This window comes from Streptomyces rubellomurinus (genome assembly GCF_000961885.1).
In the GTDB taxonomy this organism is placed as follows: Bacteria; Actinomycetota; Actinomycetes; order Streptomycetales; family Streptomycetaceae; genus Kitasatospora; species Kitasatospora rubellomurina.
On the sequence record NZ_JZKH01000078.1, the window covers coordinates 1 to 41,682 of the forward strand.

Below are 41,682 nucleotides of genomic sequence, written 5' to 3' on the forward strand. Positions count from 1 at the left end.
CGCCGCGGCCGCCGACAGCGCGCCCTCCACCTCGCCCGCCGTCACCTCGCGCACGGCCAGCTCCGGCGCCACACCTTCGAGCACCCGCTGGTACGGCACACCCTCGTCCTCGGGGAACACCGTGCGCAGGCTCTCGTGCCGCCCGACCACGTCGGCCAGCGCGGCCGCCAGCGCCTCCCGATCGAGCGCGCCGGAAAGCCGCAGCGCCATCGGAAGGTTGTAGGTCGCGCTCGGCCCCTCCAACCGGTGCAGGAACCACAGCCGCCGCTGCGCGAACGACAGCGGCACCCTGTCCGGGCGCACCGCCGGCAGCAGCGCCGGACGGGCCTGCCCGGCGTCCGCCAACCGGGCGGCCAGCGCCGCGACGGTCGGCGCCTCGAACACGGCGCGCACGGCCAGTTCGACACCGAGCGCCGACCGGACCCGCCCGACCAGCCGGGTGGCCAACAGCGAGTGCCCACCGAGGTGGAAGAAGTCGTCGTCGATGCCGACGTCCGGCACCCCCAGCAGCTCCGCGAACACCGCGCAGAGCAGCTCCTCCTGCGGCGTCCGAGGCCGCCGGCCACCACCCAGGGCACTGAAGTCCGGGGCGGGCAACGCCTTGCGGTCCAGCTTCCCGTTCGGCGTCACCGGGAACGCGTCCAGCACCACGAACGCGGCCGGGACCATGTGGTCCGGCAGCGACTCGCCGACGCCGGCGCGCAGCGCGGCCGGGTCGAGCTGGGCACCGTCCCGGGGGACGACGTAGCCGACGAGCTGCCGGGCACCGGGCTGGTCCTCGCGGGCCAGCACGGCGGCCTGGCCGACGCCGGGCTGCCCGGCCAGCGTCGCCTCGACCTCGCCCAGCTCGATCCGGAAGCCGCGGATCTTCACCTGGTCGTCGACCCGGCCGTGGTAGTCGAGCTCACCACCGGCCGTCTGCCGCACCAGGTCGCCGGTGCGGTACATCCGCGAGCCCGCCGGGCCGTACGGGTCGGCGAGGAACCGCTCGGCCGTCATCCCGGGACGCTTGAGGTAGCCGCGCGCCAGGCCGGGCCCGGCGACGTACAGCTCGCCGACCACGCCCGGCGCCACCGGCCGCAGCTCCGGATCCAGCACGTACAGCCGGGCGTTGAGCACCGGGAAGCCGATCGGCGGGGTCGCGGTGCCGCTGAGCGCCCCGCTGAGCGTGACGGCGACGGTCGCCTCGGTCGGACCGTACGCGTTCACCAGGTGGCGGCCCGTCGACCACCGGCCGGCGACCTCGCCCGACAGCGCCTCGCCGCCGGAGACCAGCCAGCCGCCCGGCAGCAGGTCCTCGCCCGGCTCCATCGCCGCCAGGACGACTGGCGGCAGCAGCACGTGGGTCACCCCGAAGCCGGTCAGCACCTGCGCCAGCCCCTCGCCCGGGAGCAGCTTCTCGGCGGGCGCCACGACCAGCGCCGCGCCGGAGAACAGGCCCAGGCACAGCTCCCAGAAGGCGGCGTCGAAGCTCGGCGAGGCGAACTGCAGCACCCGCGCCCCGGGGCCTGCCTCCAGCCGGTCCCGCTGGGTGGCCAGCAGGCCCGCCACACCGGCGTGCGAGACCACGACGCCCTTGGGACGGCCGGTCGAGCCGGAGGTGTAGATCAGGTACGCCGGGTTCGACGGGCGCACGGTGACCGGGAGCCGGGCCGGGGACTGCGCCTCGACGGCCGCGATCACGGCCGGATCGTCCAGCACCACGACCGGGCGCCCCGCCGGGACGCGGTCCGCGACGTCGGAGCGGGTGAGCACCAGCCGCGGATCGGCGTCCTCCAGCATGTAGGAGATCCGGTCCGCCGGGTACGCCGGGTCGACCGGAAGGTACGCCCCGCCCGCCTTCCACACCGCGAGGACGGCGACCACGAGCTCCACCGAGCGCGGCAGGGCGAGCGCCACGAACGACTCCGGCCCGACCCCCATCCCGACCAGGTGGCGGGCCAACTTGCCGGCCCGCGCGTCGAGTTCGGCCGCCGACAGCTCGCCGCCCTCGAACACCAGGGCCGGTGCGTCCGGCGCCGCCGCCACCCGGGCCGCGAACAGCTCCGCCGCGGTCAACGCCTCGACGGCCGACGCAGCCGGTTCGGTGCCGGCTGCGGCGCCGGCGGCCGCCACGGGCAGACCGGTGTTTCCGGTTTCGGACATGGTTGATCCACCCTCACACGAATCGGTGTTGCGTCAGAAGGAGGGACGAGCACGGCCCGTCAGGAGGGGCGGCGCACCTCGGCCGCGGCGTCGATCGCGCGCAGCTCGTCCTCGAGGATCCGCCCCATCTCGGCGAGCGCGCCGGGCTTCATCAGGTCGTTGTGGTTGCGGTCCAGGTAGTACGGGGTGATCCGGCCGGCCACGTACGGGCTCCAGGTGGCCGGGGTCGGCGAGATGTCGACCTTGTCGAGCGAGGCCACGATGACCACGGCGTCCCCGCCGTACCGGGTCGGCTCGTACTCGTTGACCAGGCTGCGGCAGTTGGCGTAGACCCGGCCGATCGCCGCGATGTGGTGCCGCTCCAGGCTGGCCATCGAACTGCCCAGCTTGCGCAGGAGGTTGACCACCTGGTCGAACTCCAGCGGCTTGCGGCCCAGTCGGCGCCGGTCGAAGCCGACCCAGCGCAGCAGGTCGGCGAGGATGTCCTGCTCGCCCAGTTCGGCGATCTTCTGACCGGGGTAGGTGTCGAGGATCGCGAGCAGACCGACCTGCTCGCCCTCACGCTCCAGCCGGGAGGCGATCACGTGCGCCACGACGCCGCCGGCGGAGTAGCCGAGCAGGTGGTACGGCCCGGTCGGCTGGACCTTGCGGATCTGCTCGACGTAGTCCTCGGCCATCTCCTCGAAGCTGCCGGGCAGTTCGCCCTCGCCGTCGAGGCCGCGCGCCTGCAGCCCGTAGACCGGGCGGTCGGCGTCGAGGTTCTTGATCAGGCCGGCGTAGACCCAGGAGAGTCCGCCCGCCGGGTGCACGCAGAACACCGCGGGGCGGTCGCCGTACGGGCGCAGCGGCAGCACGACGTCCAGCGGGTCGTCGCTGCCGCCGTCGTCCAGCCGGGCCGCGTACAGCGCGGGGGTGGGTGCCTCGAAGAGGCTGCGGATGGTGTGTTCGACGCCGAAGGTCTCCCGGACGCGGTTGACCAGGCGGGTGGCCAGCAGCGAGTGGCCGCCGAGCTCGAAGAAGTTGTCGTCGACGCCGATCCGGGGCAGGCCGAGCACCTCGGCGAACAGCTCGATGACGATCTCCTCGCGCGGGCCGTTCGGGGCCCGGCCGCCGGAGACGGCGGCGGCGAAGTCCGGGGCGGGCAGCGCCTTGCGGTCGAGCTTGCCGTTGGGGGTGACCGGCAGCCGGTCGAGGGTGACGAAGGCGGCGGGCACCTGGTGTTCGGGCATCCGCGCGGCCAGGTGGGCGCGCAGCTGCGCGGGGTCGGGCTGCGCGCCGGCGGCGGGCACCACGTAGCCGACCAGCCGGCGGTCGCCGGGCCGGTCCTCGCGGGCGAGCACGGCGACGGCGGCCAGTTCGGGGTGCTGGGCGAGCGCGGCCTCGATCTCGCCGAGCTCGATCCGGAAGCCGCGGATCTTCACCTGGTCGTCGGTGCGGCCGAGGTAGCGCAGCGCGCCGTCCGGGCCCCAGGCGGCGAGGTCGCCGGTGCGGTACATCCGCGAGCCGGGCGGGCCGTACGGGTCGGCGACGAAGCGCTCCGCCGTCAGGCCCTGCCGGTTGAGGTAGCCGCGCGCCAACTGGACGCCGGCCAGGTACAGTTCGCCCGGCGCGCCGGGGGCGACCGGGCGCAGTCCGGCGTCCAGCACGTAGGTGCGGGTGTTCCAGACCGGACGGCCGATCGGCACCGCGCCGGGTTCGTCGCGGCAGGCCCAGGAGGTGACGTCGACGGAGGCCTCGGTGGGGCCGTACAGGTTGTGCAGCCCGGCGCCGGGGAGGGTGCGCAGCAGCCGGCCCTGGGTCTCCTCGAGCAGTGCCTCGCCGCTGGTGATCACCCGGCGCAGGCCGGTGCACTGCTCGGCGGCGGGCTCCTGGAGGAAGACCTGGAGCATGGACGGCACGAAGTGCGCGGTGGTGACGCCCCGGTCGCGGATCAGGGCGGCGAGGTAGGCCGGGTCCTTGTGCCCCTCGGGCCGGGCGAGCACCAGGGTGGCGCCCTGGATCAGCGGCCAGAAGAACTCCCAGACCGAGACGTCGAAGCCGGACGGGGTCTTCTGCAGCACCCGGTCGTCGTCGCCGAGGCCGTAGGCGTCCTGCATCCAGAGCAGCCGGTTGACGATGCCGCGGTGCGGCACCAGGACGCCCTTGGGGCGGCCGGTGGAGCCGGAGGTGTAGATGACGTACGCGGGGTGGTCCGGGCGCTGCCGCACGGCGGGCGGGCCGGCCGGGCGGTCGGCGAGCAGGCCGGCCAGCTCCGGGCCGTCCAACTGGAGCTGCGGGACGGGCAGTTCGGCGGGCAGCCGGTCGCGGGCGGGCTCGGTGGTGAGCAGCAGGGCCGGGTTCGCGTCCGCCAGCAGGAAGGAGATCCGCTCGGCCGGGTAGTCCGGGTCGATCGGCAGGTAGGCGGCCCCGGACTTGAGCACGGCGAGCAGGCCGACCACCAGCTCGACCGAGCGGGGCACGGCGAGCGCGACGATCCGCTCGGGGCCGGCGCCGCGCTCGACCAGCAGGTGGGCGAGCCGGTCGGCGCGCTCGTGCAGTTCGCGGTAACTGAGGCTCCGGCCCTCGAAGTCGAGCGCTTGCGCGTCCGGCGCGGCGGCGGCCCGGCCGGCCAGCAGCTGGGTGAGGGTGGTGGGCGGCAGCGGGTGCCCGGTGTCGTTGAGGGTGTGCAGGACGAGCTCGCGCTCGGCCTCGCCGAGCAGGTCGACGCGGCCGACCGGCTGGTCGGGGCCGGTGGCGGCGAGGTTGGCCAGGAAGCCGAGGAACCGGTCCTGGTGGGCGGCGAGTTCGGCCTCGGAGTACAGCTCGGGGTTGGCGTCGAAGTCGACCTGCAGGCCGCGGCCGTCCGAGCGGTCGTAGAAGATCACCGAGAGGTCGTCGGACGGCCCGATCGACAGGTTGTGCACGACGGCGCGGTGCGGCCCGAAGCTCAGGCCGTAGTCGAACATCATGATGTTGATCTCGGGCCCGGTGAGCCGCTGGTCCCCGGCGAGCAGGCCGCGGTCGCGGCGCAGGTCCTCGTAGCGGTAGCGCTGGTGCTTGAGGGCGCCGCGCAGTTCGACGGTGACCAGGCGCAGGGCCTCGGCGAGGGTGGCGGACGGGTCGATCGCGACCCGGACCGGGACGACGTTGGAGACCATGCCGGGCAGGCTGCGGGCGGCCTTGCCGAGCCGGGTGGCGACCGGCAGGCCGAGCACGACCTCGGCGGCGCCGGTGGCGCGCTGCAGGTAGAGGGCGGAGGCGGTGGCGACGACGGCCGGCCAGGTCGCGCCGGCCTCGCGGGCGGTGTCGCGCAGCGCGTCCAGGTGCTCGACGGGCAGGAAGGCGGTGCGGCGGACCAGCCCGTGCGCCAGGACCGGCTTGCGGGCGGCGAGGCCGACCGGTTCGGGGCAGTCGGCGAGTCTGCCGGCCCAGTAGTCGCGGTCCTCGGTGAACCGTTCGGAGGCCCGGTACTCCTGGTCGGCGGCGACCAGGGCGGCCAGCGGGCCGAACGGGTTGGCCGGGGCCGGCTCGCCGGCGGCGAGCGCGGTATAGACCTCCGCGGTGCGCTGGGCGAGCAGGGCGACGGTGAAGCCGTCCACCACCACGTGGTGGTAGCAGTAGAACCACAGGTGGCGCCCGGGGGCGACTTTCAGCAGTTCGAAGCGGTAGAGCCGGTCGCGACCGGGGTCGAGGGCGACGGCCATGGTCCGCCGCATCCGGGCGACGGCCACGGCCTCCGGGTCGGCCTCGGCGGTGAGGTCGACGACCTCCAACAGCCGGTCGGGGACGGGCTGGACGTGCTGCCACAGCTCGTCGCCGTCCTGCGCGATGCGCACCCGGAGGGTCTCGGCCTCGGTGACGACCTGCCGCAGCGCGGCCTCCAGTAGTGCAGGGTCCAACTCGCCCTGGATTTCCAGGTATTCCGCGGCATTGAAGATCGGATTGGCTGGTTCCAGCTGCTGGGCGAACCAAATACCCGATTGAGCGGCCGTCAGGGCAGCCCTGTCTCCCCCGTGCATGCTTGTCTTCCACCCCTAGCGTTCGATGGGAACGGCACCGGCGCGCGACTCGGCGGCGGGATTCCTGGAAAGCGAAATTCTCAGGAGGTGAATTGCTGGGGGCCTCAGGACGGGATCCGGCGACACCGATCGCAGGTTCGCGGGAATCTGTCAGGTGTCCGAGGCCGACGCCGCAAATCTTGCACCGGATGCGGTCTGGGTCACAATGCTCGGTGCATCAAGCTGCCACCGGGGGTGAGCGGAAGAAGGGGCTCCGCCGAAACTCGGCATCCCCATGCACACCGAAGCCCGGCCCGTGCCAGTGGCACGGACCGGGCTGGGTGCGCGGAAAAGGGGAGGTCAGGCGCCCATGGCGGTGACCAGACTGCGCGGGCGCATGTCGACCCAGTTCTCGTTGATGTAATCCAGGCACTCCTGGCGGGCCGCCTGGCCGTGGGCGACCGTCCAGCCGGCCGGCACCTCGGCGAACACGGGCCAGAGCGAGTGCTGGTTCTCCTCGTTGACCAGGACGTAGTACGAGGCGCTGTCGTCCTCGAACGGGTTGGTGGCCATTGCTGTGCTCCTCTTCCTGATGGGCTGACGGGGTTACCCGGCGACGCCGGCGGTCCTGGCCGCGGCACGCCCCCGGATGGAGGCGACGAAACCGGGCAGCCGGTCGACGCCCCAGAACTTTTCGAAGCCGTCGATGAAGTACGGCACGCCGAACACGCCGTCCCGGTGCAGCGCGGCCAGCGCGGCGAGTCCGCGCTCGCGCACCGCCGGGTCCGCGGCGGCGCCGCCCAGCAGCTCGGGGTCGAGCCCCAGCTCCGGGCCGAAGCCGGCGATCACCTCGGGGTCGGAGATGTCCAGGCCGTCCTGCCACCGGGCGCGGTAGACCCGGTCGATGAACTCCCGGCCCCGGCCGTGCTCCTCGGCCACCAGGTACGCGAGGTGGGAGACCTCCCAGCGCGGCTCCCGGTCCAGCGGCCAGACCATCTCCAGGCCGCGCTCGCGGGCGAGCCGGCGCACGTCCTGGAGGATGTACAGGTGCTTCTCGCGGGACATCGCCACGTACGGCAGCTGGACGCCGTTCTGCGCGAGATGCTCGTTGTGGTGGTCGTCCGGCTCCCAGAACGGCAGCCACTCGATCGACTCGGCCACGTCCGGGTAGCGCCCGATCAGGTCGCGGTAGGCCATCCAGGAGTACGGGCTGCGGAACGAGAAGTACCAGCGGGGCGGTTTCCGGGCCATGGTGCCGCCTTTCTCAGATGGTGATGCCGCCGTCGATCTGCAGGACGGCACCGGTGATGTACTGCGCCTTGTCCGAGACCAGGTACCCGACGAGATCGGCGACCTCGTCGGCCCGGCCCATCCGCTTCATCGGGATGGACTTCAGGGCCTCCTTGAGGGCCTTGCCCTCGATGGCCGCGGTCATGTCGGTCTCGATGAACCCGGGGGCTACGGTGTTGACCCGGATGCCGTACCGGCCGGTCTCCTTCGCCAACGAGCGGGAGAAGCCGATGATGCCGGCCTTGGACGCCGAGTAGTTGGACTGCGTGGCGTGGCCGTAGACCCCGGCCACCGACGAGATGTTGACGATGGCGCCGGCCTTGCGCTTCATCATGCTGAAGACGACGGCGCGACAGACATGGTAGACGCCGCCCAGGTTGGTGTCGATGACGTCCTGCCACTGGTCGTCGGTCATCAGCACCAGCGGGTTGTCGCGGGTGATGCCGGCGGCGGTGACCAGGGCGTCGATCTCGCCGAGCTTCTCCTCGACCTCGGCCACCAGCTCGCGCACCGAGTCGGCGGCGGTGACGTCGGTCTTGCGGGCGAGCACCTTGACGCCGAGCGCCTCGACCTCCTTGACCAGGTTCTGCGCGGCCTCCTCGTCGGAGCGGTAGCAGAACGCCACGTCGAAGCCGTCGCGGGCGAGCGTCAGTACGGTGGCGCGGCCGATCCCGCGCGAGCCCCCGGTGACCAGCGCCACCCGGGAGGTCTTCTCCTCCATCGGTCCTCCATCAGTGTCGTCGGTTCGGCCCGGACCGGGCCTGGGGGGGGTCACGCGGACGCGGACTCGCCGGGGCGCAGCACCTCGGCGGGGCGCATGGCCACCACCACGGACGCCACGGTCAGCACCGGCTGGCCGTCGACCAGGCTCTCGCCCTCGAAGATCACGGTGTCGCCGACGGCGCGGGAGACCCGCACCCGGTGCTCCAGCACGTCGCCGGGCAGCACCTGACCGTGGAACTGCACGCCGGACATGCTGCCGAACAGCATCACCTTGCCCGACAGCACGTCGGGGTTCGGGTCGTCCCAGGTGCCGAGCAGTCCGGCACTCTGGCACCAGGACTCGACCAGCAGCGACTGCGGGTAGCCGAAGCCCTCCGGCGGGGTGTCCGGGCCGAGTTCGGCGTACCACGGCTCGTTGCAGGTCACCGCCTTGATCGCGGTGATCCGCTGCCCCGGCTCCACGTCGAGCACCCGGTCCACCAGCAGCATCGGGAAGCGGTGCGGCAGTCGGCCGCGGATCTCCACCTGCCCGGTCATGCGGTCACCTCGCCCTGGTAGCGCAGCCGCAGCTTGGCCGCGTCGCCGCGGGCCGAGCGGACGGTCGCCTTGCAGATCCAACTGCCCTTCTTCTGGCTCCAGTCGAGGTCCACGTCGAGGACGTCGCCGGGGTAGACCGGGCTGGTGAAGCGGGTCGACTCGACCTCCGCGAGCGCCACCTCGCCGGCCTCGGCCGGGGCGGTGGCGAGCGCGCCGGCGTGCGTCAGGTCCACCAGGCAGACACCGGGGAAGATCGGGAAGCCCGGGTAGTGGCCGGGCAGCACCGTCTCCTCGGGCGCGACCGTGAAGCGGACCGAGCCGCGCGGCCCGTCCACCGCGGTGACCTCGACGGGCCCGGCCAGCGGGGTGGCCCGCCGGCCGGCCCGGGTCGGGGTGTCGACCGTCATCAGCGCGCCTGCACCTTCGCCTGCAGCAGCTCGTACGCCCGCGAGAGGCAGGTGAACTCCTTCAGCTCGGACTCGGGGATCTTCACGCCGTACTTCTTCTCCAGCACGACGACGACCTCGAGCGCCATCAGCGAGTCGACCTCGAGGTCGTCCACGAAGTCGGCGTCGTCGGTGAGCTCCTCCGCCTCGATGTCGAGGACCTTCGCGACCACCTCGCGCAGCTCCTCCAGGTTCAGCTCGGCGAGCTGTCCGCTCATCAGTCCGTCCTCATTTCGCGTTCGACAACGTGTGATTGGTGGTGCATCGGTTCGGCGCGGAGCAGCTCCGCACCGGGTCGGTCAGCGCAGGCCCAGCACGGCGCAGCCGACCGAGCCGGCCCGGTCGACCGAGGTGATCACGCCGATCTCCCCGGCGGCGCCGCCCGGCTGGTCGGCGGCGTGGACGAGCAGCGCGGCGGCCTGGAAGGCGGCCGCGGCCGCGCCGGTGTCGCCGATCAGCTCGGCCGGGGCCAGGTCCACCGCACCGGCGGCGCCCAGCACCTCCTGGACGGCGGCGATCTCGGCCTCGCCCTCGGCACCGGGGGCGCCGGAGCGGGCGACCGCGGAGACCTGCGCGACCTCGACACCGGCGTTCTTCAGGGCCCGGCGCACCGTGCGGGCCAGGACGCCCTGGACGTCGCCGTCCAGCGCCACGCCCAGCTCGACGGCCAGGATCTCGGCCAGCACCGGCTGCTCCTCGCCGTCCGCCGCCGGCGGCTCGACCAGCAGCACCGCGCAGCCCTCGCCGAGCGGGGACGCCGCGGCACCGCCGGTGGCGTGGTGCTCCAGCCAGGCGCGGGCGGAGGAGAACTCCTCGGCCGCGCCGGTCAGCACGGTGCGGGCGCGCCCGGCGGCGAGCAGCCGGCGGGAGTAGCTGAGCGCGTGCAGGCCGGCCACCCGGCCGCCGGCGATGGTCGCGTTCGGGCCCTTGAGCTGGTACCAGATGGCGCACTGGCCGGCGGCGCAGTTCATCACGGTGTTGGGGAACTTCGCCGGGTCGACGAAGAACGGCTCCTGGCCGGTGAGCGAGTCCCGGGTGAAGTCCATCATGCTCTGGGCGCTGCCGGTGGTGGTGCCGAGCGCGAGCGCGGCACGGTCGCCGGTGCCCACCGTGCGGTTGCGGTCGCCGTCGTCCAGCAGGGCGCCGACCGCGGTGACGGCCAGGGCGGTCACCCGGTCCATCGAGCGGGTGCCCTTCTTGCCGAGCGCGGAGCGCGCGTCGAAGTCGGGGACGATGCTGGCGGTGCCGTCCGAGGTCTGCGCCAGCTCCGGCGCCAGGGCGGTGTGGGTGGTCCGCCGCTCGCGCAGGCCCTGGGCGAAGGCGTCCCGGCCGACTCCGAACGGCGAGACCGCCGACCAGGCGGTGATGACCGGGCGTCGTGTGCCGGTCAGGGTGGTAGTCATACCTGCTCCGACTCCTTTCGATCTCCTCGCCGGTGGCCCCCGGCGCAGTGGTGGGAACGGTTCAGTGGGTGGCGGCTCTGCGGGTGGCGGCCCGGTGGCCGGCGGCCCGGTGGGTGGCGGCCCGGCTCACAGGAAGTAGACCGCCCGGTACTCGGGCCAGCGCAGCGCGAGTTCGCCGTCCGCCGCGACCCGGATGCCGTCCATCAGGACGTCGTCCAGCGGCGCCGCGAAGCCGAAGGCGGCCAGCGCCGACTCCTCGACCCAGACCCGCACGCCGGCCTCGATCAGGTTCCGCAGGTTGACCCGGGAGTCGGTGACGGTGTCCAGCTCGGTGTCGCCCAGGCGCAGCGACGGCGTCGGCCGGGCCCGCACCGCGTGGGTGGCGGCCTGGCCGCGCAGCAGCAGGTCAAGCCCGCCGGGGTGCCGGTGCAGTTCGGCGGCCAGGTAGAAGGCGTCGAAGAACTGCTTCTCGACGGCGCCCCGGTAGCCGCGTTCCATGATGCCCAGGGCGGGTTTCTCGACCCGGTCCTGATCACTCATCAGATGACTCCGACCATGAGGTTCCGGGTGGCCGCGGCCACGTTCGCGGCGTAGCCCGCCGGCGGCCGCATGACGACCTCCGGCAGGTGGTCGACGGCGCCGCGGTCGTCGCTGCAGAACCGGCAGCCGTACCAGTACAGCTGGTCCGGGAACGCCTTGAGCATCCGCTGGGCCAGCGCCGCCGTGGTCGGGTACGCGCTGTTCCACGACGCGAGGTTACGCGGCTTGTCGTCGGTCAGGCCGCGCTGGGTGAGCAGGGTCGCGTTGCCGCAGGTCCAGATCTGGACGCTGGCGCCGCGTTCCAGCAGGGCCTGCGCCAGGCGCAGCGCGGTGGTCGTGCGGTCGTCCTCGTTCGGCGAGCCCATCAGGGTGATGAGCACGTCGGTCGGCGGTATCCGGCGGGCCATCAGTGCCACACCACGTTCGCGTCGGGGTCCAGCACCCAGCTCGCCACTTCGTCCATCCCGGTGACCTTCACGCCGTCGCGCAGCGTGTTCTGCTCGAGCCCCCGCTGGGTCAGCGAGAACCCGTCCGCCGCCAGGAGGCCGCCGGCCTCCTGGAAGACGTCCAGTTCGGCGTCGCTGCCCGGGAAGGCGAGCGCGACCGCGTCCTGGACGAGGAACATCACGACCGGGCGCCCGGCCCGGGCCTGCGCGACCGCGTCGCGGCGGAATCCCGCCTCCTGCGGCGCGCAGTGTCCCTGGCTCTCGATCAGGAGGAACCACGGCTCACCCGCGGGCCGGGCGGCCCAGTCGTCGTTCGTCACGCGGACTGCACCCCGTTGATCGCGTCCAGGACGCGCTGGTCGAAGTTGACCAGGCTCCAGTCACGGCGGTTGCCGATCACCGCGTAGCCGTGCACGATGCTGCCGGTGGCGGCCTTGACCAGCTTGCCGTCGCGCAGGACGTAGAAGTCCATCCGCGAGGTGTAGGTGAACTCCTTGAAGACCTCCTCGACGGTGTACACCGTGTAGAGGTCCTCCTCCATCAGCGCCTCGTCGAGGATGCGGATGTTGGAGCGCGGCACGACCGGGATCCACTTGCGGTCGTCCAGCAGGGTCTTGATCGAGATGCCGCGGTCCATGACGAACCGGTCCTTGCCCTCCTCCATCAGGCGCAGGTAGCCGGACATCTGGATGCGCTCGGTGAAGTGGCAGTACGGGTACGGGATGTTCCACTTCCAGGCGTACGCGTTCTTGCCGGCGGTGAGCGACGCGAGGATCTCCTCCTCGGTCGGGGCGGTGGTGCCCTCGGCGCGCTCCAGGTCGTCGCCGAGCTTGGCGACGGCGAAGCGGGCGAGCTGCTCCGGAACGGCGCCGGCCGCCTCCAGGTAGGTGTCGATCCGCAGCGAGACGCGGACCTTGGAGGTGACGGCCTTCAGGACCTCGCCGTCGCGCTCGACGTTGATGACGACCTTGAAGCCGATCGTCCCGTCCTCGTCCTTGGTCCACGGGGAGACGATGGCCTCGGCCTGGTCGTCCATGTGGAAGGCGTGCAGGATGCGGGTGTCGATGTCGACGAGGTCCAGGCCCAGGCCGTGGGTCTCGTACAGGCCGCGGGCGGGCAGGCCGACCTGGCGGAAGTGGTCCAGGACGGCTTCCTCGACCATGTAGTTGACGTGCTTGAAGCCGATCCAGGTGCAGATGTTGGAGCCCTCGTAGCGGGGGCGCACGATGGTGGTGGTCGGGCTCTCCAGGAGCGCCTTGACGTTGGTATCGGTCACAGTGGTCACGAGTGGTGCTCCAAGACTGTCCGGGGGCCGGACCCGGGCTGCGGGTCGTCGGCCAGGGTGGAGTTGACGAACTCACGGATGTCGGCGGCGAACTGCTCCGGCCGCTCGATCATCGGGAAGTGTCCGGTCGGGTAGACCAGGTGGCGGGCGTCCGGCAGGTCCGCGGCCAGGGCCCGGCCCTCGCGCGGCGGCGCGCCGATGTCGTGCTCGCCGCTGACCAGCAGCGTCGGCACGGTGATCCTGCCGGTCTGCAGGAGCGGGGTGGCGAGGTAGAGCCCGAAGAAGCGCATCCAGCCGTAGGGGCCGATCCGGTCGCGCACCCGGTACGCCATCGCGCGCTGGATGTCCGGGTCGAGCCGGCCCTCCGAGGCGAGGTGGAGGCCTTCCTCCAGGATCAGGTGGAAGTCGGTCACGTAGTAGGTGAGCGCGTCCCAGTCGAAGTCCTCGGTGGAGGACCGGTAGAACGGCGAGACCAGCACCAGGGCGCGGATCCCGAACTCCTCGAACGGGTCGACCCCGCGCTGGAGTTCCTGGTCGATCAGTTCCATCAGGACGTTGACCGCCATCGAGTGGACGACCAGCACCTCGGCCCCGCCGGGGACGAGCCGCAGCGCCTCGGCGATCCAGCCGCCGAGCGCGGGCCCGTGCGTCCAGTCGCCCAGCTCGCCGTCGCGCCAGGGCAGTTGGGCCGCCCACAGCTCGTGGCCGTCGGCCATCAGGCCGGTGCACTTGTCCCAGACGCCCGCGTTGGCACCGAGCCCGTGGATCAGCAGGGTGCGCCGCCCGGATCCTCCGACCCGGTGCACCTGCACCGGGGCGGAGTCCTCGGGCTTCGACGAGCGAGCCGCCATCACGCGGCTCCGGGCGCCAGCAGCACCAGGCCGGCACTGGCGTCGGCGCTCTCGCCGCCGGCCAGCGCGTACACCGCGCCCGCGCCGCCGTCCTCGAACCAGCCGACCGCGGCCGCGCACTGCAGCACCCCGAGCGCGCCCGAGGGCTCGCCGGCGGACTCCGGCAGGCCGACCCGGGGCACGCCGGGCAGCAGCTCCGCGTCGAGCGCGGCGGCGGCACCGCCGGGGACCTCCCAGCGGGCGGGCTGCCCGGACGCCGCGAGGCGGTCCAGCACGTCGCGGACGGCCGCGGTGCGGACGTAGCCGCCGAGCACCGCCTTGACGGTGCCGGAGCGCTCCTGGACGGCCTCGGCGCGCTCGACCACGATCGCCGCGCCGCCGTCGACCGAGGGACGGCCGCCGGTCAGCTTGCGGACGACCTCGTTGTCGGGCTCGACGCCGAGCACCAGCACGCGGTCCACCCGGCCGGCCTGGATCATGGTGATCGCCCAGTGGACGGCGTCCAGGCCGGAGGTCGGGCCGTTGCAGACCATCAGGTTCGGGCCGCGCAGGCCGAACCGGATCGCCACCGAGGAGGCGATGACGTTGCTGGAGGCGTTCGGCAGGTCCATCGGGCTGGTCCCGTTGACCGTCTCCTCGCGGATCGTGTCCAGGGCCCGGGTGACGGTGTCCAGGTTGCCGTAGTTGGAGCTGGCGACCACGCCGATGCTGCTCGCCGGCACGGTCGTCCCCTCCTCCCCGACGAGCCCGGCGTCGGCCAGCGCGCGGGCGGCCAGCGCGTAACCCAGCTGGGTGGCGCGGTCCTTGTAGCGCAGGCCCTTCTTGCCAACGATGGCGGCCGGGTCGACGGCGGCCGCGCCGCTCTCGGGGCCGGCGGCCAGCGCCCGCGCGGAGTCCGCGCCGGGCACCAGGACGGCGGCGCCGCTCACCACGATGGTCGCGCTCACTTGTCCGCCTCCACGATCGCGACGGCGTTGATGCCGCCGAAGCCGAAGGCGTTGAGCTGCGCCACCCGCATCGACTGGTCGGTCGCCGCCTCGCCGGTCACCCAGCGGAACTTCGCGGCCTCGTCCACCGGGTCCTCCAGTCCCACGGTCGGCGGAACCCGACCCTCGTTCATGGCCCGCAGGCCGACGATCAGATTCAGCAGACCGGAGGCACCCGAGGTGTGGCCGGTCATCGACTTGACCGCGGTCAGCAGCGGACGGCCGGCGTCCGCGCCGAACACCTCGGCCAGGGCGGTCGCCTCGGCCTCGTCGTTCAGCAGGGTGCCGGTGCCGTGCGTCATCACCAGGTCCACGTCGGCGGGCTTGATGCCGGCCAGGCCGTACGCGGTGCGCATCGCCTCGGCGATGCCCTCCGGGTGCGGGGCGGTGACGTGGTAGGCGTCGCAGTTGACCGCCACGCCGCGCAGCCGGCCGTGCGCCTTGCGCCCGCCGTCCTCGCGGCGCAGCACCACGGCGCCGGCGCCGTCGCCCATCAGCACGCCGGTGCGGTTGCGGTCGAACGGCCGCACCCGGTCCGGCGCGACCGGGTGGACGCGCTCCAGCAGGCCGAACATGCTCTCGGTGAGCACGTCCACGCCGGCCACGATGACGGTGTCCGTCTCGCCCTGCTCCAGCAGGTCGGAGCCGAGCGCCAGCGCGTACAGCGAGGCCGAGCAGGCGTTGGAGAAGGTGTGGGTCACGTCGGCGCCGAACCGCTCGCGCAGCGCGGTGCCGAAGTGCAGCCCGGCGTCGGTGAACGGGGTGCCCTCGCGCCACCACAGCTCGGCCGAGCGCAGCTCGCGCAGGCCGGTGCCGATGAGCACGGGGATGCCGCTCAGGTCCTCGCCGATGCCGGCGTCGGCGACCGCCTGGGCGATCGCCTCGGTCAGCAGGCGGGTCGCCCGGGCCGGCACGTCCTGGCCGGGTGCGGGGCGGTCGTCCACCTCGTAGGCGTACTTGGCGCGGAACCGGGTGCTGTCGAAGCCCCGCAGCTCGTGGTGGCCGGTGCGGCCGGCGCAGAGGCTGTCGAAGACCTCGTCGACGTCCGTGCCGATGCTGGCCACCGCGCCCATCCCGACGATCGGGCGGCTGATCATGCGGTCTCCTCCTGTCCGTCGTACTTCCCGAGGAGCACCACCGCGTTGTTGCCGCCGAACGCCAGGCCGTTGTTCTGGACGATCCGCAGATCGGCCTCGACCGCGTCGTTGGGCACGCAGTCCACGTCGCACTCCGGGTCGGTGGTGACGTGGTTGATGGTCGGCGGGATGAAGCGGTTGGCGATCGCCAGCGCGCAGCCGATCGCGGCCAGCGCACTGGCCGCGCCCATCGAGTGGCCGAGCATCGACTTCATCGAGACGGTGCGCGGCGGCTCGCCGAACACCTCCCGGATGGCGGCGACCTCGGTCGAGTCGTTCGCCTTGGTGCCGGTGCCGTGCGCCGAGATCAGGTCGACCTGGTCGCGCGAGACCCCGGCGTTCTCCAGGGCGAGCTCCATGCAGCGGGCGAGGCTGGCCTGGTTCGGCGCGACCGGGTGGTACGCGTCGCAGTTGAGGCCGTAGCCCAGCACCTCGGCGTAGATGCGCGCCCCGCGGGCGAGCGCGGACTCCAGGCGCTCCAGGACGAGCACGCCCGCGCCCTCACCGGTGAGGATGCCCTTGCGGTCGATGTCGAAGGGCTGACAGCGGTCCGGCGCGATGGTGCCCAGCCGGTAGAAACCGGTGAAGGTCTTGCGGCACATCGCGTCGGCGCCGCCGCAGAACGCGAACTCCGCCTCGCCCGAGCGGACGGCGTCGAAGCCGGTGCCGATCGCGTAGTTGCCTGCCCCGCAGGCGGTGGGGACGGTCACCGCCTCTACGTTCTCCAGGCCCAGTTCCTGGGCGATGGCGGCCGAGAGGCGGCCGGCCGGCACCCGCCGGGTGGCGACCGGGTCGAGCTTCTCCGGTCCCGTCTCCAGCTCCGCCTGGACGAGGTGGTCCAGGTCGTACGACTCGCCGTCGGTGGTGCCGATGGAGATCAGCCCGCGCTGGTCGCGCAGCTCGCCGACGTCCAGGCCGGCGTCCTTCAGCGCCATCCGGGCCGCCGCCACCGAGAACTGCGTGGCCCGGCCGAGCTGTTGCGCGTCGAGGCGGCTGATCCAGTCGTTCGGATCGAAGCCCACCACCTCGCAACCGTTGGCGTGGGCGTAGCCCTCGGTCTCGAACACCGAGATGGGCCTGGCCCCGCTCCGTCCCTCACGGAGCCCCTGCAGGAACTCCTCCGCCCCCAGCCCGATGCTGGAGACCACACCGAGCCCGGTGAGGACCACCCGGTGCTGCCCTGCCCCTGCCGGGTCAGTGCCGTGTTGTGCCGACATTCCGACCTCCCGATCCGCCTGCCTGCTGGCCTGTCACCCGTGGTGTGGCCACGGGGCTGCGACTACCAGCCGGCCGGCTCCGCCACGACGGCGTAGACGCCCTCGAGGTTGACCATGCGGGGCAGCTCGGTCTGGTTGATGACCACGCCGAACTCCTTCTCCAGCGCGGCGAGGATCTCGATGGCGCGCAGCGAGTCGGCGCCGTGGTCCTCCTTGAAGAGGCTGGTCTCGGTGACCTCGTCCTCCTCGATCTCCAGAATGTCGCAGACGATTTCCTTGATGGTCTCGATACGCTCGGCGCGAGCAGTCATGATGGATCTACCTCTCGAAAGAAATCGGATGAACCAGTGAATTGGAATTCACCGGTTGCGCCGGACGGCGCCGGCGAATTGACGCCCGGGCATATTCCCCGCGGCGCTTCATGACAGTTTCTAACAATTCCGTTCGGGTGCCCGCAAGAACCGCTGCAGCAAGCTGCCAGAGCAGCCGGTAACCCTTCGGATGCGTCCGGTTGTTACCTGATCAGACCTTCGGACAGCTGAACCGCCGCATCGACCAGCTCGTTGGCGAAGCGGCGGGCCGGCGTCCTGGTCAGGGTCGCCACCGGTCCGTCCAGGGTGACGGCGGCGACGACCCGGTTCCCGTACCCGCGCACCGGCACGGCCAGCGAGGCCACCCCCGCCTCGCCCGCGCCCAGGCTCTGCGCCCAGCCCTGCCGGCGCACCCCGGCCAGGGTCGCGGCGCCGAACCCGGCCCCGCGCAGCCCCTGGTGCAGGACGTCCGGATCCTCCCAGGCCAGCAGCACCTGCGCGGCGGCGCCGACCTTCATCGGCAGCGCCGCGCCGACCACCGACCGGGCCGGCCCGCGGCGCTCGGCGGCCTCCGCCGAGAACACGCAGACCCGCAGGTCGCCCTGCCGGCGGTAGAGCCGGGCGCTGGCGCCGGTGCGGTCGCGCAGCGCCTCCAGGACGGGACCGGCCCCGATCACCAGCCGGTCCCGGCCGGCCTCCACCGCCAACTCGCCCAGCCGGGGCCCGAGGACGAACCGGCCCTGCCGGTCCCGGGTGAGCAGCCGCAGGTTCTCCAGCGCCACCGCGAGCCGGTGCACGGTCGGCCGGGCGAGCCCGGTGACCTCGGTCAGGGTGCGCAGCGAGGCCGGCCCGCGGGCCAGCACGCCGAGCAGTTGGTCGGCCTTGTCGAGCACGCCGACCCCGCTGCTGTCCGCAGCCGCGCGGCCGACCGTCCTCGTTCCCCCCGTGGACCGCATCGGTCAGGCCAGTCTGGCAGCCAGGTCGCGCACCAGCGCGTCCCGCTGCCCGTTCAGGTAGAAGTGGTCGCCGGGGAGCACCGACAGCTCGAACCCCTCGGTGGTGACGTCCGCCCAGGCCCGCATGTCCTCCGGTCGGATCCCGGGGTCGCGGTCCCCCGTGTAGGCCGCCACCGGGCAGTGCACCGGGTGGGCGGGCCGCGGTTGGTAGGTGCCGACGATCCGGAAGTCGGCCCGGATCGCGGGCATCACCAGGTCGTACAGGTCCGGGTCGGCCAGCAGGTCGGCGTCGGTGCCGCCGAGCCGGCGGACCTCCTCGACGATCGCCGGGTCACCGCCCAGGTACGCCTCCTTGGGCTGGACCCGGTGCGGCGCCATCCGGGACGAGACGTACAGGCCGGAAAGCCGGACGCCATGCAGGTTCTCCAACCGCAGCGCGACCTCGTAGGCCAGCGAGGCGCCCATGCTGTGCCCGAACAGCGCGACCGGCACGTCGACCAGCGGCAGCAGCGCGGCGGTCACCGCGTCGGCCAGCGCCGGCATGCTCTCGATGCACGGCTCGGCGATCCGCTCCTGGCGGCCGGGGTAGCGCGCCGCCAACAGCTCGACGCCCGGGCCGAGTTGCTGCGCCCAGGGGTGGAAGACGGAGGCCGTCCCGCCCGCGTGCGGCAGGCACACCAGCCGCCCGGTCGGCCGCCCGGCGGGGGCGGGGTAGCGCCGGAACCAGGCGCTGTCGACGGTGGTGACGGTCATGCGGGCTGCTCCTGCGCGGCCTCGACCAGCTTCCGGAGGGCGTCCGGGCCGTCGACGGCCGCCAGTGCCGTGCCGGGCGAGATCCGGCGGATCAGCCCGTTGAGCGTCTTGCCCGGGCCGAGCTCGATCAGCCGGGTGCAGCCGAGTTCCTCGGTGAGGGTGTGGACGCTCTCCTCCCAGCGCACCGGGGAGGTCAGCTGGCCGACGGCCAGGGCGGGCCAGTCGCAGTCCCCGCGGTAGGCGCGGGCGTCGGTGTTGGCGACCACCGGCGGGTGCTCCGGCGCGAACCGGGCCTCGGCCAGCGCGGCGGCCAGCTGCTCGGCGGCGGGCGCCATGTACGGGCTGTGGAAGGCACCGCCGACCGCCAGGTTGATCAGCTTGGCGCCGATCTCCGGGGCCCGCTTCCCGGCCTGCTCGATGCCGTCGCGCGAGCCGGAGAGCACCACCTGGCCGGGGGCGTTCATGTTCGCCACCCAGACCTCGACGCCGTCCGCGCGCATCGACTCGACCAGCTCCGAGACCTTCTCCAGCGGGGCCGCCACCAGGACGCCCATGGTGCCGTCCACCGCCTCGGCGGCGGCGCGCATCGCCCGCCCGCGGGCGGCCACCAGCCGGGCGCCGTCCGCGAGGCCGAGCGCGCCGGCGGCCACCAGGGCGGTGTACTCGCCGAGGCTGTGCCCGGCGTAGCCGGCCACCTCCGCCACCAGGCCGGCCCGGCGGGCCTCGTCGTGGGCCATCACCGAGACGGCGAACACCGCCAGCTGGGCGAGGTCGGTGCGCCGCAGCAGGTCGGCGTCGGTGCGCAGCAGCAGCTCCTCGACGTCCTCGCCGGCGTGCCGCGAGATCTCCTCCACCAGGCCCCAGGCCTCGGTGTCGCGCCACGGGGCGCCCATCTCCTGCTTCTGCGTCCCCTGCCCGGGAAACACCAGACCGATCGTCACGGACCCACCCTCCACCCATCATGTGTCGATGCCGGACGGCGCCGGCGAGAACTCCGGGCGGAGGACCGGACCCCGTTCGGGGGAAGACGGGGATCCGGGCCTCCGTCATCGGTCGTCGGAGCGCCTGCCTCCCTGCGCCGGGGCCGGGGGAAGGGCCCGCGCGGGTGCCGGCGGTCCGGCCGGGACCGAGAGGTGAGGCTCCCGGACGCCGAACGACTCCGACGGGGAATTCAGCGCCCGTACCCCCGGAATTCACCGGGGGCGCCTCGCCGGGCGCAATTCCCGGAACATGTCTAACCGCCGCCGGGGGCGGCCCGCAACAACTGCTACAGGAACCTGCCAGCCGCAAGGGACGAAAGTCCCGGCCGGTCGGAGGCGGTTCCGAGACCGGCCGACCGGTATGCCTTCCGCTCGGAATGTCCGCCCTGACGCCCTGGCCGGATTCATTCACTTCGGTGGCGAACAGACGACGATCCCCGGTGGCGGGCCGTCACAGCCCGCCACCGGGGATCGCGATGGGGTGTGGCCCAAATCACGGGCCGATCGTGCGGAGAATACGGAGAGTCAGCCGCGGCGCGGCGCCGGGGAGCGGCCGCCCGGGACGGCGCCGGAGTCCTCGGCCGTCCGCTGCGGGTACACCCAGCCGGTGTCCGCGCCCCGCCCGGCCGACCCGGCGGCGACCGGGTTCGGCTGCGCCGCGGCCGGGCTCGGCAGGGCGGCGGCCGGGCTCGGCGAGGCGGTCGGGAGCAGGCCCAGCTCGAAGGCCCGCGCCCCGGCCTGGAAGCGGGAGTTGGCGCGCAGCAGCTCCATGATCTCGGCCACGTACCGGCGGTACGTGCGCACCGACACCGACAGCTCGCGGGCCGCGACCTCGTCGGTGACCCCCGCGTTCAGCCAGCCCAGGATCCGCACCGCGAACTCGGTCCGGGCCCGGTCGCCGAAGTCGACGTGCTCGCTGGCCGGCACCGCGTGCCGCCACACCCCGCCGAACAGCGTGTACAGCGTCCGCAGCACCGAGGGGACGCGGACCAGTGAGGCCTCGCGCACCGCCGCCGACGACTCCACGCACACCAGCGCGGAGGTCTCGTCGACCAGCACCGCCTCCAGCATCGGCATCCGGGCCAGCCGGACCTCCACCTGCCGACCGCGCGCCGCCTGCACCCGCAGGAACTCCCGGTCGAACATCGAGGGCGGACAGAGCAGCCGGACCCGCACGTCACCGCCCCTGGCCGCCAGCAGCCCGTGCAGCGCCAGGTGGATCGCCTTGGCGTGCAGCGCGTCCGACGCGAACACCACGTCGACCGAGGACCTGGCCCCCGCGATCATCTCCTCTATCGTCCCCAGCACGGTGCCGTCGTCCGCCGGCACCATGGCGACGGGCGCCTGCCGCGACCTGCGGTCACGGTGCTTCGCCACACTCGCCTCGATCAGGGTGCGGACCTCCAGGAGAGCCTGGACCACCTCGTCCCCACCCGCTGGCGCTCCGGCCGTCGCCTGGAGCCCGTCCCCTGCCAGTATCGAATCCGTCAACGGTCCAGCCTCCACGCCCGTTCGAGGCCGCCCGATCGGCCCCCGCATGGCATTCCGGACACAACAACAATCACTGTTCTCATGACTCCCCCGTCATGGTCACGTCCGGGCATATTTCAGACGTGCCCGGCCCGGCGAACGTACCACCAGGACCGAGCCGGTCACGCCGGAAAACCCGGCCCCGATCCGGTCGAGTGGGTCCAACTGATCAAATGGACCACGGGCTCCCCGCCGGGCTCTTTTCGCGGTCGGCGAGCCCGCGACCTGGGGCCGTAGCCGCACGAAAGGGCCCGAGGCGCGATGATCCAGAACCGAGCCGAACGCTAACCCGGTCGCCGATGCTCCGTCAACGCAGATCAGATAGGTGATCGATCAACCAAACTGGCTGTAACAAAGGGAATGTGACGCTGCGTCATAGTCGCCGTTTTCGATCAAGCCGGGCGACTCCGCCGGGGAATGCGTTTCAGCCACCGTGGCCGATTGCCGACGCCACCGACGACCGGCCGGGCGCACGCAGCGGCAGCCCCATCTGCGTCAGCACCGCCGCCCCCAGCCGCGATTCGGGCCGGCCCAGGTCGTAGGGCAGGTCGAAGTGGTGGCGCTCCGGCTCCACCAGGCTGACCACCGGCGCGCCCATCCGGCGCGCCACCTCCGCGAAGTCCTCGTGCTGGCGACCGTACTCCCCGGTCTCGTTCCCGCCGCGCGCGATGACCAGCGGCGGCAGGTCGGGCCGCAGGTGGTGCAGCGGGCTGTTGCGGTACGCGCCGGCCGCGTCCAGGCCGAGGGCGTCGTTGACGTACGTCAGCCGGATCGGCTCCAGGTCGTACACGCCGCTGAGCAGGGCCGCGCCGGCGATCCGCCCGGCCGCGGCGCCCTCCGGGTCCAGCAGCGCCATGACGGCCAGGTGCGCCCCGGCCGAGCTGCCGCTGAGGTGGATGCGGTCCGGATCCACCCCGAGGGAGGCGGCGTTGGCGGCCAGCCAGCGCACCGCCCGGCGCACCATGGCGACGATGTCGTCCAGCGAGTGGGCCGGGGCGAGCCCGTAGCCCACGGCGGCGAAGGCGGCGCCGCGGTCGACGAAGTCCGGGGCGGCGAACGCCGAGTCCGACTTGCCGAGCTCCTGCCAGTACCCGCCGTGGACGAAGACCTGCAGCGGCGCGTCCGGCCCGGGCGCCGGGAAGAAGTCCAGCAGTTCGGGCTCCTCGGGCCCGTACCGGAGGTCCCGGTGGACGGTCAGCCGGGCCCGGGACGCGGCGCTGTGCCGGGCGTAGCCGGCGAGTTCGCCGGACAGGTCCTCGATGCAGGAGCTCGGCGAGTACGCCACGGCCAGCTCGGCGTGGTCGAACTCGCGGTAGACGCGGGCGGGGTGGGTCGTGGCCATCGACTGGATCCTCGGAGTCCTCGGCTGGTCGCGGAGAGTGCCCGCCACCGCGCAGGAGTGCGCGCGGCAGCGGTGGGAGGGGTGCGCCGCGGGGCGGTCGACGCCACCGCGCCCGGCGGTGACGGACCGTCCGGCACGGGGCCGGCAGTTCGAACGGGCCCCAGTACAGCAGCGCCGCGGCCTCCGCGTCGTCGCGCGGCGGGGAACGGGACATGAAGCTGACACGAAACCTGGGCCCGCATCCCGTACGGACCGTTTCGATACGGACTGCCGGAATGCGGCAGCTGGCTGCCACGGGATCGGCGCCGCCGTCACCTTCCTGTCAATCGAACAGACTTGTCCGCCCGTTGCCGCGGCCCTCCGTAGGGTCGAAGGCCGGGGGTGCAGAGCCCCCGCGCACAGAACCACGAGCAACGCGGGCCCCAGCACGCGGACCGCCGGGAGGGCCCGATGACCAGCCTCACCACAGGCGACGCGAAGTCCCTTCCACCGCAAGGCCGTTCGGCGCAGCAGCCGGACCGCCTGGTGGACGCGATCACGATCGCCGACCCGGAGCTGGAGGCCCGGCTGCGCCGCCGCCTCGCCGAGGTCGAGCAGCGCCTGTTGGAGTGCACCCACGGCGACGGCACCGCCCCGGCCGCGGACGCGACCAGCCACCTGGTCGCCGCCGGCGGCAAGCGGATGCGCCCGCTGCTCGCCCTGCTGGGCGCCGAGTTCGGCGATCCGGGCGCGGCCGGCATCGTCGACGCCGCCGTCATCACCGAACTGGTCCACGTCGCCTCGCTGCACCACGACGACGTGATGGACGCGGCCCCGACCCGGCACGGCGCCCCGAGCGTGAACGCCCGCTGGGGCAACACCATCGCCGTCCTCACCGGGGACCGCCTGCTCGCCCGGATCGCCAAGCTCGCCGCCGGTCTCGGCGACGGCGCCCTGCGGCTCTACGCGGACACCGCCAACCGGTTGGTCCGCGGCCAGCTCCGCGAGCTGTCCGGCCCGGCCGGCCCCGACGACCAGCCGGCCCACTACTTCGCGGTGATCGCCGACAAGTCCGGCTCACTGATCTCCGCCTCGGTGCGCCTCGGCGCCCGCCAGGCCGGCGCGCCGCACTCGGCCGAACTGGCCCTCGCCGAGTTCGGCGAGTACCTGGGCACCGCCTTCCAGATCTCCGACGACCTGATCGACATCACCTCGGAGCGCAGCCAGTCCGGCAAGCAGCCCGGCACCGACCTGGCGCTCGGCATCCCGACGCTGCCCGTCATCTTCGCCCTCAACGACACCGGCGCCGAGGGCCGCGAACTGCGCGAGCTGCTGGAGGACGGCGCCCTGGGCGACGAGGCGCTGCGCGGCCGGGCCCTCGACCTGCTCCGCTCCTCCCCCGCGCTGAACCAGGCCCGGGCCGTGCTCAACGACCACCTCGACCGGGCCCGCGCCGCGCTGGCCGAGCTGCCGCCCGGGCCGGCCGTCCCGGCCCTCGCCGCCCTGTGCGACCTGATCACCGACCGCACGGGGTGAGCACCGCCCAGCAGTGACGGCCCGGTCACGCTGCGCCGAAGTCCGGCCGGCCCGCGTGTGAGGCCGCGCACAGGGCCCCGGGCGTCTACTGCTCCCGATAGTGGACGGGCCGCGGCCGGGCGCCGCGCGGCCGCCCCGACCGGGCTCCGGCGCGCCGCCGGGCGGCCGCGCCGGGCCTGAAGAAGCCAGGCCACCGCCCGTACCGGCCTCCGATCCGCCCGGTGCGCCGCGCTCCCGGACCACACATGCACAAGTCGGACATTTCACCACAAAGCACCTCACAGGCCGCCGTGCGGGAGCCCGCCGGCCACGATCCCCCGTAGTAGCGAGCGTCTTTGCGACGCGTTCCGGGGCCTGCCAAGAATGGTCCGTCGCCAGGCAGCGCGGCCGGTCCGACCGCCGCGCAGCCCGCCCGCCCCGCCGCCATCCGCCGGGGCGCCACGGCCGTCCCGGACGGCCGCGCGGGCCCCGCTCACCCGGAGCCCGTGCGATGCCCCGCGCCCGGTGCCACCGGCACGGCGCCGACGGCCCGCCGGCCCGCCCGGCCCCACGACGGAAAAGGATCGACCGCTCCATGCAGCTCAGCCATGCCCGCCGCAACTCCCTGATCACCGGCGTCGCCACCCTCGTGGTCGCCAGCGCCGCCACGGCCGCCCTCGCCATCCCGCAGGTCGGGAACACCACCGTCGACGCCGCCCCCGTGGCCGCCGTCTCGGTGGACGGCAAGCCGGCCGCCGACCAGGCCCCGGCCGACACCGCTGCCGCTGCCGCCGCCCAGCAGGCCGCCCAGGACGCGCAGGCCGCCGAGGCCAAGGCCCAGGCCGACGCCGCCGCGCAGGCCGCGCAGGCCGAGGCCGAGGCGAAGGCCCAGGCCGACGCCAAGGCCAAGGCGGACGCCGACGCCGCCGCCTCCCGCTCCCAGGAGCGCCGGAACCTGAACACTGGCTTCTCCGGCACCCCGCAGCAGATCGCCGCCCAGATCGTCCCGGCCGGCCAGCTGCAGTGCTTCAGCAACATCGTCTTCCACGAGAGCAGCTGGAACCCGCTCGCCGTCAACGCCTCCTCCGGCGCCTACGGCCTGGTCCAGGCCCTGCCCGGCTCCAAGATGGCCTCCGCCGGCGCCGACTGGCGCACCAACCCGGCCACCCAGATCAAGTGGGGCCTCGACTACATGAACTCCCGCTACGGCAGCCCCTGCGCCGCGTGGTCGTTCTGGCAGTCCCACCACTGGTACTAGGCCGACCCCGGCCGCTCCCCCGCGGGCCCGCGACGCACCTGCGCGTCGCGGGCCCGCGGCACGGGCGCACAACGGGTCGTGGGCACACGGCATGGATACGGTCCGGCAAAGGCGACGTGAAGATATGGCGCACGGTCGTACGATTTGCCACGACTTGCCAGTAATTACCCCGCGTCAAGGCTTTGCCACGGTTCGCGCTCCCTCTTACGCTCCGGCGTCATGCCCTCACCCTTGATCAGCGTCGTCGTCCCCGCCTACGACCCGCACGAACAGCTCGCCGCCTGCCTGGACTCGCTGCTCGCGCAGTCCCTGGCCGAGGTCGAGGTGATCGTGGTCGCCGACCGCTCGCCCGAGGCCGCCGGCGACCTCGCCGACACGTACGCGGCGCGCCACCCCCGGGTGTCGGTGCTGCGGCTGAACGCGGCGGTCGGGGTCGGGGTGAGCCGCAACGCCGGGGCCGCCCGGGCGCGCGGCGACTACCTGCTGTTCCTGGACGCCGACCACCTGGTCCCCCGGGACGCGCTGCAGGCCCTCGCCGACCGGCTCCGGGCGACCGGCCCGGTGGACGTCCTGCTGTTCGGCCACTCCCGGCAGCACAACGACCGGATCTGGCCGGGCGGCGCCGAAGCGCTGCTCGCCGAGGTCGGCCCCGACCCGTTCGAGCCCTTCGACCGGCCCGAGCTGTTCGGCGCGCCGCCGCTGATCTGGGACCGCCTGATCCGGCGCGGCCACTGGGACGAGCTGGCGCTGGCCTTCCCGGACGGCCGCTACGAGGAGGTCCCGGTCGTGCACGCCGCGCTGGCCGGCGCGCGCAAGGCCGCCGTCCTGCCGCGCGAGTGCGTCCAGCTGCGCCGCCGGGAGACCGTCCACCCCGCGAGCGGCCCGGGCAGCAGCGTCTTCGACCTGTTCGACCAGTACGAGCGCAGCTTCGCCCTGCTGGCCGACCAGCCGCACCTGTACGCGGTGCGGGACGCCCTGTTCGTCCGGATGATCCGGCACTACCTGTTCGTCTTCGACCTGGCCGGCTGCGTCACCCGGGCCGAGCGGCCGCAGTTCTTCCACCGCGCCGCCGAGCACCACCGCCGCTTCCTGCCGCCCGGCCACCGCAAGCCGGGCGGACGCGAGGGCATCAAGTTCGCCCTGCTGGCCGGCGGCGCCTACCCCGCGTTCGAGATGGCGAAGCTCTCCCACATCGCCCGCGGCACGCTCACCGGGCGGAAGTAGGGCCTCACCGGTGCGCGGTGCCGGCCGTGGAGTCGATGATCACATCGGCTGAGGGTGCCACAGGACACCCCCTCGGCGGTACTCCCGTCGTGCCCGGTGCCGCGCGGGCGCCCCGGCTGCCATGCTCGGGAGGCTGTCGCCGACCCGCTGGAGGTCCCTGGTGAGCCGTCCGAACGCCGTCCCCGGGGCCGAGTTGGCCCGCGAGCTGGCCGCGGTGCTGCGCGGCGAGGTGCGCTTCGGCGCCGCCGAGCGGGCCGTCTACGGCCACGACGCCTCGAACTACCGGCACCCGCCGCTCGGCGTGGTCAAGCCCGCCGACCTGGACGACGTGCGCACCGCGGTGGCGCTGTGCCGCCGGTACGGGGTGCCGGTGGTGCTGCGCGGCTCCGGCACCAGCATCGGCGGGCAGGCGATCGGCCCGGGCGCGGTGGTGCTGGACTTCCGCCGCCACCTGGGCGCCGTGCTGGCCGTCGACCCGGACGCCCGCACCGCGCGCGTCCAGCCCGGCACCGTCCTGGACGACCTGCAGCGCGCCGCCCGCCCGTACGGGCTGCGCTTCGGGCCGGACCCGTCCACCCACAGCCGCTGCACCCTCGGCGGCATGATCGGCAACGACGCCTGCGGCTCGCGCTCGCTCGTCTGGGGGCGCACCTCCGACAACGTCGAACGGCTGGAGCTGCTGCTCGCCGACGGCACCGAGCTGACCGTGGGCGGCCCGCTCACCGCCGCCGAACGCGCCGCGCTCCGCGAGCTGCCCGGCCGGGTCGGTCAACTCCACACCCGGCTACAGGAGTTCACCGAGCACAACCTCGCCACCATCCGCCAGGGCATGCCCCGGCTGCCCCGCCGCACCTCCGGCTACCCGCTGGACGCACTGCTGCCCGAGCGCGGCCACGACCTGGCCCGGGCGCTCACCGGCACCGAGGGCACCTGCGCGGTGCTGCTCGGCGCCACCGTCCGGCTGGTCGAGGAGCCGCCCGCCCGCGCCCTGGTGGTGGCCGGCTACCCCGACGAGGGCGCCGCCGCCGACGCCGTCCCCGCCCTGCTGCCGCACCGGCCGCTGACCGCCGAGGGCCTGGCCGCCGACCTGATCGCCGCGCTGCTCGCGGCCGGACCCCGCCCGCGCGCCCTGGACCGGCTACCCGCCGGCGCGTGCTGGCTCTTCCTGGAGACCGCCGGCGACACCCCGCTGGCCGCCTACCAGGCCGCCCGCGCGCTCGCCGACGCGGTGCGCCGCGAACGCTCCGCCACCGTCGCCCTGATCACCGACCCGGAGGAGCAGCGCCAGCTGTGGGCCGTCCGGGAGGCCGGCGCGGGCATCGTCACCCGGCTGCCCGGGGGCGGCGAGGCCTGGCCCGGCTGGGAGGACTCCGCCGTCCCGCCCGAGCGGCTCGGCGACTACCTGCGGGACCTGCGCGGCCTGCTGCGCCGGCACAGCCTGCGCGGCGTCCCGTACGGGCACTTCGGCGACGGCTGCGTGCACCTGCGGATCGACTTCCCACTCGACCGGCCGACCGGGGTGCTGGTCCTCCGGGACTTCCTGGAGCAGGCCGCCGACCTGGTCGCCTCGTACGGCGGTTCGCTCTCCGGCGAGCACGGCGACGGGCAGGCCCGCGCCGAGCTGCTGCCGCGGATGTACGGCCCGGAGATCATCGCCCTGTTCGGCGAGTTCAAGCGGATCTGGGACGAGGGGAACCTGCTCAACCCGGGCGCGCTGGTCGACCCGCGCCCGCTCGACGCCGACCTGCGCTTCGTCACCGCCCCGCGCCGCCCGCTGCCGCTCGCCCTGCCGTACGAGCGGGACGGGGGCAGCCTGGCCAGGGCGGTGCACCGCTGCGTGGGCGTGGCCAAGTGCGTGGCCCCGGACAGCGGGGTGATGTGCCCCAGCTACCTGGCCACCGGCGAGGAACGGCACTCCACCCGCGGCCGGGCCCGGCTGCTCGCCGAGCTGCTGCGCGGCGAGGTGATCACGGACGGCTGGCGCTCGCCGGAGGTGCGGGAGGCGCTGGACCTCTGCCTGAGCTGCAAGGGCTGCGCGAGCGACTGCCCGGTGCACGTCGACATGGCGACCTACAAGGCCGAGTTCCTCTACCAGCACCACCGGCGCCGGCCGCGTCCGCTCGCCCACTACTCGATGGGCTGGCTGCCGCTGTGGCTGCGGGCCGTCGCGCTCGCGCCCGGCGCCGCCAACGCGGTGGCCCGCTCCCGGGCCGGCGCGCTGGTCAAGCTGCTCGGCGGGATCGACCGGCGCCGGGTGCTGCCGGTGTTCCCGGCCGAGACCTTCACCCGCTGGTACCGGCGCCGCCGCGCCGCGCACCCGGCGCCGGCGGGCGCCCGGCCGGTGCTGCTGTGGCCGGACACCTTCTCCGACCTGCTCCAGCCCGGGGTGGCCCGCTCGGCCGTCGAGGTGCTGGAGCACCTGGGCTTCGACGTCCGGCTGCCGGCCGGCCCGGTCTGCTGCGGCCTCACCTGGTACTCCACCGGCCAACTCGGCACCGCCCGCCGGGTGTTGCGGCGCAGCCTGGCCGCGCTGGCGGCCGCCGGGCTGCCCGCCGACACCCCCGTGGTCGGCCTGGACCCGAGCTGCACCGCCACCCTGCGCGAGGACCTGCCCCGGCTGCTCGGCGCGGACGGCCGCCCGCTCGCCGAACGCACCCGCACCTTCGCCGAGTTCCTCGACGAGTACGCCCCGGACGCCCCGCTCCCCCGCGTCCCGCTGGACGCCGTCACCCAGACCCACTGCCACCAGCGCGCCGTACTCGGCAGCGCCGCCGACCGCCGGGTCGAGGCCCGCCTCGGCCTGCACAACCGGGTGCTGCCCGCCGGGTGTTGCGGCCTGGCCGGGAACTTCGGCTTCGAGCGGGGGCACTTCGAGGTGTCCCGGACGATCGCCGAACGCGTCCTGCTCCCCGCGGTCCGCGCCGCCGAGCCCGGCACCGTCGTCCTGGCGGACGGCTTCAGCTGCCGCACCCAGATCGCCCAACTCGCGGACGGCCGGGAGGCCCTGCACCTGGCCGAGCTGATCGCCCGGGCGCTGCGCACGACGTGACCCCCGGACCGGGTCCGTGTGATCGAGCGCACGCCCCCCACCAGGCTTGCGAATGACGCGCGGGCCCCCGGACTCCCCCCACAGGAGGAGGCCTCCGACCCCCAGGGAGGACTTGTCGCGGCCGTCCGGCGGCGATCATGGAAGCATGACCAATGTCCCGAACGCTCCTGCCCCGGCCCCTCGTTGGGCGGTCCGCTGCGCGCACGCCGCGGCCCTCACCACCATTCCCTCGGGGCTGTGGCGGATCGCGATGGCCTTCGGCCTCCCGGTGGGCTACAGCGACGAGGTGCTCCGCCAGGACTTCCACATCCCCGGCGTGGGCGTCGTCTACGTGGCCGGGCTCAGCGTGGTCTGCGAGGCCCTGGCCCTGCTGACGATCGGTCTGGTCCGGCCCTGGGGCGAGGTGGTGCCGCGCTGGATCCCCTTCATCGGCGGCCGCCGGGTCCACCCGCTCGCCGCCGTCATCCCGGCCGGCCTCGGCGCGATCGCCCTCACCGTCCTCTGGAGCGGCTTCCTGACCTGGTGGAGCGTCGAGCACCGCCCGGCCTTCGAGGGGCCGTGGGGCGACATCGTCGGCGTCTGCTACCAGCCCCTGGTCCTCTGGGGCCCCCTGCTCGGCGCCGTGACCGTCAACTACTACCTCCGCCACCGGCGGCCGGTGAACACTTCGCCCCTCGGCCGGAGTTGGGCCTTCTGACATCACCGGCGGAAGCGGTCCGAACCGAATGACGGGTGCGAGTCGCGCGACTCGGGCGCGAACGGGGTGCCGGAGGCGAATGCCCGGGCGCCGACCACCAGGGCCTCCCCCAGGAAGCCCACGCCGATGGACAGTTGGACCGGCCGGGCGTCCGGGGCCAGGCCGTGGTGCTCGGCCAGGACGGCGAAGCCGGCCATCGCGGCGAGCGAGACCGCCGCCACCAGCAGGGTCCAGCCGGTGTAGCGCTGCCACAGCACGCCGTCCCGCTCGTGGACGCGGATGGTGGCGCCGCGGCACGCGCCGAAGGCCGTGCCGAGGACGGCGCCCGCGCCGATCCAGACGTAGTCGCCGACCCCGAGGCCGTGGTGCTGCGCCAGCGCCCACACGCCGAGCCCGGTGAGCACCACCGGCGGCGCGAAGAGGTCCCGGGCGTTCAGCGGTTCGCCGCGCAGCCGCCGGATCACCACCACGACCACCACGGCGGCGATCAGTCCCGCGTGCACCCAGCCGTTCATGTCCCACTCCCCGAGTTTTTATAGCTTGACCGTGCTAAATCAGCAATTTAGCTCGCCCGTGCTATAACAGCAACATGCCGAAGATCGTCGACCCCGTCGAACGCCGCCAGGCCGTCGCCGACGCCGTCCTGCGCGTCGCCGCCCGGGAGGGCCTGGAGCACGCCTCCCTGCGCAATGTCGCCGAGGAGGCCGGGCTGGCCATCGGCTCGGTGCGGCACTACTTCGCCGGCAGCTCCGAGCTGATGCTCTTCGCCATGGGCGAGCTGGCCCGGCGGATCGACGACCGCATCCGCACCCACGCCCGCGCGCTGCTCGACCCGGCCGCCGGAACCGACCGGCACGCCCGGACCCGCGAACTCCTCGCCGAGGTCCTGCCCCTGGACGCCGAGCGCCGCGAGGAGTCCGCGCTCTGGCTCTCCTTCGTCACCGCCGCCCGCACCCGGCCCGAACTGCGGGCCCGCTCCGCCGAGATGCAGGCCGGGCTGGACGAACTCGTCCGGCACGTCCTGACCGAGGCCCGGCACGCCGGCGGCGTCGCCCCCGGCCTCGACCTCGCCGTCGAGACCCGCCGGCTCTCCGCCCTCCTGGACGGCCTCACCCTGCAGGCCGTCCAGCACCCCGACCTGGTCGGCCCCGACGACCTGCGCGCCGCCCTCGCCGCGCACCTGGACGGCCTCGCCCCGCCGGCCCGCTGAACGGACCGGCGGGGAGGCCTCCCGTACGCCCCGCTCAGGCCTGCAGGGCCTCCTTCTTCGGCGGCTGCTCCGCCGTCACCGCCGCCACGAACTCCGCGAGCCGCGACTGCGGCAGCCCGCGCGCGATGTCCGCCTCGCTGATCATGCCGACCAGCTTGTGCTCCGGGTGGTTGATCACCGGCAGCCGACGGACCTGGTACTGCTCCATCACGCGCAGCACCTGCTCGCAGTCCTCGTCCGCCTCCACCGTCATCGGCCGCCCCAGCGCCAGTTCGCCCGCGGTCACCTGCGCCGGGTCGCGCCCCTCGGCGACGCAGCGCAGCACGATGTCGCGGTCGGTCACGATGCCCAGCAGCTTGTCGTTCTCCCCGCAGATGGGCAGGGCGCCCACGTGCCGTTCCCGCATGATCCGGGCGGCGGCGGCGAGCGTCTCGTGCTCGCGGATGCACTCCGCGCCCGGGTGCATGATGTCGCTGGCTCTGGTCATGGTCCGCCTCCTGACCTGGCTTCGCCCCCTCGTCCATCCTGGTCCGGGCCGACGGCCGACGCCACCGGGCACCGGGCTCCGGTCACCGGCCGGGACGTCAGGGCGCGGCCTCCGGCTCCGCACGGCCCTCCGCACGGCCCTCGGTACGGCCCTCCGCCCCGCCCTCCGTACGGTCCTCCGGGCGCTCGTCCGCGCTCCGGTCCGGGCCGGCCCGGCCGTCCGGCTGCGCCGGCCCGCCCTCCAGGTCCGCGCCCGCCAGCGGCGAGTGGGACAACAGATCGTCCAGCGGCGGGAGTTCGCGCTGCGCCGGCTCGTGGTCGACCCGGGCCGCGGCGGGCATCCCGCCGTCGCCCACCGCCTGCTCCGCGGACTTCGCGGCGGCGGCGACCGCGGCGGCCGCCAGCAGGTCGCGCTGCTGGGACTCGGTCGCGCTGTCCAGGAACCGCAGCAGCTCCACCGGGAACGGCAGCACCAGCGTCGAGTTCTTCTCCGCCGCCACCTCCACCACGGTCTGCAGCAGCCGCAGTTGCAGCGCCGCCGGGGTCTCGCTCATCACCGCGGCCGCCTCCGACAGCCGGGCCGAGGCCTGGTACTCGCCGTCCGCCGTGATGATCCGCGCCCGCCGCTCCCGCTCGGCCTCCGCCTGCCGGGCGATCGAGCGCTTCATCGACTCCGGCAGGGCGACGTCCTTGATCTCCACCCGGTCGATCTGGATGCCCCAGCCCAGCGCCGGGCTGTCGATCATCAACTCCAGCCCCTGGTTGATCGGTTCGCGGTTGGCCAGCAGGTCGTCCAGCTCGCTCTTGCCGATGATCGACCGCAGCGAGGTCTGCGCGACCTGGGAGATCGCGAAGTTGTAGTCCTGCACGTTGACCGTCGCCTTCACCGGGTCCTGCACCTGGAAGTAGACCACCGCGTCCACCCGCACGGTCACGTTGTCCCGGGTGATGCCCTCCTGCGCCGGGATCGGCATCGTCACGATCTGCACGTTCACCCTGCGCAGCCGGTCCGCGATCGGCATCAGCGCGACCAGCCCCGGCTCGCGGATCTCCTCGCGCACCCTGCCGAAGCGGAACACCACGCCCTTCTGGAACTGCTGGACGACCCGGATGCTCAGCCCCGCCCAGATCGCCCCCAGCCCGACCAGCCCTCCGAGAGCCCCCAGCACCGCATCGACGATCATCGCGGCCTCCTCGCGGCTCCGCGCACACCCGCCCGCCCGGCCACCGCCGACCCACCGGGCCGGCGCCGCCGGAACGACTGATTCCACGCTACGCCTGCCCGGAAGGAGCCGGAACGAACGCCCGGAGCCCCTACCATCGTCGCCATGCCGCCGCAGTCCCCCGCCGACGATCCGGCCGACGACCCCGGCCACCCGCGCCACCCGGCCGAGGCCGCCGCCCGCGCCGCCGGCCTGGCCGAGCTCGACCGCGTCGTCACCCACTGCCGGGCCTGCCCCCGGCTCGTCGAGTGGCGCGAGCAGACCGCCCGCACCAAACGCCGCGCCTACCAGGACTGGGACTACTGGGCCCGCCCCATCCCCGGCTTCGGCCCGCCCGACGCCCCGCTCGTCCTGGTCGGCCTCGCGCCCGCCGCGCACGGCGCCAACCGCACCGGCCGGATCTTCACCGGCGACCCCTCCGGCGACCTGCTCTACGCCGCCCTGTACGAGCTCGGGCTCGCCAACCGCCCCGAATCCGTCCGCCACGGCGACGGCCTGGAGCTGTCCGGCGTCCGCATCACCGACCCGGTCCGCTGCGCCCCGCCCGACAACAAGCCCAGCACCGCCGAACGCGACACCTGCCGCCCGTGGATCAGCCGCGAACTGCAACTGCTGCGCCCCACCGTCCGGACGGTCGTCGCCCTCGGCGGCTTCGCCTGGCAGGCCGTGCTCCCGGTGATCGCCGACGCCGGCTGGCAGGTCCCCCGCCCCCGCCCCGCCTTCGGCCACGCCGCCCGCGCCACCTTCCCCGCCCGCGACGGCGGCCCCGCCCTGCACCTGTACGGCTGCTACCACGTGAGCCCGCGCAACACGAACACCGGACGCCTCACCACCGCGATGCTCCACGACCTGCTCAGGGACGCGGCCCGCTCCGCGGGGCTCACCCCGAAGCCGGGGCGGCCCGGCCCCGTGCTTTGATCGGCTCCGCCCGATCGCCCTCCGGAAGGCCGAAGCCTTGACCCCGTCCCCGACGCCGCCGACGTCCCAGCCGTCCCAGCCGTCCCCGGCCCGGCACTGCTGCGAGCAGATGACCGCCGTGCTCGACCGGCCCTGCGGCCGGCACGACGACCCCCTCGACTGCCCCGACGCGCTGATCCACTTCTCCCCGAAGTTCCAGGAGTACGGGATCGTCATCCACGACGGCGGCGCCTCGGTGTCCGTCATCGACTACTGCCCCTGGTGCGGCCACCGGCTGCCCGAGTCCCAGCGGGACCGCTGGTTCGAGGAGCTCGAACGCCGCGGCATCGACCCCTGGGAGGACGACGTCCCGCCCGAGTTCGAGGACGACCGCTGGCTGGCCGAACCGGGCGCCCGCGGCTGACCGGACCGGGCGCCCGCGGCTGACCGGACCGGGCGCCCGCGGCTACCCGAACCGCGCCAGCTTCCGCTTCCGCGCCCGCTTCCACACCTGCGGCAGCCGGTCGCGAGCCGCCCGCGCCGCGGCGAGCTCGCGGGCGTACAGCGCGCCGTAGCCGAAGGGTTCGCCGCCGGCCGCGCCCTGCCCGACCAGGGCCGCCGCCGCGACCACCGCGTCCTGGTGCTCGCCCAGCACCTCCTGCACCGCCTTCATCCGCTCCGCGTACCGCTCGGCCCGCCCGCCGACCACCGGGGCCGCGGCCTCCCCCGCGTACCGCGCGCGCTTGGCAGCCTTGCGGGCCTCGTGCAGCGCGGCGTCCCGCTCCCCGGCGGGCGCCGCCAGCGCCGCCCGCACCCGCTCGCGCACCCGCCGCTGCTCGCGGGCGGCGACCCGGGCCAGTTCGGGGACCGCCGCCCGGCCGGCCCGGCGGCGCAGCGGCGGATCGGCGAGCAGCGCGCCGAGGTCGGCGCCGAGCGCCCGGCGGCGCGGACTGTCCAGGGCGGCCACCACCTCGGGCCACACCGCGCGGTGCTCCGCCCGCCCCCACCGCTCCAGCGCGGCCGCGACCCGCTCCGGCTCGCACGCGGCGGGCAGCTCCCGCGCCCGGCCGACCAGCCGCTCGGCCAGCACCTCGCGGTCCCGCGCCCCGCCGAGGGCGGCGGCCAGCCAGCGCAGCTCGCCGACCAGGTGATCGGCGGCCCCGGGGGCGAAGTAGCGGCGGAAGGTGCGCAGCGCGCTGCGCAGCCGCCGACAGGCGACCCGCATCCGGTGCACCGCGTCCGGCTCGTCCGCCCGCACGGCCTCGTCCAGCCCGGCCAGCACCACCGCCTGCGCCTCGACCCGGGCCAGCACCACCTGCCCCACCGTGACCCTGCGCTTCGCCATGCACGCTCACCCGCTCGTCGGGGCCGCCGGGAACGAGTTCCAGGCTAGCCCGCGCCCGGCCACCGGGCCTTTCCCGAACGCAATCCCGTACGCGGCCTCGTGCGCGCCGTGAGGCCCATGGCATACTCCGGAGCGTGACGACCTCCAGCCATGCGATCAGGGCCCTGCGGGCCGCGGTGTTCACCGCGCTCGCCGTGCCGCTGTCCGCACTGGGTCAGGTCGTCATCACGGGTCGTCCGCTGCCGCTGTCCCTGGTGGCGGCCGCGACCGCCGTCGTCTTCCTGGTCTCGGCCGCGCTGGCCGGCGGGGAGCGGCGGCTGCTGCACATCACCGGCGTGATGGTGCCGGTCGAGCTGCTGCTGAACACCACGTTCAACCTGGGCCAGACCGGCTGTGGGCCGGCGCTGTCCGAACAGGTCCCGACCCGCGGGGTGAACCTGCTGGTCTGTGGCGGCGGTTCGATGGACGGTTCGCTGCTGGGCGGCCAGCTGGGCCACGCCGGGCAGTTGGCGCCGGCCGTGACCCAACTCCTGCTCCTGCTGGCGCACCTGGTGATCGCCCTGGCGGCCGCGGCCTGGCTGCGGCTGGGCGACGCCGCGCTGACCGGCCTGGCCCGGGCGCTGCGTGCGCTGGGCGAGTCGCTGGCGGGCCCGCTGCGCGCCCTGGTCCTGCTGCTGCTCCCGGCTCCGGTGCGCCCGGTGCTGCGGGTGCCGCTGCCGGTGTCGGACCACGAGCGGCCGCGCGTCGCGGACGTGGTGCTGAGCCCGGCGCCCCGGCGTGGTCCGCCGGCCTTCGCGCCTGCCTGCTGAGTTCTTCCGTACGGCCTTCCACGGCCGGCCCCCGCAGGCAGTGCGCCCGACTCCCGCGTCCACCGAACCCGGCCGCACCCGGTGCGGTCTCCCGCGCGCATCCACGCGCGCCGCGTACAGGAGTTGACTCCCATGGCTCAGACCGGCAACAAGCAGCAGGACAAGCGCGTCAGCGCCCGCGAACGGATCCAGGCCGCGCAGCTGCGCGAGCAGCAGGCCGCCAAGCGTCGTCAGCGGATCGTCATGGCCGTGTCGGCCGTGGCCGTGCTGGCCCTGGCGGGCGGGGTGACGCTGGCGATCACCTCGGCCTCGGACAAGGACGACAAGGCCAAGGCGTCGAGCGGGGTGGTCGTCCCGGCCAACGCCACCGGCAAGGACGGCCTGGTGATCACCTACGGCAAGGCGGACGCCCCGCACACCATGGAGGTGTACGAGGACTTCCGCTGCCCGGTGTGCAAGCACTTCGAGGCGGCGAACGGCCCGGCCGTCGCGAAGCTCACGGAGGACGGCCAGGTCAAGGTGGAGTACCACCTGGCGGCGTTCCTGGACAAGAACCTGACCGGCAAGGGCTCGCGCACCGCGCTGGCCGCGGCCGGCGCCGCGCTGAACGAGGGCACGGACAAGTTCAAGCAGTTCCACGACGTGCTGTACGCCAACCAGCCGGACGAGCGCGAGGACGGCTTCGGCGACGTCAACCACCTCCTGGACCTGGCCGGCCAGGTGCCCGGCCTGAAGACGGACGCCTTCGTGAAGGCCGTCCAGGAGGGCACCTACGCGCCCTGGGCCGCCAAGGTCTCGGCGGCGTTCAACGACAGCGGGGTGACGGGCACCCCGACCGTCAAGGTGGACGGCAAGACGGTCGACCTGTTCGGCGACAAGACCATGGTCACCCCGGAGGAGTTCACCACCCGGGTGAAGCAGGCCGCCGGCCTGCAGTAGGCACGGCACCGCCCCGGGGCCCGTCCGCCCGACGAGGCGCGGGCCCCCGGGGGCTCCGAGGCTTGTCCGACCAGCACGGCACCACCGGTCCGGCCGACTTCCCGGCCGGGCCGGCTCCTCCCAGTTTCCGGAGTGCAGCCATGTCCGCCGCCACCACCGTGCCCCTGTCCCGTCCCGCTCCCGACTCCGCCGGCGGCCCCCCGATCGGCGCCGGCCGGGCCCTGGCCCTGCTGCTGTTCCTCGGCGGGCTAATCGGCCTGGCCGCCTCGGCCGTCCTGACCTTCGACAAGCTCCGCATCCTGGAGAACCCGTCCTACGTCCCGAGCTGCAACATCAACCCGGTGATCAGCTGCGGCTCGGTGATGCGCACCGAGCAGGCGTCGGTGTTCGGCTTCCCGAACCCGCTGCTCGGGCTGGCCGCGTTCGGCGTGGTGACGGCGGTCGGCGCGGGGCTGCTCGCCGGGGCGGCGTACCGGCGCTGGTTCTGGCTGGGCCTGCACGGCGGCATCCTGCTGGGGCTGGGCTTCACCCACTGGCTGATCGTCCAGGCGCTGTACGAGATCGGCGCGCTCTGCCCGTACTGCATGGTGGTGTGGCTGACGGTGGTGCTGCTGTTCTGGTACACGACGCTGCACAACCTGACCAGCGGGGTGATCCCGGTGGGCGGGCGGATGCGGACGGTCGTCCGGGAGGCGGCGCGCTACCACTGGGCGTTGCCGGTGCTGTGGGCCGCGGTGATCGCGCTGATGATCCTCAACCGGTTCTGGTCCTACTGGAGCACCCTGCTCTGAGCCGGCCCGAGCGTCCGGCTCGGCCCGGCTATCCGGCTCAGCCCAGGTATCCGGTGGAGTGCAGGAGTACGGGCACGCCGGTGCGCCGCGCCTCCAGGGCGGCGGTGAGCCGGCGCGCCGCGCAGGGGTGCAGCAGGGCGGCGGCCCGGGCGGGGGTGTACCAGCCGTGGTCGGCGATCTCCTCGGCCTGCAGCCGGAGTTCGGCGCCGGCCGGGGCCGTGCCGCCGTCGAACATGAAGTGCACGGCGGGGTGGGCGTGTTCGCCCTGGTCGGGGATCGGGTCGCGCCATTCGACGACGAGCAGCCGCAGCTCGCCGGCGGCCAGCCCGGTCTCCTCCGCCAACTCCCGCGCGGCGCACTGGGCCGGGCCCTCCCCCGGGTCCATCCCACCGCCGGGGAACTCCCACTGCGGGCGGTAACTCGCCTTCAGCAGCAGCACCTCGCCAGCCGCGTCGGTGAGCAGCACGCTGCTGCCGACGTAGGCCCGGACCATCCCCGCCAGCCATTCCCCCTCCGGGAGTGCCCAGGTCTCCACCGCCGCCGCCTCCACTGCCTCACCCACCGTGGCCACTGTGCCGCGATCCGGCTCCGGCCAAAGGTGGTTCGTGCCGAATCCACCCGATCGGGTGGCCTTCGGCGCTCAGCCGAAGACGGCCCGGCGGAAGGCGTTGCGCAGGTCGGTGAGCGGCTGGACGCCCCGGTCGTCGTAGTGCACCTTGTTGGTGAGCAGCAGCGCCCAGCGGCCGAGCCGGCGGGAGATCCAGATGCCGGTGCCGGTGAAGCCGTAGTGGACGAAGGTCCCCTCGGCGGTCGTGGTGCCCGGGGCGAACAGCCAGGACAGGCCGCGGGCGGGGGCGAGCCCGCCGGTCTGCTCGCGCAGCGATGCGGCGATCCACGGTTCGCCCCACGGGAGTTCGGGCGGCGGGTCGAGCAGGGCGGTGAGGAAGCGGGCCAGGTCGCGGGCGGTGGAGAAGGCCCCGGCGTTGCCGGAGACGCCGCCGAGCAGCCGGGCGGAGGGGTCGTGCACGACGCCGCGCAGGAAGGCGCCGGTGTCGCCGTCCCACTCGGTGGGCGCGGTGCGCGCCGACTCGCCCTCGGGCAGCGGCCCGTAGCGGGTGTCGGCCATGCCGAGCGGCGCCCAGGCCCAGCGCGCGGCGAGCTCGTCCAACCCGGCCCCGCCGAGGTCCTCGACGACGTGGCCGAGCAGTACGGCGGCCCGGTCGGTGTACTCGACGGCCGTCCCGGGCGGGCGGTGCAGCGGCGCGCCGACCACCCCGGCCAGGACGGCCGCGCGCTCCCGCCCGTAGAGCTGCGCGAAGCGGGTGTACGGGAGCATCCCGGCGGTGTGCGCGAGGAGTTGCCGGGCGGTCACCCCGCCGGTCGGCCGCCCGGCGGCGGGCCGCCACCAGGAGCCGAGGGGTTCGTCCAGCGGCAGCCGCCCGGCCCGCCACAGCGCCCCGGCGCAGGGCCAGAGCGCGACGATCTTGGTGAGGCTCGCCAGGTCGTAGCGGGTGTCCGGCCCGGGCGCGAGTTCCGCGTACGGGCCCTGCCCGAGCACGCCGTGGCTGCCCCCGCCGAGCGTGCCGCCGGCGTCGCCGACCGCCCAGACGGCGCCCGCCCCGACCGCCCGCAGGCCGTCGCGGACCAGCCGCTCCCACTCCCCGCCGGGCGCGGCCAGGGCGGGGAGCCGCTCGGCTCCGGGCGCTCGCGGATCCATCCGTCACCCCCTCAGGCTGACCGGACCCTACCCGGCGGGGCGGCCGCTCAGACCGCCGCCACCAGCTCCTTGCCGAGGCAGATGCACAGCTCGCTGCCGCGGTAGATCCCGAACTGCTCGATCGTGGCGTAGCCCTCGGACTCGTACAGCGCCACGGCCTCGGGCTGCTCGGTGCCGGTCTCCAGGACGAAGCGGGTGCGGCCGGCCTCGACGGCGGTCTCCTCCAGGCGGCGCAGCACCGCCCGGGCGAGGCCGCGGCCGCGGGCGGCCGGGACGACGAACATCCGCTTGAGCTCGGCGTCGCCGTCGCGCAGCCCGTACGGGCCGGCGCTCTTGGCCCGCCAGCCGCCGCACGCGACCGGCCGGCCGTCGAGGTAGGCGACCAGGAACAGCCCGGCCGCGCCCTCGAAGTCCTCGGGGTGCAGGACGGTCTCGTCCGGGTCGCCGTAGCGGCGGACATACTCCTGCTGCACCTCCTCGGTCAGCGCCTGGGCGTCGGGGTGGGCGTAGCCGGTGATGCGGAACTCGACGGTGCCGGTGGCCTCGGGGGCGGTGGTCTCCATGACGAAAGAGCCTACGGCCCCTGCTCAGCGCGCCTCGAAGCGGGCGGCCAGGGCGTCCTTGCCGAACATCCGGGCCGTGTCCAGCGCGCTCGGGGTGCCGGCCGCCGGGTCGGCGCCGCCGGCCAGCAGCGCCTCGACGACCTCCTCGGCGCCCTTGAAGACGGCGCCGGCCAGCGGGGTCTGGCCGCGGTCGTTGGCGCGGTCCGGGTCGGCGCCGCCCGCGAGCAGGGCTTCGACGGCGGGGGCGTGGCCGTGGTAGGCGGCGAGCATGAGCAGGGTGTCGCCGCGGTCGTTGGTGAGGTCGGCCGGGGCCCCGGCGGCGAGGGCGGCGGCCAGGGTGGCGGTGTCCCCGGTGCGGGCGGCGTCGAAGAGCCTCCCGGCGAGCGCGATCACCTCGGCGTCGGGGGCGTCGGCGGGCTGCGGGCTGGCGGCGTCGGTCATCGGGGCGGCCTCTCGCGGTGCTGGTCGGACGGTTACGACATGCGGCCGCACCGGTTGCGCGGCCATTGGAGCGAACTTCCCCGACCCCCCGGAAACTTCCCGCCCACCGACCGGGAATGCCTCGGCGCGCCGGAACCGCACCGAAACCGTGCGGGGCCAGGCGTCCGCCCCGGGCCGGTTCGCATACCCCTGACCGACTCCCGGGGCGGTACCGCACGGCAGAACCACCCGTTCGCGCCGTTCCATCATCTATGACTATTTGTCACGATTAGTGCACTTTGCGTGACACTGCCCCGTCCCCCCTCCCTCCCCGAGGAGCAGAACGTGATCCTCTCGATTTCCGGCATCGTCCTGTTCGGCACCATCGCCTTCCTGTTCTTCCGCAGGGACGGACTGAAGGTCTCCCACGCCATCGTCTGCGCCCTGTTCGGCTTCTACATCGCCGGATCCTCGATCGCCCCGAGCATCACCGCGGGCGGCGCCAGCCTGGCGAGCCTGCTCGGCGGCATCCGCTTCTAGCCGCCACTCCTCCCGTACGGGCCCGGGCGCGGATTCCCACCGCCCCGGGCTCCGTCGTACGTCAGAAGAGCCCCCACCCCCACCCGTCCCCCCCGCCCGGGGAGTCCAGGAATGCCGCCGCACCGCCCTCCCAGCAAGGGCCGCGCAAGCGCCCGAACCCCCCGGG

Annotated in this window: 42 protein-coding genes and 1 pseudogene; 12 read left to right on the forward strand and 31 right to left on the reverse strand. The window is 74.2% G+C overall.

What is annotated here, in order from left to right; genetic code table 11:
- The 23 genes and pseudogenes from VM95_RS28945 to VM95_RS29055 form a co-directional block, all read right to left on the reverse strand.
- Positions 1 to 2,046, reverse strand: a pseudogene (locus tag VM95_RS28945) (amino acid adenylation domain-containing protein); the annotation flags it as partial.
- Positions 2,047 to 2,204: 158 nt separating this feature from the next.
- On the reverse strand, positions 2,205 to 6,143 hold the full coding sequence (locus VM95_RS28950; protein ID WP_045702198.1) for a non-ribosomal peptide synthetase: 3,939 nt from the start codon (positions 6,141 to 6,143) through the stop codon (positions 2,205 to 2,207).
- A gap of 339 nt (positions 6,144 to 6,482) precedes the next feature.
- Complete coding sequence (locus VM95_RS28955; protein ID WP_045702199.1) at positions 6,483 to 6,695, reverse strand: MbtH family protein; 213 nt, start codon at positions 6,693 to 6,695, stop codon at positions 6,483 to 6,485.
- A 33-nt stretch (positions 6,696 to 6,728) separates the two neighbouring features.
- The gene (locus VM95_RS28960) at positions 6,729 to 7,373 is read right to left on the reverse strand and encodes a 2-hydroxychromene-2-carboxylate isomerase (RefSeq protein WP_045702200.1); all 645 of its coding nucleotides are present in this window, start codon (positions 7,371 to 7,373) and stop codon (positions 6,729 to 6,731) included.
- 13 nt (positions 7,374 to 7,386) lie between these two features.
- On the reverse strand, positions 7,387 to 8,133 hold the full coding sequence (gene fabG, locus VM95_RS28965; protein ID WP_045702202.1) for a 3-oxoacyl-[acyl-carrier-protein] reductase: 747 nt from the start codon (positions 8,131 to 8,133) through the stop codon (positions 7,387 to 7,389).
- Between the two features lie 50 nt (positions 8,134 to 8,183).
- On the reverse strand, positions 8,184 to 8,672 hold the full coding sequence (locus tag VM95_RS28970) for a 3-hydroxyacyl-ACP dehydratase FabZ family protein (protein WP_045702203.1): 489 nt from the start codon (positions 8,670 to 8,672) through the stop codon (positions 8,184 to 8,186).
- On the reverse strand, positions 8,669 to 9,079 hold the full coding sequence (locus tag VM95_RS28975; protein ID WP_045702205.1) for a 3-hydroxyacyl-ACP dehydratase FabZ family protein: 411 nt from the start codon (positions 9,077 to 9,079) through the stop codon (positions 8,669 to 8,671). Before VM95_RS28975 ends, VM95_RS28970 begins: the two co-directional genes overlap by 4 nt.
- Positions 9,079 to 9,336 (reverse strand): acyl carrier protein, encoded by a 258-nt coding sequence (locus tag VM95_RS28980; protein WP_045702207.1) that lies wholly within the window; start codon positions 9,334 to 9,336, stop codon positions 9,079 to 9,081. Before VM95_RS28980 ends, VM95_RS28975 begins: the two co-directional genes overlap by 1 nt.
- A gap of 81 nt (positions 9,337 to 9,417) precedes the next feature.
- Positions 9,418 to 10,521: a beta-ketoacyl synthase N-terminal-like domain-containing protein gene (locus tag VM95_RS28985; protein WP_045702209.1), complete on the reverse strand. Its 1,104-nt coding sequence runs from the start codon at positions 10,519 to 10,521 to the stop codon at positions 9,418 to 9,420.
- Between the two features lie 126 nt (positions 10,522 to 10,647).
- On the reverse strand, positions 10,648 to 11,061 hold the full coding sequence (locus VM95_RS28990; protein ID WP_045702211.1) for a hypothetical protein: 414 nt from the start codon (positions 11,059 to 11,061) through the stop codon (positions 10,648 to 10,650).
- Positions 11,061 to 11,468, reverse strand: a complete 408-nt coding sequence (locus VM95_RS28995) for a hypothetical protein (protein ID WP_045702213.1) — start codon at positions 11,466 to 11,468, stop codon at positions 11,061 to 11,063. Before VM95_RS28995 ends, VM95_RS28990 begins: the two co-directional genes overlap by 1 nt.
- Positions 11,468 to 11,827: a hypothetical protein gene (locus VM95_RS29000; protein ID WP_045702215.1), complete on the reverse strand. Its 360-nt coding sequence runs from the start codon at positions 11,825 to 11,827 to the stop codon at positions 11,468 to 11,470. Before VM95_RS29000 ends, VM95_RS28995 begins: the two co-directional genes overlap by 1 nt.
- Positions 11,824 to 12,792: an acyl-CoA thioesterase family protein gene (locus tag VM95_RS29005; protein ID WP_045702217.1), complete on the reverse strand. Its 969-nt coding sequence runs from the start codon at positions 12,790 to 12,792 to the stop codon at positions 11,824 to 11,826. The genes VM95_RS29000 and VM95_RS29005 overlap by 4 nt, the downstream gene beginning before the upstream one ends.
- Positions 12,789 to 13,643, reverse strand: coding sequence for an alpha/beta fold hydrolase (locus VM95_RS29010; RefSeq protein WP_107073127.1), 855 nt, complete (start codon positions 13,641 to 13,643; stop codon positions 12,789 to 12,791). Before VM95_RS29010 ends, VM95_RS29005 begins: the two co-directional genes overlap by 4 nt.
- Positions 13,643 to 14,590 carry a beta-ketoacyl synthase N-terminal-like domain-containing protein gene (locus VM95_RS29015; protein WP_045702219.1) on the reverse strand — a complete coding sequence of 316 codons (948 nt, stop codon included), beginning with the start codon at positions 14,588 to 14,590 and terminating at the stop codon, positions 13,643 to 13,645. The genes VM95_RS29010 and VM95_RS29015 overlap by 1 nt, the downstream gene beginning before the upstream one ends.
- The gene (locus VM95_RS29020; RefSeq protein ID WP_045702221.1) at positions 14,587 to 15,726 is read right to left on the reverse strand and encodes a beta-ketoacyl-[acyl-carrier-protein] synthase family protein; all 1,140 of its coding nucleotides are present in this window, start codon (positions 15,724 to 15,726) and stop codon (positions 14,587 to 14,589) included. Before VM95_RS29020 ends, VM95_RS29015 begins: the two co-directional genes overlap by 4 nt.
- A complete protein-coding gene (locus tag VM95_RS29025; RefSeq protein ID WP_045702223.1) occupies positions 15,723 to 16,982 on the reverse strand; it encodes a beta-ketoacyl-[acyl-carrier-protein] synthase family protein in 1,260 nt (419 codons plus the stop codon). Before VM95_RS29025 ends, VM95_RS29020 begins: the two co-directional genes overlap by 4 nt.
- 62 nt (positions 16,983 to 17,044) lie before the next feature.
- The gene (locus VM95_RS29030) at positions 17,045 to 17,293 is read right to left on the reverse strand and encodes an acyl carrier protein (protein ID WP_045702225.1); all 249 of its coding nucleotides are present in this window, start codon (positions 17,291 to 17,293) and stop codon (positions 17,045 to 17,047) included.
- Between the two features lie 203 nt (positions 17,294 to 17,496).
- On the reverse strand, positions 17,497 to 18,249 hold the full coding sequence (locus VM95_RS29035) for an IclR family transcriptional regulator (protein WP_045702227.1): 753 nt from the start codon (positions 18,247 to 18,249) through the stop codon (positions 17,497 to 17,499).
- 3 nt (positions 18,250 to 18,252) lie between these two features.
- The gene (locus VM95_RS29040) at positions 18,253 to 19,002 is read right to left on the reverse strand and encodes a thioesterase II family protein (RefSeq protein ID WP_045702230.1); all 750 of its coding nucleotides are present in this window, start codon (positions 19,000 to 19,002) and stop codon (positions 18,253 to 18,255) included.
- A complete protein-coding gene (locus VM95_RS29045) occupies positions 18,999 to 19,943 on the reverse strand; it encodes an ACP S-malonyltransferase (RefSeq protein ID WP_279616853.1) in 945 nt (314 codons plus the stop codon). The genes VM95_RS29040 and VM95_RS29045 overlap by 4 nt, the downstream gene beginning before the upstream one ends.
- Positions 19,944 to 20,507: 564 nt before the next feature.
- A complete protein-coding gene (locus tag VM95_RS29050) occupies positions 20,508 to 21,404 on the reverse strand; it encodes a hypothetical protein (protein ID WP_063773580.1) in 897 nt (298 codons plus the stop codon).
- Positions 21,405 to 21,936: 532 nt separating this feature from the next.
- Positions 21,937 to 22,854: an alpha/beta hydrolase gene (locus VM95_RS29055; protein WP_045702233.1), complete on the reverse strand. Its 918-nt coding sequence runs from the start codon at positions 22,852 to 22,854 to the stop codon at positions 21,937 to 21,939.
- A gap of 450 nt (positions 22,855 to 23,304) precedes the next feature.
- Here VM95_RS29055 and VM95_RS29060 point away from each other — a divergent pair, with 450 nt between their 5' ends.
- The 5 genes from VM95_RS29060 (at position 23,305) to VM95_RS29080 (ending at position 30,576) form a co-directional block, all read left to right on the forward strand.
- Positions 23,305 to 24,369, forward strand: a complete 1,065-nt coding sequence (locus VM95_RS29060; protein ID WP_078860709.1) for a polyprenyl synthetase family protein — start codon at positions 23,305 to 23,307, stop codon at positions 24,367 to 24,369.
- A gap of 574 nt (positions 24,370 to 24,943) precedes the next feature.
- A complete protein-coding gene (locus tag VM95_RS29065; protein ID WP_045702236.1) occupies positions 24,944 to 25,606 on the forward strand; it encodes an aggregation-promoting factor C-terminal-like domain-containing protein in 663 nt (220 codons plus the stop codon).
- A gap of 219 nt (positions 25,607 to 25,825) precedes the next feature.
- Positions 25,826 to 26,830 carry a glycosyltransferase family 2 protein gene (locus VM95_RS29070; RefSeq protein ID WP_078860710.1) on the forward strand — a complete coding sequence of 335 codons (1,005 nt, stop codon included), beginning with the start codon at positions 25,826 to 25,828 and terminating at the stop codon, positions 26,828 to 26,830.
- A 160-nt stretch (positions 26,831 to 26,990) separates the two neighbouring features.
- Positions 26,991 to 29,879 (forward strand): FAD-binding and (Fe-S)-binding domain-containing protein, encoded by a 2,889-nt coding sequence (locus VM95_RS29075; RefSeq protein ID WP_244178989.1) that lies wholly within the window; start codon positions 26,991 to 26,993, stop codon positions 29,877 to 29,879.
- Between the two features lie 145 nt (positions 29,880 to 30,024).
- Entirely contained in the window at positions 30,025 to 30,576 is a 552-nt protein-coding gene (locus tag VM95_RS29080; protein ID WP_045702240.1) for a hypothetical protein, read from the forward strand.
- Between the two features lie 2 nt (positions 30,577 to 30,578).
- Here the strand turns inward: VM95_RS29080 and VM95_RS29085 are convergent, their stop codons facing one another.
- Positions 30,579 to 31,091 (reverse strand): hypothetical protein, encoded by a 513-nt coding sequence (locus VM95_RS29085; RefSeq protein WP_045702243.1) that lies wholly within the window; start codon positions 31,089 to 31,091, stop codon positions 30,579 to 30,581.
- Between the two features lie 74 nt (positions 31,092 to 31,165).
- On the opposite strand from VM95_RS29085, the gene VM95_RS29090 reads away from it, so the two are divergent.
- Positions 31,166 to 31,786, forward strand: coding sequence for a TetR/AcrR family transcriptional regulator (locus tag VM95_RS29090; RefSeq protein ID WP_045702245.1), 621 nt, complete (start codon positions 31,166 to 31,168; stop codon positions 31,784 to 31,786).
- Between the two features lie 34 nt (positions 31,787 to 31,820).
- Here VM95_RS29090 and VM95_RS29095 read toward each other — a convergent pair whose 3' ends face one another.
- Both VM95_RS29095 and VM95_RS29100 read right to left on the reverse strand, forming a co-directional pair.
- Positions 31,821 to 32,273: a CBS domain-containing protein gene (locus VM95_RS29095; protein WP_045702248.1), complete on the reverse strand. Its 453-nt coding sequence runs from the start codon at positions 32,271 to 32,273 to the stop codon at positions 31,821 to 31,823.
- Between the two features lie 97 nt (positions 32,274 to 32,370).
- The gene (locus VM95_RS29100) at positions 32,371 to 33,456 is read right to left on the reverse strand and encodes a slipin family protein (protein ID WP_078860712.1); all 1,086 of its coding nucleotides are present in this window, start codon (positions 33,454 to 33,456) and stop codon (positions 32,371 to 32,373) included.
- Between the two features lie 144 nt (positions 33,457 to 33,600).
- On the opposite strand from VM95_RS29100, the gene VM95_RS29105 reads away from it, so the two are divergent.
- A complete protein-coding gene (locus VM95_RS29105; protein WP_045702250.1) occupies positions 33,601 to 34,413 on the forward strand; it encodes a uracil-DNA glycosylase in 813 nt (270 codons plus the stop codon).
- 37 nt (positions 34,414 to 34,450) lie between these two features.
- Positions 34,451 to 34,816: a DUF6980 family protein gene (locus tag VM95_RS29110; protein WP_425265368.1), complete on the forward strand. Its 366-nt coding sequence runs from the start codon at positions 34,451 to 34,453 to the stop codon at positions 34,814 to 34,816.
- A 42-nt stretch (positions 34,817 to 34,858) separates the two neighbouring features.
- Here the strand turns inward: VM95_RS29110 and VM95_RS29115 are convergent, their stop codons facing one another.
- Complete coding sequence (locus VM95_RS29115; RefSeq protein ID WP_052707641.1) at positions 34,859 to 35,737, reverse strand: CHAD domain-containing protein; 879 nt, start codon at positions 35,735 to 35,737, stop codon at positions 34,859 to 34,861.
- 134 nt (positions 35,738 to 35,871) lie between these two features.
- Between VM95_RS29115 and VM95_RS29120 the strand changes: the two genes are divergently transcribed.
- From VM95_RS29120 to VM95_RS29130, 3 genes are all read left to right on the forward strand, one after another.
- Positions 35,872 to 36,546: a hypothetical protein gene (locus VM95_RS29120; RefSeq protein WP_045702254.1), complete on the forward strand. Its 675-nt coding sequence runs from the start codon at positions 35,872 to 35,874 to the stop codon at positions 36,544 to 36,546.
- 132 nt (positions 36,547 to 36,678) lie between these two features.
- Complete coding sequence (locus VM95_RS29125) at positions 36,679 to 37,485, forward strand: DsbA family protein (RefSeq protein ID WP_045702257.1); 807 nt, start codon at positions 36,679 to 36,681, stop codon at positions 37,483 to 37,485.
- A 140-nt stretch (positions 37,486 to 37,625) separates the two neighbouring features.
- The gene (locus VM95_RS29130) at positions 37,626 to 38,276 is read left to right on the forward strand and encodes a vitamin K epoxide reductase family protein (RefSeq protein WP_045702259.1); all 651 of its coding nucleotides are present in this window, start codon (positions 37,626 to 37,628) and stop codon (positions 38,274 to 38,276) included.
- Positions 38,277 to 38,313: 37 nt separating this feature from the next.
- Here the strand turns inward: VM95_RS29130 and VM95_RS29135 are convergent, their stop codons facing one another.
- The 4 genes from VM95_RS29135 to VM95_RS29150 form a co-directional block, all read right to left on the reverse strand.
- The gene (locus VM95_RS29135; RefSeq protein ID WP_157882233.1) at positions 38,314 to 38,838 is read right to left on the reverse strand and encodes an NUDIX domain-containing protein; all 525 of its coding nucleotides are present in this window, start codon (positions 38,836 to 38,838) and stop codon (positions 38,314 to 38,316) included.
- A 78-nt stretch (positions 38,839 to 38,916) separates the two neighbouring features.
- Positions 38,917 to 39,993, reverse strand: a complete 1,077-nt coding sequence (locus VM95_RS29140; protein ID WP_078860714.1) for a serine hydrolase domain-containing protein — start codon at positions 39,991 to 39,993, stop codon at positions 38,917 to 38,919.
- A gap of 47 nt (positions 39,994 to 40,040) precedes the next feature.
- Positions 40,041 to 40,556, reverse strand: coding sequence for a GNAT family N-acetyltransferase (locus tag VM95_RS29145; RefSeq protein ID WP_045702262.1), 516 nt, complete (start codon positions 40,554 to 40,556; stop codon positions 40,041 to 40,043).
- 24 nt (positions 40,557 to 40,580) lie between these two features.
- Entirely contained in the window at positions 40,581 to 40,997 is a 417-nt protein-coding gene (locus VM95_RS29150; RefSeq protein WP_045702264.1) for an ankyrin repeat domain-containing protein, read from the reverse strand.
- A 324-nt stretch (positions 40,998 to 41,321) separates the two neighbouring features.
- Here VM95_RS29150 and VM95_RS29155 point away from each other — a divergent pair, with 324 nt between their 5' ends.
- Positions 41,322 to 41,516 (forward strand): hypothetical protein, encoded by a 195-nt coding sequence (locus VM95_RS29155; protein WP_045702266.1) that lies wholly within the window; start codon positions 41,322 to 41,324, stop codon positions 41,514 to 41,516.
- The last annotated feature ends 166 nt before the right edge of the window (positions 41,517 to 41,682 follow it).

What these genes read in the sequence shown, in the direction of transcription:
- VM95_RS28950 (WP_045702198.1), bottom strand. Translation starts at nt 6,143, where the DNA reads ATGCACGGGGGAGACAGGGCTGCCCTGACGGCCGCTCAATCGGGTATT.
- VM95_RS28955 (WP_045702199.1), bottom strand. Translation starts at nt 6,695, where the DNA reads ATGGCCACCAACCCGTTCGAGGACGACAGCGCCTCGTACTACGTCCTG.
- VM95_RS28960 (WP_045702200.1), bottom strand. Translation starts at nt 7,373, where the DNA reads ATGGCCCGGAAACCGCCCCGCTGGTACTTCTCGTTCCGCAGCCCGTAC.
- fabG (WP_045702202.1), bottom strand. Translation starts at nt 8,133, where the DNA reads ATGGAGGAGAAGACCTCCCGGGTGGCGCTGGTCACCGGGGGCTCGCGC.
- VM95_RS28970 (WP_045702203.1), bottom strand. Translation starts at nt 8,672, where the DNA reads ATGACCGGGCAGGTGGAGATCCGCGGCCGACTGCCGCACCGCTTCCCG.
- VM95_RS28975 (WP_045702205.1), bottom strand. Translation starts at nt 9,079, where the DNA reads ATGACGGTCGACACCCCGACCCGGGCCGGCCGGCGGGCCACCCCGCTG.
- VM95_RS28980 (WP_045702207.1), bottom strand. Translation starts at nt 9,336, where the DNA reads ATGAGCGGACAGCTCGCCGAGCTGAACCTGGAGGAGCTGCGCGAGGTG.
- VM95_RS28985 (WP_045702209.1), bottom strand. Translation starts at nt 10,521, where the DNA reads ATGACTACCACCCTGACCGGCACACGACGCCCGGTCATCACCGCCTGG.
- VM95_RS28990 (WP_045702211.1), bottom strand. Translation starts at nt 11,061, where the DNA reads ATGAGTGATCAGGACCGGGTCGAGAAACCCGCCCTGGGCATCATGGAA.
- VM95_RS28995 (WP_045702213.1), bottom strand. Translation starts at nt 11,468, where the DNA reads ATGGCCCGCCGGATACCGCCGACCGACGTGCTCATCACCCTGATGGGC.
- VM95_RS29010 (WP_107073127.1), bottom strand. Translation starts at nt 13,643, where the DNA reads ATGGCGGCTCGCTCGTCGAAGCCCGAGGACTCCGCCCCGGTGCAGGTG.
- VM95_RS29020 (WP_045702221.1), bottom strand. Translation starts at nt 15,726, where the DNA reads ATGATCAGCCGCCCGATCGTCGGGATGGGCGCGGTGGCCAGCATCGGC.
- VM95_RS29025 (WP_045702223.1), bottom strand. Translation starts at nt 16,982, where the DNA reads ATGTCGGCACAACACGGCACTGACCCGGCAGGGGCAGGGCAGCACCGG.
- VM95_RS29030 (WP_045702225.1), bottom strand. Translation starts at nt 17,293, where the DNA reads ATGACTGCTCGCGCCGAGCGTATCGAGACCATCAAGGAAATCGTCTGC.
- VM95_RS29035 (WP_045702227.1), bottom strand. Translation starts at nt 18,249, where the DNA reads ATGCGGTCCACGGGGGGAACGAGGACGGTCGGCCGCGCGGCTGCGGAC.
- VM95_RS29040 (WP_045702230.1), bottom strand. Translation starts at nt 19,002, where the DNA reads ATGACCGTCACCACCGTCGACAGCGCCTGGTTCCGGCGCTACCCCGCC.
- VM95_RS29055 (WP_045702233.1), bottom strand. Translation starts at nt 22,854, where the DNA reads ATGGCCACGACCCACCCCGCCCGCGTCTACCGCGAGTTCGACCACGCC.
- VM95_RS29060 (WP_078860709.1), top strand. Translation starts at nt 23,305, where the DNA reads ATGACCAGCCTCACCACAGGCGACGCGAAGTCCCTTCCACCGCAAGGC.
- VM95_RS29065 (WP_045702236.1), top strand. Translation starts at nt 24,944, where the DNA reads ATGCAGCTCAGCCATGCCCGCCGCAACTCCCTGATCACCGGCGTCGCC.
- VM95_RS29070 (WP_078860710.1), top strand. Translation starts at nt 25,826, where the DNA reads ATGCCCTCACCCTTGATCAGCGTCGTCGTCCCCGCCTACGACCCGCAC.
- VM95_RS29080 (WP_045702240.1), top strand. Translation starts at nt 30,025, where the DNA reads ATGACCAATGTCCCGAACGCTCCTGCCCCGGCCCCTCGTTGGGCGGTC.
- VM95_RS29085 (WP_045702243.1), bottom strand. Translation starts at nt 31,091, where the DNA reads ATGAACGGCTGGGTGCACGCGGGACTGATCGCCGCCGTGGTGGTCGTG.
- VM95_RS29090 (WP_045702245.1), top strand. Translation starts at nt 31,166, where the DNA reads ATGCCGAAGATCGTCGACCCCGTCGAACGCCGCCAGGCCGTCGCCGAC.
- VM95_RS29095 (WP_045702248.1), bottom strand. Translation starts at nt 32,273, where the DNA reads ATGACCAGAGCCAGCGACATCATGCACCCGGGCGCGGAGTGCATCCGC.
- VM95_RS29100 (WP_078860712.1), bottom strand. Translation starts at nt 33,456, where the DNA reads ATGATCGTCGATGCGGTGCTGGGGGCTCTCGGAGGGCTGGTCGGGCTG.
- VM95_RS29105 (WP_045702250.1), top strand. Translation starts at nt 33,601, where the DNA reads ATGCCGCCGCAGTCCCCCGCCGACGATCCGGCCGACGACCCCGGCCAC.
- VM95_RS29115 (WP_052707641.1), bottom strand. Translation starts at nt 35,737, where the DNA reads ATGGCGAAGCGCAGGGTCACGGTGGGGCAGGTGGTGCTGGCCCGGGTC.
- VM95_RS29125 (WP_045702257.1), top strand. Translation starts at nt 36,679, where the DNA reads ATGGCTCAGACCGGCAACAAGCAGCAGGACAAGCGCGTCAGCGCCCGC.
- VM95_RS29130 (WP_045702259.1), top strand. Translation starts at nt 37,626, where the DNA reads ATGTCCGCCGCCACCACCGTGCCCCTGTCCCGTCCCGCTCCCGACTCC.
- VM95_RS29140 (WP_078860714.1), bottom strand. Translation starts at nt 39,993, where the DNA reads ATGGATCCGCGAGCGCCCGGAGCCGAGCGGCTCCCCGCCCTGGCCGCG.
- VM95_RS29145 (WP_045702262.1), bottom strand. Translation starts at nt 40,556, where the DNA reads ATGGAGACCACCGCCCCCGAGGCCACCGGCACCGTCGAGTTCCGCATC.
- VM95_RS29150 (WP_045702264.1), bottom strand. Translation starts at nt 40,997, where the DNA reads ATGACCGACGCCGCCAGCCCGCAGCCCGCCGACGCCCCCGACGCCGAG.